Consider the following 56,079-nt stretch of genomic DNA (forward strand, 5'->3'; position numbering starts at 1 on the left):
GCACAACAAACTCCTCGCTCATACCATCGCGGGGGTGGGGGGCCACATGGGGGGGGGGCCCCCCGGGGGGGCCCCCCCCCGCCCCCCCCCCCCCGCGGGGGGGGCCCCCCCCGGGGGGCCCCCCCCGCCCTGGCGTAATCTTGGGTTCATGACGACCGTGCCGCGACCGGAGGAGCGGGAGCTCCCCTTCAACGTGTTCGCCAAGGCGTGCCCGTCCCGCGGCACGCTGGAGCATGTGACCGGGCGCTGGGGCGCGCTGACGCTCGGCGCGCTCCACGAGGGCTCCCTGCGGTTCAACGAGCTGCGCCGCCGGGTCGACGGGGTGAGCGAGAAGATGCTCTCCCAGACGCTGCAGGCGCTGGAGCGCGACGGGCTGGTGCACCGCGAGGCCCAGCCGACCAATCCGCCCCGCGTGGACTACGAACTGACGCCGCTGGGCCATGAGGTCGCCGGGCGCCTGCTGGCCCTCATCCAGTATGTCGAGGGCAGCATGGACGCCGTACTGGAGGCGCGTGAGCGCTACGACGAGACGCGCGGCGCCCGCTGACACGCCGGGCAGAAGTAGCTGGACCGGTTCATCCACGCCTTCCGGCGCATCGGTGTGCCGCAGCGACGGCAGGGCAGGCCCTCACGGCCGTACGCGTCCAGGGACCGGTCGAAGTAGCCGGACTCCCCGTTGACGTTGACGTAGAGGCTGTCGAAGCTGGTGCCGCCCACGGCGAGGGCCGCGTTCATGACGTCCCGGACATGGCCCAGCAGGAGCAGGGTGCGCGGGCGGGTGAAGCCGGCCGTCGGGCGCTCGTAGTGGACACGGGCCCGCCACAGCGCCTCGTCGGCGTAGATGTTGCCGACGCCGCTGATCAGTGACTGGTCGAGCAGGGCGCGCTTGACGGTGGTGCGCTTGCGGCGCAGTGCCTGGTGGAACGCCTCCTCGTCGAAGAGCGGGTCGAGGGGGTCCCGGGCGATGTGGGCGATGACGTCGGGCAGTCCGTCGGGGGTGGTGTCGTGCAGCGACAGACCGCCGAAGGTGCGCTGGTCGACGAAGCGGAGTTCGGTGTCCAGGGCGTCGGTGAAGCGGACCCGGACGCGCAGATGCCGCTCGTCTGCCGCCGCGTGCGGCTGAACCAGCAACTGGCCGCTCATGCCGAGGTGGGCGAGGACGGCCTGGCCGGTGTCCTCGAGGGGCAGCCACAGATACTTGCCGCGGCGGCTGGGCACGCCGACGCGGTGACCCTCGAGGCGGTGCGCGAAGTCGTCGGGGCCCGCGAGGTGACGGCGTACGGCGCGCGGGTGCAGCACCTCGGCGCCGGCGACGGTCCGGTGGGCGACCCACCGTTCCAGTCCGCGCCGTACGACCTCGACCTCGGGCAGCTCGGGCATGCTCTCCCCTTCACGGGCGGGTGTACGACCGCCGAGCGCCCGCCCCGGTACGGGGGCGGGCGCTCGGGTCGTCCGGTGGTCAGGCGGAGGCCGACGGGGTGTCGGCGCTCGTGCCGGAGGCGTCGGCTTCGGCGGCCCGGACGGCCTCCTCCGCTTCCGTCGCGGCCTTGGCGCGCTCGTCCGCCGCGGCCCGGATGGACCGCCAGGCGGACTCGGCGGCCTGCTGCTCCGCCTCCTTCTTGCTGCGGCCGGTGCCGGTGCCGTACGAGACGCCTCCGACGCGGGCGGCAGCAGTGAAGGTCTTCTCGTGGTCGGGGCCGGTCTCCGTGACGAGGTACTCGGGTACGCCGAGCCCTTCGGTCGCGGTGAGCTCCTGGAGACTGGTCTTCCAGTCCAGGCCGGCACCGAGGTTCGAGGACTTCTCGATCAGCGGGTCGAACAGGCGGTGCACCAGTTCGGAGGCCGCGTCGAGCCCCTGGTCGAGATAGACGGCGCCGATCACCGCTTCGAGGGTGTCGGCGAGGATGGATGCCTTGTCCCGCCCGCCCGTGCCCTCTTCACCGCGGCCCAGCCGGATGAAGGAGCCCAGTTCGAGCCCGCGGCCCACTTCCGCCAGCGCACGCGAGTTGACCACCGCGGCCCGAAGCTTGGCCAGCTGGCCTTCGGGCAGATCGGGGTGGGTGTTGTACAGCGTGTCCGTGACGACGAGGCCGAGCACGGAGTCCCCGAGGAACTCCAGCCGCTCGTTCGTCGGCAGGCCGCCGTTCTCGTACGCGTAGGAACGGTGGGTCAGCGCACGCACCAGAAGGGCGGACTCGAGCTGATAGCCGAGCCGCCCTTCCAGAAGCGTGTGGGACGAGGCCTGGTTTTCCGCTGAGTTCTTCTTCGGCGTCGACACAGTGCCTCTCACCAGCCGCTCAGACCTCGAGGACCTGGCGCTTGTTGTAGGTGCCGCAAGACGGGCACGCGATGTGCTGCTGCTTGGGCTCGTGGCAGCGCTCGCACGCAACCAGGGTGGGGACCGCAGCCTTCCACTGCGACCGGCGGTGGCGCGTGTTGCTGCGCGACATCTTCCGCTTCGGAACAGCCACGGCTACTTCTCCTGCTTCTCGTCGACGCCCGGTTCGGCGCCGCTCATCTCGTCCTTCTCGCCGTCCTTCATGGTGCCGGCGAGTCCCTGCAAAGCCGCCCAACGGATGTCGACGGCGTCATGATGGTGATCCGGGTCGTCCGCGAGCCGTGCTCCGCACTCGGAGCACAGACCCGGGCAGTCTTCCCGGCACACCGGCTGCATCGGCAGTGCGAGCACCACCGCGTCGCGCAGCACGGGCTCGAGGTCGAACAGTCCGTCCTCGAGGAAGAGCCTGTCCTCGTCGTCCTCGGCGTCGTCGCCCGGTTCCGCGGTCACGCGGCCCCGGTCGTCGGCGTCAGGGTACGAGAACATCTCCTGGAAGTCCGCTGTGATCTCCTGCTTCAGCGGCTCCAGACACCTTACGCACTCCCCCTCGGCCCCGGCACGGGCGGTGCCTGTGACGAGCACACCCTCCATGACCGACTCGAGGCGGAGTTCCAGCTCCACCGGGGCGCCTTCCGGCACTCCGATGACGTCCTTGATCCCAAGGTCCTTGGGGGCGTCGACCGTACGGGTCAGGCGCTGCAGCGCACCGGGCCGCCGCCCCAGCTCGTGTGTGTCGAACACGAGGGGGTTCCGGTGGTCGAGGCGGGCGTTCAGGGCCATTCCTGCTTTCGGTCTTCGAGCTCAGAGGTACCACTGCCCCGTGATGTTCCCGGGCAGCGTGGATCGCGGACGTAAGCGCGACCGAAGAGCCAGGATACTGGACCATTCGCTCTCGGCCCAATCCGCCCCTACAGACCCCGCTCGCGCTCGTACGCCCGCAGCTGCTCGGGCGTGATCATGCTGGTGTCGAAGAGGCTGGTCTCGTCCAGGGCGTAGCCCTGCTGGGCCTGCTGCGCCTGCTGGTCGTGGCCGGTCTGCTGCTGTGCCTGGCCCGGGTCGTACGCCTGCGCGTCGTAGCCCTGGTAGGCGCCGTACGGATCGGGCTGCTGCTGATAGCCGTAGGCGTCCTGCTGACCGCCGTACTGCTGCTGGTAGCCGGCGTACGGGTCCGGCTGCTGCTGGTAACCGTAGGCGGGCTCCGGCTGGGCGTACGTCTGCGGTCGCTGCTGCGGCTCGGGCTGCCGGGCGGCCGGGGTGTCCTGCTCGGCGAGGTCCGCGAGACCGGCGAGGTAGTCGGCGTCGCTGGAGTGCTGGACGGTCGACGGGTCGTCGGCGAGGGCGCCGAGGTCGTCGGAGGCGATCCGGCCGTGCAGCTTCTGCCGGCCCCGTCCGACCGCCTCCAGGGTCTTGGCGAGGACCGCCTCGAAGGCGCCGAGCTTGACGTCGACGTACTCGTCCGCGGTGCGGCGCAGGGTCTCCGGGTCGTGGCTGCGCTCGGGGGCGTCCTCGTCCTCGTAGCCCTGCTCGTCGAGGCCCGGGCCGGTGCCGAGCAGCTTCTCGCGGCCGCGGCCGACCGAGCCGAGCGTCTTGGTGAGGACGACCTCGAAGTTGGCGAGCTTGGAGTCGACGTAGTCGTCGGCCTCCGCGCGGACCTCCTCGGCCTCCTTGCGGGCCTCGCCGAGGATCCGGTCGGCCTCGGCCTGGGAGCGGCGGGCGACCTCGGTGTCGGAGACCAGGGAGCCGCGCTGGGCGTGCGCGCCCTCGATGATCCGCTCGGCCTCCTGGCGGGCCTGCTCGACCATCTGCTCCCGGCCGCCGATCAGTTCCTCGGCCTGGGCGAGGGAGTCGGGCAGGGCCGCGCGCACCTCTTCGAGCATCGAGAGCAGCTCGGCGCGGTTGACCACGCACGAGGCCGACATGGGCATCGACCGGGCACTGGAGACCGCGGCGACGATCTCATCGAGCTTCTTCTGCACGTCCACCGTGTGCTCGCCACTCTCTACAGCTGTGTTGGAGACGGACGGGACCGACTGTACGGCCATGGGGCGTCCGGGGGACACCGGTTGACGGACCGGCGGGCACCGGGAGGCCCCCGGTGGTCAGTCCCTGCGCAGCCGTTCGGTGAGGGCGGTCAGGACCTCCGGCGGCACCAGGTGGGCGACGTCGCCGCCCCAGGCCGCCACCTCCTTGACGAGCGAGGAGGACAGGAAGCTGTAGGTGGGGTTGGTGGGGACGAAGAGGGTCTCCACGCCCGAGAGTCCGTTGTTCATCTGGGCCATCTGTAGCTCGTAGTCGAAGTCGCTGACCGCGCGCAGGCCCTTGACGATGGCGGGGATCTCGCGCTGCTTGCAGAAGTCGACGAGCAGACCGTGGAAGGCCTCGACGCGTACGTTGCCGTACTCGGCGGTGACCCGACGGATCAGGTCGATCCGCTCCTCGATCTCGAACAGGCCCTTCTTGGACTGGTTGATCATCACCGCGACGTAGACCTCGTCGTACAGCCGGGAGGCCCGGGCGATGATGTCGAGGTGTCCGTTGGTGATCGGGTCGAACGACCCGGGGCATACGGCGCGGCGCACTTGTGATCCCTCGCTCTCCGGTCCGGTCATCGTGCGTCTTCGCACGTAGAGGCGGCGCGACCGTACCAAAACGTTCCCTCGCCGTAGCGGCGGGAGCGGATCGCCTCGAACCCGGGCGGCCAGCCGAACTCCCCTCCTCTGGTGCTGCGCTCCACGGTGACGAGGGCTTCGCCGCTGAGCCAGCCCCCCGTACGGAGTGTGAGCAGGATCTCGCGAAGATCGCCGTCCTGGACGGCGTAGGGCGGGTCGAGGAAGACGACGTCGTACGGCTCCTGAGGGGGCGCGCCACGGATGATCTGTTCCGCTTTGCCGGATACGGCCTCGGCGCCGGGGAGTCCGAGTGATTTCACGTTCTCCCGGACCGTTCGGGCGGCGCGGGCGTCGGCCTCGACGAGCAGGACGTGTCCGGCGCCGCGGGACAGGGCCTCCAGGCCGACGGCGCCGGAGCCGGCGTACAGGTCGAGGACGCGTTCGCCGTCCAGCGGGCCTCCGAGCAGGGACTGCCAGGTGGAGAAGAGGCCCTCGCGCGCGCGGTCGGAGGTGGGGCGGGTCCCCTGGCCGGGCGGAACGGCCAGGCGGCGCCCGCCGGCCTTGCCGGCGATCACGCGGGTCATGTCCTCGGTCCTTGTCGGTCTGTGCTGGTCGGTGGCCGTACCAGTCTGTCAGCCCTTCTCCAGGTACTGCTCCCGCTCCTCGTCCAGCAGGGCGTCCAGTGCCGTGCGCAGGGCGGGGAGGCCGGTCAGGTCCGGGTCGGCGGCGACGATCCTCGCCGCCTCCTCCCTCGCCTCGGCGATGATCTCCTCGTCTTCGATGACGGCGAGCATGCGCAGGCTGGATCGGGTGCCGGACTGGGCCTGCCCCAGCACATCGCCCTCGCGGCGCTGTTCCAGGTCGATACGGGAGAGCTCGAAACCGTCCAGCGTGCCGGCGACGGCGCCCAGCCGCTGCCGGGCCGCGCTCGCCTCGGGCATCTCGGTGACCAGCAGACACAGGCCCGGCGCCGAGCCGCGGCCGACCCGGCCGCGCAGCTGGTGCAGCTGGGAGACGCCGAAGCGGTCGGCGTCCATGATCACCATCGCGGTGGCGTTGGGGACGTTGACCCCGACCTCGATGACGGTGGTGGCGACCAGGACGTCGACCTCTCCGGCGGTGAAGCGGCGCATGACGGCGTCCTTGTCCTCGGGCTGCATGCGCCCGTGCAGCACCTCGACCCCGAGCCCCTTCAGCGGCCCTCGCGCGAGCTGCTCCGCGATGTCCAGGACGGCGAGCGGGGGCCGCTTCTCGGCCTCGTCCTCGGGGGGCTTCTTCCTGCCGGACTTCTTCGGGTCGTCCTCCTCGTCGCCGATGCGGGGGCAGACCACGTACGCCTGATGGCCGTTCGCCACCTCCTCGCGGACCCGCTCCCACGCGCGGGCGAGGAAGTGGGGTTTGTCGGCGGCCGGGACGACATGGCTGGCGATGGGCGAGCGGCCGGCCGGGAGCTGGTCGAGTACCGAGGTCTCCAGATCGCCGAAGACCGTCATCGCCACCGTGCGCGGAATGGGGGTGGCGGTCATGACCAGCAGGTGCGGGGGCTGTTTGCCCTTGCCGCGCAGGGCGTCGCGCTGCTCGACACCGAAGCGGTGCTGCTCGTCGACGACGACCAGGCCCAGGTCGTGGAACTTGACCTTGTCCTCGATCAGCGCGTGGGTGCCGATGACGATGCCGGCCTCGGCGGTGGCCAGGTCGAGCAGCGCCTGGCGGCGGGCCGCCGTTCCCATCGACCCGGTGAGCAGCGTCACCTTGGTCCCGGTCTCCGCTCCCCCGAGCATCCCTCCTTCGGCGAGCTCCCCCATCATCTCGGTGACCGACCGGTGGTGCTGCTGGGCGAGCACCTCGGTGGGCGCGAGCATCGCGGCCTGTCCGCCCGCGTCGACGACGGCGAGCATGGCGCGCAGCGCGACCATCGTCTTCCCGCTGCCGACCTCGCCCTGGAGCAGGCGGTGCATGGGGTGTTCGGTGGCGAGGTCGGTGAAGATCTCGGCGGAGACCTTCTGCTGGCCCTCGGTGAGGGTGAAGGGGAGACGGTCGTCGAAGGCGGCGAGGAGACCGTCGGGCTCGGGGCGGCGGGCGACGGCGGGGAGTTGCGCGTCGGCGTGGCGGCGGCGGGCGAGGGCGACCTGGAGGACGAAGGCCTCGTCCCATTTGAGGCGGGCGCGGGCGTCCTCGATGTCCGCCTTGGTGTGCGGGCGGTGGATCTTGAGGAGTGCCTCGGGGAGGGCGACGAGTCCGCGGCCCGCGCGCAGGGAGTCCGGGAGGGGGTCGACGGCCTCCTGGGCGCTGGGCAGGACCGTCTGCAGCGCCTTGCCGATCTTCCAGGACTCCAGTTTGGCGGTGGCGGGGTAGATCGGGATGAGGGCGCCGGCCCAGGTCTCCACGGTCTCCTCGGCGTCACCGCGCAGCAACTCGTACGCCGGGTGGGCGAGTTGGACGCGGCGGTTGAAGACGGAGACCTTGCCGGCGAACATCGCCCGGGTGCCCGGCAGGAGTTCCTTGTGCGGTTTGTGGACACCGGCGCCGAAGAAGACCAGTTGCAGCCGGCCGCTGCCGTCCGTGATCGTCACCTCCAGGCGCTGGCCCTTGCCGCGCGGGGCCTTGGCGGAGGCGAAGGTGTGCAGCCGGGCGTCGGCGACCTGGGCGACCACCGTGACGTGCTCGTCCATGGGGAGGTCGGCGAGGTGGGTGAGCTGGCCGCGCTCCTCGTATCTGCGCGGGTAGTGGTGCAGGAGGTCGCCCACGGTGTGCAGGCCGAGGTGCTCGGCCATCACCTTCGCGGTGGCGGGGCCGAGCACCTTCTTCAGTGGTTCGTCCAGTGCGGGCACGGGATCCATTGGACACCACACCACTGACAACGGGCGTCACTCCACCCCGATGAGCAGCAGGGCTCCCTGTCTGCCGCCGTGGTACACCACCGTGTCGACGGCGAGGTAGCCCTCGCGGACACGGGTCTCCAGGTGGGCGGCGACGGCTTCGGGGGCGTCGTCGCCGAGGACGAGGGTGACCAGTTCGCCGCCGGCCGCGAGCATGCGGTCGAGGACCGCCTCGGCGGTCGCCGTGACGTCCTGCCCGATCACGGCCACGTCCCCGTCGACGAGGCCGAGGACGTCCCCGGCCTGGCAGATGCCCGCCATGGTCCAGGACTGCCGCTCGGCGACGGCGACCTCGGCATAGCGGGTCGCGCCGGCCGCCGACGTCATCGACACCACGTCCTCGTCGAAGCGGCGTTCCGGCTCGTGCACCGCGAGGGCGGCTATGCCCTGGACGGCGGAGCGGGTCGGGATGAGGGCCACCCTGATCCCCTCGGCCCGCACCTGCTCGGCGGCAGCGGCGGCCGTGTGGCGCAGATCGGCGTCGTTGGGCAGCAGGACGACCTCCCGCGCGTGCGCACGCCGGACCGCCTGGACGAGTTCTCCGCTGGCGGGCGGCTCCCCGGGGCGGGCGAGCACGGTGGTCGCTCCCGCCTCGGTGTAGAGCCCCGCCAGGCCCTCGCCGGGCACCACGGCCACGACGGCCCGCTGTGCGCGTTCGCCGCGCGCGGCCGGTTCGGCTCCGGTGGTGTGGACGTCCTCCGCGCCGAAGTGGGTGATCCGGATCCGGTACGGCCGTCCCGCCTCGACCCCGGCCTCCACGGCGGCGCCCGCGTCGTCGGCGTGCACATGGACGTTCCACAGGCCGTCGCCGCCGACGACCACGAGCGAGTCGCCCAGCGCGTCGAGCCGGTCCCGCAGCCGTGCGACGGCCGCGTCCTCGGCCTCCAGGAGGTAGATCACCTCGAAGGCGGGTCCGCCGGCCCCGTGCGGGGCACCGCCGTCCGCGCACTCGCCGAGCCCCCCGGCCTGCTCCGTCCGCTCCACGCGCGCGTGCGGCACGGGACCGGTGGTGTGTGCGGAGCCGGTCCACGGGCCGCCGACGGCCGGCAGGCCCCGCGGCGCCTCGCCCATGAACGTCTCCACCAGCGCCGCCAGCACCGCGACCAGCCCCCTGCCGCCCGCGTCCACCACTCCGGCGCGCCGCAGGACGGCCAGCCGGGCCGGGGTCTCGGCGAGCGCCGCGCGGGCTCCCTCGTAGGCGGCCCGCGCCACTGCCCCGCAGTCGCCCTCCGCCGCGCCGGCCGCGTCGGCGGCGGCCGAGGCGACGGTCAGGACCGTGCCCTCGACGGGGTGCGCGACCGCGTGGCGCGCGGAGTCGGCCGCGTGCCGCAGCGCGTTCCGCAGGCCCTCGCCGTCGGCGTGCGCCGGGGCCTCGTCGCCGGCCAGCACCTGGGCCATGCCGCGCAGCAGCTGCGCCAGGATCGTCCCGGAGTTCCCGCGCGCGCCGATCAGCGCGCCGTGGGCCATGGCCCGTACGGCGTCGGCCAGCGCCGGCTCCCGGTCCCCGCCGGCCCGGTGTCCGTCGAACACCGCCTCCACCGCCGCGGTCGCCGACTCGAGGGTCAGATAGAGGTTCGTGCCGGTGTCGCCATCCGCCACCGGATAGACGTTGATCGCGTCGATCTCCTCGCGGGAGCGCCCCAGCGCATCGAGCGCGAGACCGCACCAGGAACGCACCGCGAGAGCATCGAAGAATGTCTGCGGCACCTGCGCCACCTGCGCCTCCCTGAGCTGCCGGCCGTGGCAGGCAGCGTAGACCGTGGGACGCCGTCCGCCGGAAGAGGGCCGGGGGCGGTGGCCCGGGCCACCGTGGTAGTTTCGTTCTACGGGAGCAGCCGTTGTATGCTGCTCCGGTTGCCCGATCCGATCGGGCCTCTCCCCTGGCACCGCCACTCAGATTCCATCAGGGCTCCTCGGAGTCCGGAATTCGATCCCGGCATGCCGGGATCAACCGTAAGTGCATCTGAAGTCTTTGGAGTGACCCGTGGCTGCCAACTGCGACGTCTGCGGCAAGGGGCCGGGCTTCGGCAACAACATCTCGCACTCGCACCGCCGTACGCCCCGTCGCTGGAACCCGAACATCCAGCGCGTGCGTACCGTGGTCGGCGGGACGCCGAAGCGCGTGAACGCCTGCACCTCGTGCATCAAGGCCGGCAAGGTCTCGCGCTGACGCTTTCGCTGAGCGCGTGGCCACGTCGGTTTCGCCGCAATAGCCGGTCCACCTCTGGTGGGCCGGCTTTTTGCTTTGGGGTGAGCGGGGGCGTTCGCGCAGCCGCGCATCTGTGAGACGGGTTGGTCGCACCGCCCGGTGGGGGCGCGGGCCGGGAGGCGTTCGCGCGGCCCGGCGCTCGCGGGGTGCCGTCGCGCCCACCCGTGCCGCCCCAGCGGCACGACTGCCCGCGGGAGCGGAGGGTTGAAGGGCGGGGGTGGGCTTGGGGGCCGCTGTGGCAGCTCCCCAAGGGGCGCGGGGAACTGCGCGACCGGCCCCCACCGGGCCGCACTCGGCGCCCCCCGTTACCGGAGGTTCCAGGCGTGGTTCACCGGGCCCAGACCCTTGCCCAGGGCGAAGCCCGAGGCGATCGCGCCGGTCACGTAGGCCTTCGCCGCTGCCACCGCCTCCGGGACCGCACGGCCCTTCGCCAGTTCCGACGCGATCGCCGAGGCCAGGGTGCAGCCCGTGCCATGGGTGTGGCGGTTGTCGTGCCTCGGGGCCCGAAGCCAGTGCTCCGAGGAGCCGTCGGTCAGCAGGTCCACCGCGTCGCCGGGCAGATGACCGCCCTTGATCAGCGCCCAGCGTGGGCCGAACGCCAGGATCGCCTCCGCCGCCCGGCGCATACCGGCTTCCGAGTCGACGTGGACGGACGTGAGTTGCGCCACCTCGTCCAGGTTCGGGGTGGCGACCGTCGCCACCGGCAGCAGCCTGGTCCGTACGGAGTCCAGCGCGGAGGCCGCCAGCAGCGGGTCACCGTGCTTGGAGACCCCCACCGGATCCACCACCACCGGCACCTCCGTGCCGGTGATCAAGTCGGCGACCGTCTCGACGAGTTCGGCGGAGGACAGCATGCCGGTCTTGACCGCCTGCACACCGATGTCGTCGACGACGCTGCGGTACTGGGCCCGGACCGCCTCCGCGGGCAGTTCCCAGGCGCCCTGCACGCCGAGCGAGTTCTGCGCGGTCACCGCGGTGAGCACGCTCATGCCGTGCACCCCGAGCGCCAGCATCGTCTTCAGATCGGCCTGGACGCCGGCCCCGCCGCCCGAGTCGGAGCCGGCCACGGTGAGCACCCGGGGCGGCGCGCTCATGACTCGATGTCCCCGAAGTGGTCCCAGCCGCCCTGGGTCGTCCAGGGCGCCCCGTCCACCGTCACCTGGGGCAGCGCCGACGGGTTGAGCACCTCGCCGATCACCTTCCAGCGGGCGGGCAGCTTCACGTCCGGCGGGAAGGTCGCCACGATCGCGTGGTCCTCTCCCCCGGTCAGCACCCATTGCATGGGGTCGACGCCGACGGCCTGGCCGATGTCGTTCATCTGCGAGGGGATGTCGATCGCGCCGGAGCGCACGTCGATACGGACCTTGCTGGCCTGGGCGATGTGCCCGAGGTCGGCGATCAGCCCGTCACTCACGTCGCACATCGCGGTCGCGCCCAGGCCGGCGGCGGCCGGGCCCGCGTGGTACGGCGGTTCGGGGCGCCGGTGCGCCTCGACGAAGGCGCGCGGTGAGCGGAAACCGCGGGAGAGCACCGCGTGCCCGGCCGCGGACCAGCCCAGCCAGCCGGTCACCGCGACGAGGTCGCCGGGCTGGGCCCCGCCCCGGGTCACGGGCTCCTGGTTGCGCAGATCACCGAGCGCGGTGATCGACACCATGATCGTGTCGCCGCGTACGACATCGCCGCCGACGACCGCCGCGCCGGCCACCTGGCATTCGTCGCGCAGGCCGTCCATCAGCTCGCTGGGCCAGGTCACCGGCAGTTCCGCCGGGACGACGAGGCCGAGCAGCAGGGCGGTCGGTACGGCGCCCATGGCGGCGATGTCGGCGAGGTTCTGCGCGGCGGCCTTGCGGCCGACGTCGTAGGCCGTGGACCAGTCGCGGCGGAAGTGCCGGCCCTCCAGCAGGATGTCGGTGCTGGCCACGACCCTTCGGTCGGGCGCGGAGACCACTGCGGCGTCGTCGCCGGGGCCGACCCGGACCGCCGGGGTGGTGGTGAGGCGGGAGGTGAGCTCCCTGATGAGCCCGAACTCGCCGAGCTCACCAACAGTGCCCTTCATTTCCCTTTCGACCCTTCTGTCCCTGTCCGTGCCCGGTCGCGAGCCGTCCGGGTCCTCGCTACGGTCGAGGTGACCGTCAACTTCTCCCGTGTCTGTACCCCGGCGCGCAAGGCCCGGTTCCCGCAGGTCTCCCCGCGGGGAGCGGCGACGCGATACCGTGGCGTTCCTTTTCCCCACATGATCCTCGTGGCCGCCCTGGAGGTTCCGTGGTACAGGCTTACATCCTGATCCAGACGGAGGTCGGCAAAGCGTCGACCGTCGCCGATCTGATCGGCAAGATCCCTGGAGTGATCCAGGCCGAGGACGTGACCGGACCGTATGACGTGATCGTGCGCGCCCAGGCCGACACCGTCGACGAACTGGGCCGCATGGTGGTCGCCAGAGTCCAGCAAGTGGACGGCATCACCCGCACCCTGACCTGCCCGGTCGTCCATCTGTAGCCCCCGTCTACCCTGTGCCGGTGAACTCCTTCCGTCACCGGCACGCCGTCCTCTCCGCGCTCGCGGTGCTGATCACCGCCGCGGGCTGCTCCTCAGCAGACGACAGCGCGTCCGCGGCGGTTCCCAGCCCGGACGCGAAGGTCACCAAGCTGTGCCAGAACCTGGACGAGGTCCTGCCGGCGAAGGTGGACGGTGAGAGTCGCGACGATCCCGAACCCGCGTCCGAACTGACCGCGGGCTGGGGCGGCGTGGCGATCATACTGCGGTGCGGTGTCGAGCGGCCGCCCAAGATGGCCGACCCCAAGGTGGCCAACGGGCAGGACGCCGACGCCGTACCGGGCGGGGTCGAGGGGGTCGACTGGCTGATGGAGCGGCAAGGCGACGACGCGTACCGCTTCACCACCGCCAACCGCGAGGCGTACGTCGAGGTCCGGGTGACCGGCGGACGGGACAGTACGGGCGTACTGATCGATCTCGCCCCGGCCGTCAGGAAGGCGATCCCCGAGGGGATCGCCTTCTGATGCGCGCGCTGGCTCAGCGCAGGCCGGTCGGGCGGCGCAGCGCCGCCCGCACCAGCAGGTCGACCAGCTCCGGGTAGCTCACGCCGGTGGCCTGCCACATCTGCGGGTACATCGAGATGGGCGTGAAGCCGGGCATGGTGTTGATCTCGTTGATCACGAACTCGCCGTCCTCGGTGAGGAAGAAGTCCGCGCGCACCAGCCCCTCGCAGGAGGCCGCGTCGAACGCCTCCACCGCGAGCCGCCGCACCTCGGCCGTCTCCTCGTCGGTGAGCGGCGCGGGCACCAGGCCGGGTGTGGAGTCGATGTACTTGGCCTCGAAGTCGTAGTACGCGTGCGTGTCCGGCGGCGGGATCTCGGCCGGCAACGACGCGCGCGGGCCGTCCTCGAACTCCAGCACGCCGCACTCGATCTCGCGGCCGCGCAGCGCCGCCTCGACGAGGATCTTCGGGTCGTGGCGCTGGGCCTCGGCGATGGCCTCGTCCAGGCCGGACAGGTCGTCGACCTTGGTGATGCCGATCGACGACCCCGCGCGGGCGGGCTTCACGAACAGCGGCCAGCCGTGCTCGCCGGCGAACTCGACGATCCTCTTGCGGGCCGCGGACTCGTCGTGCTGCCACTCGCGCGGCCGGATCACCAGGTACGGGCCGACCTTGAGCCCGAAGGAGGTGAACACCCGCTTCATGTACTCCTTGTCCTGGCCGACGGCCGAGGCGAGCACGCCCGAGCCCACGTAGGGGACGCCGGAGAGCTCCAGGAGGCCCTGGAGGGTGCCGTCCTCGCCGTAGGGACCGTGCAGTACCGGGAAGACCACGTCGACCTCGCCGAGCGCCTTGGGCACCGAACCCGGCTCGCTGTAGACGACTTCACGGTTGGCCGGGTCGACGGGGAGCACCACACCGCCCTCCGTCGACTCGGCGAGCTCCTCGACGCTGGGCGTGCGGCGGTCGCTGATCGCCATGCGTTCCGGTTCGTCGGCGGTGAGCGCCCAGCGGCCGTCCTGGGTGATGCCGATCGGCAGGACGTCGTACGCGGTCCGGTCGATGGCCTTGAGGACGGCGCCGGCGGTGACCACGGAGATCCCGTGTTCGGAGCTGCGCCCGCCGAACACGACGGCCACACGCGGCTTGCGGGACGGCTGCTCGGGGCTCTGGGGGAGGTTCTCGGTGCTCATATCGCGATGAGATTACCTGCCCCCGGGGCCCGGACACAGTGCCCGCAACGCCGTCGGTGGGCCGAACGGCGGGGTGGCGTCGCTCGGCGTCGCTCAGCGTCGTTCGGGCTTCGCGCTGCGCGACATCAGCTCCTTGACGGCGACCATCGGGGGCTTGCCCTCGTGCACGATGGAGACGACCGTCTCGGTGAGCGGCATGTCGACGCCGTGCCGGCGGGCCAGATCGAGCACCGACTCGCAGGACTTGACGCCCTCCGCGGTCTGCCTGGTGACCGCGATGGTCTCCTCGAGGGTCAGGCCCTTGCCGAGGTTGGTGCCGAAGGTGTGGTTGCGCGACAGCGGCGAGGAGCAGGTGGCCACCAGGTCACCCAGGCCCGCGAGCCCCGAGAAGGTCAGCGGGTCGGCGCCGAGCGCGACCCCGAGCCGGGTGGTCTCGGCGAGACCGCGGGTGATGAGCGAGCCCTTGGCGTTGTCGCCGAGCCCCATGCCGTCGGCGATGCCGACCGCCAGTCCGATCACGTTCTTCACCGCGCCGCCCAGTTCACAGCCGATGACGTCGGTGTTGGTGTACGGCCGGAAGTACCGGGTGTGGCAGGCGGTCTGGAGCCGCCGGGCGACGTCCTCGTCGGTGCAGGCGACCACGGCGGCGGCCGGCATCCGGGCGGCGATCTCCCGGGCCAGGTTGGGCCCGGTGACGACGGCGACGCGCTCGGGGCCGACCTTGGCGACGTCGTCGATCACCTCACTCATCCGCATCGCGGAGCCGAGTTCGACGCCCTTCATCAGCGACACCAGGACCGTGTTGGGCGCGAGCAGCGGCGTCCAGTCGGCGAGGTTGGCGCGCAGGGTCTGCGAGGGGACCGCGAGGACGGTGAAGTCGGCGCCGCGCGCGGCCTCGGCGGCGTCCGTGGTGGCCCGCACGTTCCCGGGGAGTTCGATCCCGGGCAGGTAGTCGGGGTTGGTGCGGGTGGAGTTGACCGCGTCGGCGAGTTCGGGGCGCCGCCCCCACAGCACGACGTCGCAGCCCGCGTCGGCGAGGACCATGCCGAAGGCCGTCCCCCACGATCCGGTGCCGAAGACGGCCGCCTTGACCGGCTCGCTCACGTGCCCAGCCCCTCTTCCCGCGCGGTGGGCCTGGTGCCCCGCACCCGCTCCTCCCGCTTCTGTGTGTGCGTCCTGCGGCCCTGCTCGATCCGTTCGCGGCGCGGGTCGTAGGGCGTCTGGGGCGCCTGCTCGCCGCGGATCTCCTCCAGGTGGCGGGTGACGGCCGCCATGATGGCCTCCGTCGCCTCCTTCAGCAGGTCCGGGGTCATCTCACGGTCGTAGAACCGGTCGAGGTCCACCGGCTCCCCGGCCAGTACGTGGTGCGTCTTGCGCGGCAGCAGGCTGGGCTTCTTCGCGTACGGCGGCAGCAGTTCGTTGGCACCCCACTGGGCGACCGGGATCACGGGGCACCTGGTCTGCAGGGCGACGCGCGCGGCACCGGTCTTGCCGGTCATGGGCCAGCCGTCGGGGTCGCGGGTGAGGGTGCCCTCGGGGTAGAAGGCGACGCACTCGCCGCGCTCCACGGCGTCGATCGCGGCCCGGAAGGCGCTGAGCGCGTCGGTGCTCTCGCGGTAGACGGGGATCTGTCCGGTGCCGCGCATCGCGGCGCCGATGAATCCCTTGTTGAAAAGACCGCTCTTCGCCAGGAATCGCGGGACGCGTCCGGTGTTGTACTGAAAGTGCGCGTAGGCGAAGGGGTCGATGTGCGAATTGTGGTTCACCGCGGTGATAAAGCCGCCCTCAGCCGGAATGTTCTCCATTCCGCGCCAGTCCCGCTTGAGCAGAACCACCAGCGGTGGTTTGCAGAGAACCGCGGCGAAGCGGTACCAGAAGCCGATTCTGCGGCGCGGCACGAGTACACCTTCCTCTTACGAATGTCAGGCCCCGGACCCGGACCCGGAGGCCGGGCGGGCCGCACAAGTGTCGCCCCGGGCCGCCGGTCTGTCGAGAACACCGTACGCCCCGGCACCCGCGGCACCCGGGGCTCCGGGTGACAATGAGCGCGACAAGAGAGGGACGTAACACTCGTGCAGTGGACCTTGGTGGTACCCCTGAAGCCGCTGGCCCGTGCCAAGAGCAGGCTCTCGGACACCGCGGACGACGGTCTGCGCCCCGGCCTCGCGCTCGCCTTCGCCCAGGACACGGTGGCAGCCGCGCTGGAGTGCCCGGCGGTACGGGGTGTGGTGGTCGTCACGGACGACGCCCTGGCCTCGCGCGAGCTGGCCGCGCTGGGCGCCCGGATCGTCCCGGACGAGCCGCGTGACGGTCTGAACGCGGCGCTCACCCACGGCGCGACGGTGGCGGGCGCCTCCCGGCACGCGGCGCGGGTGGCGGCCCTCAACGCCGATCTGCCGGCGCTCCGCACGGCGGAACTGGCCCGGGTTCTCGAGGGGGCCGCGGAATTCCCGCGCGCTTTTCTCGCCGATGCCGCCGGATTCGGCACGACTTTGCTGGCCGCGGGCCGGGGGCTGGAATTGCGCCCGTTGTTCGGCCCCGATTCCCGGGCCCGGCACCGCGCGTCCGGAGCGGTCGAACTGTGTCTCGACGGCGTGGATTCGGTACGGCAGGACGTGGACACCGGCGCCGATCTGCGGGCGGCGCTGGCGCTGGGCACGGGTCCCCACACGGCCGCCGTCGCCGCGCGGTTGCTCATCACCGAGCAGTAGGCTGCCGGTATGCACGCCACCGCGTACACCTACGACGCCGACAGCCGCAGCGGCCAGGTGCTGCTGGACGACGGCACCCCGGTGCCCTTCGACGCCCCGGCGTTCGACGCGGGCGGCCTCAGGCTGTTGCGGCCCGGTCAGCGGGTGCGCGTGGAGACCGAGGGCGAGGGCACGACCCTGCGGATCACACTGGTGACACTCCAGACCTTCTGAGCGCGCCCTTTCTGAGCGCGCGGACGCCGGCGTCCGATCCGGATCACACCGCGGGCCGGACTCCCGAGGGAGTCCGGCCCGGTGCGTGAGTACCGCTCGGCGGCCTACTTCTTGCGTGCGGTGGTCTTCTTGGCGGTGGTCTTGCGCGCGGTGGACTTCTTGGCGGGCGCCTTCTTGGCCGTCGCCTTCTTCGCGGGGGCCTTCTTGGCGGCCGTCTTCTTCGCGGCGGTGGTCTTCGCCGTCGTCGTCTTGGCGGGCGCCTTCTTGGCCGTGGTCTTCTTCGCCGCGGCCGTCTTGGTGGTGGCCTTCTTGGCCGTGGTCTTCTTCGCGGCCGTCCTGGTGGCGGCCTTCTTCGCCGTGGTCTTCTTCGCGGCGGCCTTCTTCACCGTGGCCGAAGCGCCGCCGGTCAGGCTGCCCTTGGGCGCCTTCTTGACCGAGACCTCGCCACCGCGGGGCAGCTTCTTCGAACCGCTCACCAGGTCCTTGAAACCCTGGCCGGCACGGAAGCGCGGCACGGAGGTCTTCTTGACCCGAACCCGCTCGCCCGTCTGGGGGTTACGGGCGTAGCGGGCCGGGCGGTCGACCTTCTCGAACGAACCGAAGCCGGTGACCGAGACCCGCTCCCCCGCGACGACCGCGCGGACGATGGCGTCCAGTACGTGGTCGACGGCTTCGGCGGCCTGCTGGCGGCCGCCCACCTTGTCGGCAATCGCTTCTACGAGCTGCGCCTTGTTCACGTCTTCCCCTTCGGAGACATCGCCAGAACGAATGTGTTCAAGCTTTTTCGCACGTTAGGCAGATATATACCGCAAATCAAACACGAAACGGGCTAATCACCCTTGTGCCGCAACGGACTCGGCTGTCCCGACCGGTTCAGCGTTCCTCTTCGGGCATTCGACCCTCGTCGAGGTCCTCGGTGAACCGCTCCAGACGCCTTGCCGCACCGGCGAGATCGTGTTTGGCCGCGGCCGTAATGACCAGCAGCTTCCGGGTCAGCGCCATCCGTACGCCCTCCGGGACTTGCAGTGAGCGCACTTTTGCGTGCGCTTCCTTGAGCTGGACCGCGACCGCCGCATAGAGCTGGAGTTGGCCGTCGTGTTCCATGCACAGATTGTGCCATCTGGGGCGAGTTGTCGCCTGCGCAGGGGGCAACTGCCGCCCCGGACGGCCGTCCGGGCACACGCGTCGATCACGGGCACGTGACACGTGTACCCCAACAACCACCTTCCTAACGCGGCAAGTTGGGGGCACCCAAGGCGGCGCGCGGGGCCGAACGGGTGCAGACATGCGCGTACCCCCGATCGGGGTGATCGGGGGTACGGGAGGGCGGCCGCGGTGGCCGAAAGTCGCCCTCCGATGAGGACTTCGGCCGCGGCGGGGTCAGGCGGTGAGCGTCCTCGGCTTGAACGACGGGCGCTTCGCCTCGTACGCGGCGATGTCCGCCTCGTTCCGCAGGGTGATGGAGATGTCGTCGAGCCCGTTCAGCAGCCGCCAGCGGGAGTTCTCGTCGAGCTCGAAGGAGGCGGTGATGCCCTCGGCGCGCACTTCGCGGGCCTCGAGGTCGACGGTGATCTCCGTGGCGGGGTCGGCTTCGGTGAGGTTCCACAGCGCGTCGACGGTCTGCTGGTCGAGGACGACCGTCAGCAGGCCGTTCTTCAGCGAGTTGCCGCGGAAGATGTCGGCGAAGCGGGAGGAGATCACGGCCCGGAAGCCGTAGTTCTGCAGCGCCCAGACGGCGTGCTCACGGGAGGAGCCGGTGCCGAAGTCGGGGCCGGCGACCAGTACGGTCGCGCCCTGCCGCTCGGGCTGGTTGAGGATGAAGGACGCGTCCCCCCGCCAGGCCTCGAAGAGCCCGTCCTCGAACCCGTCGCGGGTCACCTTCTTGAGCCAGTGGGCGGGGATGATCTGGTCCGTGTCGACGTTGCCGCGGCGCAGCGGGACGGCCCGGCCGGTGTGGGTGGTGAATGCTTCCATGGCTGATCAGACTCCAGCGGGCGTGCGGTCGTCGGCGGCGAGGTCGGCCGGGGAGGCCAGGTGACCGAGGACCGCGGTGGCGGCGGCGACCTGCGGGGACACCAGGTGGGTACGGCCGCCCTTGCCCTGCCGGCCCTCGAAGTTGCGGTTGGAGGTGGAGGCGGAGCGCTCACCGGGGGCGAGCTGGTCGGGGTTCATGCCCAGGCACATCGAGCAGCCCGCGTGCCGCCACTCGGCGCCCGCCTCCTTGAAGACCACGTCCAGGCCCTCGGAGACGGCCTGCAGACCCACCCGCGCGGAGCCGGGGACGACCAGCATCCGTACGCCGTCGGCGACTTTGCGGCCCTTGATGATGTCCGCGACGGCGCGCAGGTCCTCGATGCGGCCGTTGGTGCAGGACCCTACGAAGACGGTGTCCACACCGATGGAGCGCAGCGTCTGACCGGCCTCCAAGCCCATGTACTCCAGGGCCTTTTCGGCGGCGAGCCGCTCCGAGGCGTCCTCGTACGAGGCGGGGTCGGGGACGGACGACGAAAGCGGGGCGCCCTGGCCGGGGTTGGTGCCCCAGGTGACGAACGGCGACAGTTCGGCGGCCTCGATGACCACCTCGGCGTCGAACTCGGCGTCCTCGTCGGACCTGAGCGTCTTCCAGTAGGCGACGGCCGCGTCCCAGTCCTCGCCCTTGGGGGCGTGCGGGCGGCCCTCGAGGTAGGCGAAGGTCGTCTCGTCGGGGGCGATCATGCCCGCGCGGGCGCCGGCCTCGATCGACATGTTGCAGATGGTCATCCGGGCCTCCATCGAGAGCTTCTCGATGGCCTCGCCGCGGTATTCCAGGACGTAGCCCTGGCCGCCGCCGGTGCCGATCCTCGCGATGATCGCGAGGATCAGGTCCTTGGCCGTGACGCCGTCGGGCAGTTCGCCCTCGACGGTGATCGCCATGGTCCTGGGGCGGGCCATCGGCAGCGTCTGGGTGGCCAGTACGTGCTCGACCTGGGAGGTGCCGATGCCGAAGGCGAGTCCGCCGAAGGCGCCGTGCGTGGAGGTGTGGGAGTCGCCGCAGACGACGGTCATACCGGGCTGGGTGAGCCCCAGCTGCGGACCGACGACGTGGACGACGCCCTGTTCGACATCGCCCAGCGGGTGCAGCCGGACGCCGAACTCCGCGCAGTTCGCCCGCAGTGTCTCCAGCTGGACCCGGGAGACCGGGTCGGCGATGGGCTTGTCGATGTCGAGGGTGGGGGTGTTGTGGTCCTCGGTGGCGATGGTGAGGTCGAGACGCCGCACCCGGCGGCCGTTCTTGCGGAGGCCGTCGAAGGCCTGCGGGCTGGTCACCTCGTGCAGCAGGTGCAGATCGATGAAGAGGAGGTCGGGCTCGCCCTCGGCGCGCCGGACGACGTGGTCGTCCCAGACCTTCTCCGCGAGTGTCCTACCCATCGCTTTCCCTCCGGCCGGCATGGTGCGCCGGCCCAACTAGTTCTCTGGGGAGACAGCGCCCGCGCCCCTGATTCCGGGCGTCCGCCGCCATGGCCCGGTGGTCCACGGGGCCCCTTTGCTTCCGTGCTTCCAGAGTGGCGTGTTCCACGGAAAATTGAACTTGCGTTTCACAGAGTGAGACGCAAGTATCGTTGCATGGACAACAGTAGCGGCGTCGGCGTTCTGGACAAGGCGGCCCTCGTCCTGAGCGCTCTGGAGTCCGGTCCGGCCACCCTCGCGGGTCTGGTCGGTGCCACCGGACTGGCACGACCCACGGCCCACCGTCTGGCCGTGGCACTGGAACACCACCGTATGGTGGCGCGCGACATGCAGGGCCGTTTCATTCTCGGCCCGAGGCTGGCCGAACTGGCGGCCGCGGCGGGCGAGGACCGTCTGCTCGCCACGGCAGGACCGGTGCTCACGCATGTGCGCGATGTGACGGGTGAGAGCGCCCAGCTCTACCGCCGCCAGGGCGACATGCGTATCTGTGTCGCCGCGGCGGAGCGGCTTTCGGGCCTCAGGGACACGGTGCCGGTGGGTTCCACGCTCACGATGAAGGCCGGCTCCTCGGCGCAGATCCTGATGGCCTGGGAGGAGCCGGAGCGGCTGCACCGGGGCCTGCAGGGCGCCCGGTTCACGGCGACGGCCCTGTCGGGCGTACGGCGCCGGGGCTGGGCCCAGTCGATCGGCGAGCGGGAGCCGGGCGTGGCGTCCGTCTCCGCGCCGGTGCGCGGCCCGTCGAACCGTGTGGTGGCCGCCGTATCGGTCTCCGGTCCCATCGAGCGGCTGACCCGCCATCCGGGCCGGATGCACGCGCAGGCCGTCATCGACGCCGCCGCCCGCCTCTCCGAGGCGCTGCGCCGCTCCTGACCACCTTCCGCCCCGTTTCAGGGGAAAGGGCCCGCCTCAACGCCGCGGCGGGCTCTTCCTCCGGTCTCCGGACGCCGCCTCGGGAACGCCGAAGGCCCTCCACCGAAGTGGAGGGCCTTCACTGTGTACCCCCGACCGGATTCGAACCGGCGCTACCGCCTTGAGAGGGCGGCGTGCTAGGCCGCTACACAACGGGGGCGTGGATCACGCGTTGCCGCGGATCCTGCTGGTCTACCTGGACTCGAACCAAGACTAACTGAACCAGAATCAGTCGTGCTGCCAATTACACCATAGACCAATGATGGTTTAGACCAGTCAGTACCCCCGACCGGATTCGAACCGGCGCTACCGCCTTGAGAGGGCGGCGTGCTAGGCCGCTACACAACGGGGGCCCTAGCGATCCTGCATCAAAGAGAGAGGGTGCGACCCGATCTCTCCTCGCGGGAAGGATCTGTACCCCCGACCGGATTCGAACCGGCGCTACCGCCTTGAGAGGGCGGCGTGCTAGGCCGCTACACAACGGGGGCTTTGCGGATGAGATCCGCGGTGCAGATGAGCTCTGCGAGCTGGCCTACCTGGACTCGAACCAAGACTAACTGAACCAGAATCAGTCGTGCTGCCAATTACACCATAGGCCACTGGAACGCAAGCCCCTGAAGGGTTCTTGTTCTAGTTCGACGCCTGGGGTTCCGGCCTTTCGGCCCGCTCCCGCGGCGCAGGAAGAACATTACCCGAAGGTGGACGGGGCTCCAAAACGGGTATCGGCGGCGAGCAGCGCGGGAAGTTCGTCGAGGGAGGCGATACGGCGAGGCCCTTCGGGCGGTACGACGGTCGCGTGGTCACCGCCGCGGTCGATCCACACCGACAGCAGTCCGGCGTCGGCGGCGCCCCGCCCGTCGATCTCCGGGTGGTCACCGACGTACGCCACCTGGTCCGGGGGCAGCGCCAGTGCGTCGCAGGCGGCGAGGAAGGCGCCGGCCTCCGGCTTGGAGACGCCCAGTTCGGCGGCGCACAGGATGGCCTCGAAGCGGTCGTGGACACCGAGGACGCGCAGTTTGCGGTCCTGGACGTGGAGGCTGGAGTTGGAGAGCACCGCGTGGCGGTGGCTGGCGGCGAGGGCGTCGAGGACGGGCAGTACGTCCGGGAAGAGGCTCCAGGCGGACTCGTAGTACGTGACGTACCGCAGGAACCAGTCGTCGGCCTCGGTGTCCGTCATCTCACGCCGCAGGAAGACCCGGGTGCGGTCGCGCCGCTGCGTCTCGAAGTCGACCTCCCGCGCGGCGAACCGCGCCCACTGCTCCCGCGTCACCTCCCGCCACCGCTCCAGCGCCTCCTCCACGGAGCCGTACCCCGCGAGCAGCCCCTCGGCCACGAGATGCGCGCGCATGCCCTCGCGGTCGGCGGTGGTGTAGTCGAAAAGCGTGTCGTCGACGTCCCAGACAACTGCTCGGATGGCCATGGGACCGACGGTACCCGGCAACGTGAAGGGGCGGCGTCCGGACGGTTCCGGGCGCCGCCCCTCGGGGGCGTACGAAAAGCTACGCGGCGAGCCTCGTCAGGGCCGCGTCGATCCGGGCCAGGGTCTGCTCCTTGCCCAGGACCTCCAGGGACTCGAAGAGCGGAAGGCCGACCGTGCGGCCGGTGACGGCCACGCGGACCGGGGCCTGGGCCTTGCCGAGCTTGAGGCCGTGGGCCTCGCCGGCGGCCAGGACGGCCTCCTTGAGGGACTCGGGGGACGTCCAGTCCGCCGCGTCCAGCTTCTCGCGGGCCGTGCGGAGCAGGGCGTCGCTGCCCTCCTTCATGGCCTTGGTCCAGGACGCCTCGTCGAAGACCGGCTCCGGCAGGAACAGGAAGTCGACGTTGTCCGTGATCTCCGACAGCACCTTCAGGCGGGTCTGCGCGTGCGGGGCGATGGCCGCCCACTTGGCCTCGTCGAAGGCCTCCGGGGCCCAGGGTGCGAAGGGCGCCTTGAGCCAGGGTGCGCAGCGCTCGGTGAAGTCCTTCACGTCGAGCATGCGGATGTGGTCGCCGTTGATCGCCTCGCACTTCTTGAGGTCGAAGCGGGCCGGGTTGGGCTGGACGTCGGTGACGTCGAAGGCGGCGACCATCTCGTCGATGCCGAAGACGTCCTGGTCGGCGGAGAGCGACCAGCCCAGCAGGGAGAGGTAGTTGAGCAGGCCCTCGGGGAGGAAGCCGCGCTCGCGGTAGAGGTTGAGCGAGGACTGCGGGTCGCGCTTGGAGAGCTTCTTGTTGCCCTCGCCCATCACATACGGCAGGTGGCCGAAGGCGGGGGTCCCCTTGGCGATGCCCAGCTCGGTGAGCGCCTTGTAGAGGGCGATCTGGCGCGGGGTGGAGGAGAGCAGGTCCTCGCCGCGAAGGACGTGGGTGATCTCCATCAGGGCGTCGTCGACCGGGTTGACCAGCGTGTACAGCGGGGCGCCGTTGGCGCGGACGATGCCGTAGTCCGGGACGTTCTCCGGGAGGTAGGTGATCTCGCCGCGGACCAGGTCGGTGAAGGTGATCGTCTCGTCGGGCATCCGGAAGCGGACGATCGGCTCCCGGCCCTGGGCCTCGTACTCCGTGACCTGGGCGTCGGTGAGCTCGCGGCAGTGGCCGTCGTAGCCGGAGGGCCTGCCGGCGGCGCGGGCGGCCTCCCGGCGGCTGTCCAGCTCCTCCTGTGAGCAGTAGCAGCGGTAGGCGTGGCCGGCGTCGAGGAGCTTGGCGGCGACGTCCTTGTAGAGGTCCATGCGCTGCGACTGGCGGTACGGCGCGTGCGGGCCGCCGATCTCGGGGCCCTCGTCCCAGTCGAAGCCGAGCCAGCGCATCGAGTCCAGCAGCTGGTCGTACGACTCCTCGGAGTCGCGGGCCGCGTCGGTGTCCTCGATACGGAAGACCAGGGTGCCGCCGTGGTGCTTGGCGAACGCCCAGTTGAAGAGGGCGGTGCGGACCAGGCCCACATGGGGGTTACCGGTGGGCGACGGGCAGAAACGGACGCGTACGGGAGTGCCGGATGCGCTAGCCACGCTTGACAACCTTGTTGGTGAGAGTGCCGATGCCTTCGATGGTGACGGCGACCTCGTCGCCGACGTTGAGGGGGCCGACCCCTGCCGGGGTGCCCGTGAGGATGACGTCGCCCGGGAGCAGGGTCATGGCCTCGGAGATGTTGACGATCAGATCCTCGATGGGGTGGATCATCTCGCTGGTGCGGCCGAGCTGGCGCTGGGCGCCGTTGACCGTGAGCTGGACGGTCAGATCGCCGGCGGCGGCGAGGTCGATGTCCGTCTCCACCCAGGGGCCGAGGGGGCAGGAGGTGTCGAAGCCCTTGGCCCTGGCCCACTGCTTCTCGCGCTTCTGGACGTCGCGCGCGGTGATGTCGTTGGCGCAGGTGTAGCCGAAGATCACGTCCTTGACGCGGGCGCGCGGGACCTCGCGGCACATCCGGCCGATCACCACGGCCAGCTCGGCCTCGTGGTGCACCTCCTGGGAGAAGGAGGGGTACTGGATCTCGTCGCCGGGGCCGATCACCGAGGTGGAGGGCTTGAAGAAGGCGAACGGGGCGTCGGGCACCTCGTTGCCGAGTTCCCTGGCGTGTTCGGCGTAGTTGCGGCCGAAGGCGATCACCTTGCTGGGGAGTACCGGGGGCAGCAGCCTGACCTTGCTCACCGGGACCTTGGTGCCGGAGAGCTCGAAGTCCGCGAACGGGATGCCCTTGATGATGTCCAGGACGAGTTCGTCCTGCTTCTCGCCCTCGACCGCGCCGAAGGCGACGTTCCCGTCGATGGAGAATCTGGCGATGCGCACGGGATGCTTGTCCCCTTGAACGAGCGGCTGACGTCTGACGCCCCAGGCTAACGCGACCACTCGGCGCGCCCCGCGCAAGCACAAGGGGCGTCCCCGTTGCCGTGGGGACGCCCCTTGAGTGTTTCGCGGCCGGTGCGCGTATGGACCGGTGTCACTTCGCGGCGGTGGCCGCGACCGGGATCTCCATCAGGATGGTGCGCTTGGGGTTGGCAGTCTGGGCCGGGAGTTCGACGGTGTGCTCCAGCTGGACCGGCGTCCGCGGCGCGTCGGCGCCTTCGAGGTGCGCCAGCGTGGTGCGCCGGGGGTTCGCGATCTTGTGGAACATCGTCGTCGTCTTCACTGTTTACGTGACCCTGTTCTGTGGAGGGGCGCCCAAAGAGGGTCAAGGACCCCCACAAGGGCGCGGGTTGTCGGTTTTGCCATCCCTGTAAAGCGTCAGGCTAAACATGTGATTCCCCGGCGACCTCGGCCGAAGGGCTTGATCGGGTGTGAGTTTCCTCACGAGTCGTGGGACAAATCGGCCTTAACGGACCGGGTCCCGAGGTGACGGAAACGGACATTCACCCCCTGAAGCCCTTATTCCGCTCCTGATCATGGCGACTGGGACACGGGGGCCGCCCCTCCGGTTCGCGGCTATACGTCCCCTATTGACGAGATCACTTTCTACCCCCGGTGACTCGCCACTCACGCCGTGTCACCTATCTCACGGGTAGGGCCTCGGGCCTTGTTGGAGATCCTGCACTGTGCTGGAATTCCACGGACCGCCGCTGGATCGAGCCGGCGCACAGGGGGCGCACAGACGCGCCGAGCGGCGGTTGAGAAGGGGGAACCAGCGCCGGTCACTCACGACCACCACGGGGACGTTTTCAGGGCGCCCCTATGACGCCGACACCGTGCCTCGCCGTTCACGCGGAGGGGTGCCTGGTTCAGAGGTTGCGACGCTAGTGCAGGGACGTTTCAAGAGGGATGGCAGCGCTTCGGCGGAGCCGGAGCCGCAGGGCGGGACTGGCCCCAAGGCCGTCAGCTCCTCGCCCCAGCACGCCCAGGGCCAGGGCCCGACCGCGGCCGGGAACGGCGGTGAGGGCGCCGGCGCGCCGAACCCCGAGCCGGCCGGCCCCAAGGCGGGACCGTCCGGTCCGGGGTCGCGCGTAGCCCTGCGGAACTGGCGGATCTCGACCCGTCTGGTGTCGCTGCTCGCCCTGCCGGTGGTCGCGGCCACCTCGCTCGGTGGACTGCGTATCAGCCAGTCGATGGACGACATCCAGCAGCTCGACAACATGAAGCTGCTCACCGACATGACCAAGCAGGCCACCGAACTGGCCCACGCGCTCCAGGAGGAGCGCGACCAGTCGGCCGGCCCGCTGGCACACGGCGGCAAGGCCACCGACTTCTCGGTCAAGGGCTTCCGCGACAAGACCGACCGCGCGCGCAACGTCTTCATCGACAGCTCCGAGGAGATCGACGAGGCCAGCAAGGACGGCAACCTCAAGGGCGTCCGCGACAACCTCGTGCAGCTCGCCGGCGACCTCGGCGAGCTCGAGAAGATCCGCAACACGGCCTTCGCGTCGGAGCGGAACTCCAGCCAGACCGTCGACGGCTACCACCGTCTGATCGTGAACCTGATCGACCTCTCGCAGGACATGGCGGAGGCGACCAGCAACCCGGACATGATCCAGCGCACGCGTGCGCTGGCGTCCTTCTCCGCCGCCAAGGAGTACGCGTCGATCCAGCGCGCGGTCCTCGCCGCGGCGCTGCCCGCCAGCAACACCACCAAGGGCGAACTCGCCGAGAACGACCGGCTGTACGCCGAGTCGGCACTGGCGAGCCAGAAGTCCGAGCTCCGCAGCTTCAAGAGCATCTACGGCGACGTCGACGCCACCGCGCTGCTGCAGCCGATCGAGGACGGCAACAGCACGATCAAGGCCACCGACGAGTACGCCGGGCGTGCCCTGGCCTCGGAGTTCGGCCTCGCCTCGGTGGGCGAGCGCTCCTACCGTGACTGGCTGGACGACAGCGGCACCAAGATCCAGCAGATGAAGAACATCGAGCTCACGCTGCTCGAGGACATGGAACAGAAGGCCCGTGAGCTGCGCAGCGCCACCGAGCGCGACGCGATCATCGCCGGTGTGCTGATCCTCCTCGTCCTCGGTGTGTCGCTCGTCGGCGCCTTCGTCGTGGCCCGCTCCATGATCCGCTCGCTGCGCCGGCTGGAGGACACGGCCACCAAGGTCGCCCAGGAACGTCTGCCCGAGCTGGTCAAGCAGCTCTCCGAGTCCGACCCCCAGGACGTCGACACCTCCGTGGAGTCGGTCGGTGTGCACTCCCGGGACGAGATCGGCAAGGTGGCCGCGGCCTTCGACGACGTGCACCGCGAGGCGGTCCGCCTCGCCGCCGAGCAGGCCCTGCTGCGGGGCAACGTCAACGCGATGTTCACCAACCTCTCGCGCCGCTCCCAGGGCCTCATCCAGCGTCAGCTCTCGCTCATCTCCGAACTGGAGTCCCGCGAGGCCGACCCGGACCAGCTGTCCTCGCTGTTCAAGCTCGACCACCTCGCCACGCGTATGCGCCGTAACGGTGAGAACCTCCTCGTCCTCGCGGGTGAGGAGCCCGGCCGCCGGTGGACCCGACCGGTCCCGCTGGTCGACGTGCTCCGCGCCGCCGCCTCCGAGGTGGAGCAGTACGAGCGCATCGAACTGGCCTCGGTGCCGAGCACCGAAGTGGCCGGTCGTGTGGTCAACGACCTCGTGCACCTGCTCGCCGAGCTGCTGGAGAACGCGACATCGTTCTCCTCGCCGCAGACCAAGGTGAAGGTCACCGGTCACGCGCTCCCCGACGGCCGGGTGCTGATCGAGATCCACGACACCGGCATCGGTCTGTCGCCGGAGGACCTGGCGGCGATCAACGAGCGGCTCGCCTCGCCGCCCACCGTGGACGTCTCCGTCTCCCGCCGCATGGGTCTGTTCGTGGTCGGCCGTCTGTCGCAGCGCCACGGCATCCGTATCCAGCTCCGCCCGTCCGACTCCGGTGGTACGACCGCGCTGGTCATGCTGCCCGTCGATGTCGCCCAGGGCGGCAAGAAGCCCCAGGGCAAGCCCGGTCAGCCGGGTGCGGGCGGCGGTGGCCCCGCCGCCGCGCAGGCCGCCGCGGGTGCCGCGGCCGCGCGGCGCGCCGCGGGTGCCGGCCAGCCCTCCGGTGGTGCTCTCGGTGCCGGTGCTCCCGGCGGTGGCCGGCTGGCCGCCGGCCAGGGTCCGCGTGCCGCGCTGCCCCCGCGCGACGGCGCGGGCCGGCCCGACGGGGCCCGGGGGCCGCAGGGCCAGCCGGGCAACGCCACGCCTTCGCTGTTCGACCGCGGTGCCCCCGGCGGCGCTCCGCAGGGCCGTCCGGCTCCGGCCGGCGCGGGTGCCGGCTTCGGTGGCCAGATGCCCGGTGCCCCGCAGGGGATGCAGGCTTCGGGTCCGGGCGGACAGCAGCAGAACCAGGACGCCTTCGGCGGCGGTCGTGGCCAGGTGCCCCCGCAGCGCGGGGGCGGCAAGCCCGAGCGCTCCCGTCGTCCGCAGCTGCCGCCGCGCGGTGGCGCGCGTCCGGAGCTGCCCGGCGGTGACCAGCAGCAGCCCCGGCCCAGCTGGAGCGACGAGAACGCCCAGCCGCCGGTGCCGCGTGCCTCGCTGGACGCCCCGCGCGGCCACGAGGAGCCGGACGTCGCCCGGACGTCGGCCATGCCCCGGTTCGACGACCGGCAGGGCCCCGGCGCGACGGCGGAGATCCCCCGGTTCGACGAGCGGCAGAACCCGGGCGCCTACGGCGGTCCCGGTGCCGACGCCCCGCAGAACACCGGCCAGTACGCCCAGCCGGGCGCGGGCGGCGTCCAGAACCCGGGCCAGTACACTCCGCCCGGTGCGAACGGTGCCCAGAACACGGGTCAGTTCGTCCGCGGCGACATCTTCGGCGCCCCACAGGGCCGTCCGGGCGGGCAGAACCCGGCCGGGCCGGGTCAGTTCCAGGCCCCGCAAGGCACGGGTCAGTTCCCGGCCCCGCAGGGCACGGGTCAGTTCCCGGCCCCGCAGCAGGGCTACGGCAACGGCTCCACCGGCCAGTTCCCGATGCCGGCCCAGGACAACGGTGCCACGGGCCAGTTCGAGCGTCCGCAGGTGAACGGCGCGCACGGAGCCGGACACGGCGCCCCGCGTCCGCCGGCCCCGCAGCAGCGGCCCGCCCACCAGGAGCCGCAGCAGGGCTACGGCGGTGCCGCACCGCGGCACGACGACCGCGCGCTGTCCGACGCCTGGGCGCTGCCCCCGGCGTCAGGTCCCGGTGACGGCCGTACGCCGCTGTACGACACGCTGGAGACCAACTGGTTCCACGGTGGCGGCGGGCAGGAGCAGGGCAATGGCTCGACTCCGGCGCCGCAGCAGCCCCAGCAAGCCCCACAGCAGTCCCCGCAGTCTCAGCACCCCCAGCAGCAGCCGCAGGGCCCCACCGGCCCTCAGCGGTCCGCAGCCACCTGGCGCAGCTCGCCCAACGACGAGCTGGTCCGGCAGGCCGAACGCGTCCGACAGCCGGCCGCGGGCGGCGTCACCACGTCCGGCCTGCCGCGCCGGGTGCCCAAGGCGAACCTCGTCCCGGGTACGGCTCAGCAGCAACAGCACCAGAGCGGTCCTCAGGTCTCGCGCGCCCCCGATGACGTGCGCGGCCGGCTGACCAATCTCCGTCGGGGTATCGCACAGGGTCGTCAGGCCGGTACCACCCAGACCGGCAGCTTCCCGAACCCCACTCACCAGCAGGAGCGTTAGTTGAGCCCGATGAGCCAGGCGGCACAGAACCTCAACTGGTTGATCACCAACTTCGTGGACAACACCCCCGGGGTGTCCCACACCGTCGTCGTGTCCGCCGACGGTCTTCTGCTGGCCCTGTCCGAGGGGTTCCCGCGTGATCGCGCGGATCAGCTCGCGGCCGTCGCTTCGGGACTGACCTCCCTGACGGCCGGCGCCTCACGGATCTTCGAAGGCGGCAACGTGGCGCAGACGGTCGTCGAGATGGAGCGGGGATTCCTTTTCCTCATGTCCGTCTCGGACGGCTCGTCGCTGGCCGTTCTCGCGCACCCCGAGTGCGACATCGGCCTTGTCGGCTACGAGATGGCGCTCCTGGTCGACCGAGCGGGCGCGGTCCTCACCCCGGACCTTCGCGCCGAACTACAAGGAAGTCTGCTCCACTGATCGGCCCCGGCACCACCCGTCTCACCAAATCACCGTCCGGCCGCCACATTCCCCCCACCGGCCCCGTCAGACGGCTTGACTGACCGACTTGCTGTCCCGCCCGGAGGATCCATGACCCCGCCCACCGCCTCTCATGATCCGTACGCGGAGCCGTACGAGGACGAGGGCGACCAGCCGCTGGTGCGTCCGTACGCGATGACCGGCGGCCGGACCAGGCCGCGTTATCAGCTGGCCATCGAGGCACTGATCAGTACGACGGCCGACCCGGCCGCGCTCATGGGGCTCCTTCCGGAGCACCAACGCATCTGCCATCTGTGCCGTGAGGTGAAGTCGGTCGCCGAGGTCTCGGCGCTGCTCAACATGCCACTGGGTGTTGCCCGGATCCTGGTGGCCGACTTGGCGGAGGCGGGACTCGTCGCCGTGCACCAGCCGGGCGGCGACGAGACGACCGGCGCCCCCGATGTGACACTGCTCGAAAGGGTGCTCAGTGGACTTCGCAAGCTCTAGCGGCGGGGCGGTCTCCGAAAACCGTGCCACCACATCCGCGAAGATCGTGGTGGCCGGCGGCTTCGGCGTGGGCAAGACCACGTTCGTCGGCGCCGTCTCGGAGATCAATCCGCTGCGTACCGAGGCCGTGATGACCTCCGCAAGCGCGGGCATCGACGACCTCACCCACACCGGGGGCAAGACCACCACCACGGTGGCCATGGACTTCGGCCGTATCACGCTGGACCAGGACCTGATCCTGTACCTGTTCGGCACTCCCGGCCAGGACCGCTTCTGGTTCATGTGGGACGACCTGGTGCGCGGCGCCATCGGCGCGGTGGTCCTGGTGGACACCCGCCGGCTGGCGGACTGCTTCCCGGCGGTGGACTACTTCGAGAACAGCGGGCTGCCCTTCGTGGTCGCCCTCAACGGCTTCGACGGCCAGCAGCCCTATCAGCCCGAGGAGGTGCGTGAGGCATTGCAGATCGGGCCCGACACCCCGATCATCACCACCGACGCCCGGCATCGCGCGGATGCGAAGAGTGCGCTGATCACCCTGGTCGAGCATGCTTTGATGGCACGTCTCAGGTAAGCGAAACGATAAGCGGCATACGGCAGTTGTCGTAGAATCACCGGAGCCGGCCGTGTCCTTCGACACGGCCGGCCCTGGTGTTCATAACGTTTCGGCAGAGGAATCGGGGGAGGTCGACACGCGATGCGGTCGCGCAGTACCGCTGCGCGCACGATCGGCTCGCCTTTTGCCGCCGCTCGCTCTTTTTGACCGTTTTATCTGGGACTTACCTCACTCGAATTCGTCGCCTTCCAGTGTTTGGAAGAGCGCTGGTCGGCATGCTGGAATGCCTGAACTGCCCATTAGTCAAAGACGTACCCCACGGTCGATGGCACACCGGGCTCTGAGACACAGCGGCACGACGAAGGTGCCGACCGCCGAGAGGTTGTTGGTCGAGTGAGGCGAAGCAAGAACAGTCCCGAGCCGTCGGCCCGGGGCAACTTCACGCCGCCGCCGCGCACAGCGGCGCCCGCCCCGGTGCCCGGCCCCGAGCCGACCCCAGCGCCCGCCGGCGGTGGAGGCCGCCTGTCCCCGCGCAACTGGCGTGTGACGACCAGGCTGAACGCGATCCTGCTCATACCCGTGCTGGTCGGCCTGGTCATGGGCGGCTTCCAGGTGAAGGACTCGATCGACACCTGGAACGAGGCCCAGGACGCGGAGAACACCGCGCGTCTGGTGCGTGCCTCCCTCACCTACGCCAACGCCCTCTTCAACGAGCGGGACGTCACCGCGGTCCCGCTGCTGCAGGGCAAGGGCAAGGACGACCCGGACGTGGCCAAGGCCCGCGCCGCGACCGACAAGGCCGCCGACGCCTTCGACGAGGCCGCGCGGAGCATGCCGGACAAGCCCGGTCTGAACCGCCGGATGGAGCTGTTCCGCGCGGCCGAGCCCCAGCTGACCGCGCTGCGCGCCGCGGCGTACACCTCCAAGCTCAAGGGTGTCGCGACCGAGGAGGGTTACGTCACCGTCGCCCACCCCCTGATGGAGTTCGCCAACGACCTCGGTCTCGGTACCGGCAACATCACCAGCTACGGACGTACGGTCTACGCGATCTCGCTGACCAAGTCGGCACTGTCGCTGGAGCGCTCCATCGGCATGCACCTGCTGGTGAAGCCCGGCCCGACCGACAGCCAGCTCGCCAGCCAGCGCGTCGCCCTCACCTCCTACGCCTACCTCGAGCGCATCGCCATCGAGGAGTACAGGGGCGGTGGCACCGAGGCCGACGTGGAGAAGCTGGAGCAGACGGCGCAGCGGATCCAGGCCGAGGGCACGGCCATGGCCCGGGAGGCCAAGCAGCAGGACCCCGACTACGTGGCGCCGCCCGCGAAGCCGGAGACGATGATCTCCGAGCTGGGCCGGCTCCCCTCCACCGACGCGGCCGCGCGCGGCGAACTCGCCGCCCAGGGCATCACCCCCGCCAACTGGTGGGCCGTGAGCACCCTCAAGTTCGACGGTTACAGCGAGATCGAGTCCGACCTCACCGACTCCGCGGTGAGCGAGGCCGCGCAGGTCGCCGACGACGCCCAGCGCGACGCCTTCATCACCGGCGCCGCCGTCGTGATCGCCCTCCTCGCCGCGTTCATCCTGGCCGGCATGGTGGCCCGCCAGATGAGCCGCTCCATGCGCCAGCTGCGCAACGCCGCCTTCGGTATCGCCGAGCAGCGGCTGCCGATGCTGGTCGACCAGCTCTCCCGGACCGATCCCGGCCGGGTCGACACCCGGGTGCAGGCGATCCCGATCACCTCCACGGACGAGATCGGCGAGGTCGCCCGCGCCTTCGACCAGGTCCACCGTGAGGCCGTCCGGCTCGCCGCCGAGCAGGCCCTGCTGCGGGGCAACATCAACGCGATCTTCACCAACCTGTCGCGCCGCAACCAGTCGCTGATCGAGGGCCAGCTGACCCTGATCACCGGCCTGGAGAACAACGAGGCCGACCCGGACCAGCTGGAGAACCTCTTCCGCCTGGACCATCTCGCGACCCGTATGCGCCGCAACGGCGAGAACCTCCTCGTCCTCGCCGGCGAGGAGCCCGGCCGCCGCTGGGACCAGCCGGTCCCGCTGGTCGACGTGCTGCGCGCCGCCTCGTCCGAGGTCGAGCAGTACGAGCGCATCGAGCTGTCCGGCGTCCCGGAGGCCGAGATCCACGGCCGCGCGGTGACCGACCTCGTGCACCTGCTCGCCGAGCTCCTTGAGAACGCCACCACGTTCTCCTCACCCCAGACCAAGGTCCGTGTGACCGCGACCCGTCTCCCCGACGGCCGCGTGATGATCGAGATCCACGACAAGGGCATCGGCCTCACCGCGGAGGACTTCGCGGACATCAACCACAAGCTGGCCAACCCGCCGACCGTGGACGCCGCGATCTCCCAGCGCATGGGCCTGTTCGTGGTCGGCCGGCTGTCCGACCGGCACGGCATCCGGGTCCAGCTGCGCCCCTCGGGCGAGCAGGCCGGGACGACCTCGCTGGTCATGCTGCCGGACGCGATCACCCACGGCGGCGGCGGCGAACAGCCGCTGGAGCGCGACGACTTCACGGTCTCGCAGATCATCCCGGAGCAGAACTTCCCGGGTGAGGACTTCGGTCGGCAGCCGCTGCGCACCGCCGCCGAGCTCGGCTTCGACGACAGCCGCTACACCGAGGTCCCGGACGACATCCGCGACCTGGACCCCGTCGGCCGTTCGCTGATGCGCGAGGAGCGCCGGGCGGCCCTGGACCCCCAGGGGCAGCCCGAGCCGACCGCCGCGAACAGCCAGGAGGCGCCCGAGGCGCCCGCTTTCCCGGACGAGTTCGCCGCCCCGCAGGGCTATGACAACGGCCAGGGATACGACGGCGGCCAGGGCTTCGACGGCTTCCAGGACCAGCGGACCGGCCAGTACGACCAGCAGGCGTACGACAACGGACAGCAGACGGCGTACGGAGAGCCGCAGCAGCAGTCGTACGGCGAGGGGTACTACGCGCCGAACGGGCAGCTGCCGCAGAACGAGTCCTTCTCCGCAGGCGCCGGCTACCCCGCCCCCTCCTACCCGGAGCCGGTCCAGAACGGCCACGCCGCCGGTGCCGCCGACGCGTTCCCCGCCTTCGGCGGCGGACCGGGGCAGACGGACGACTGGCCCCAGCAGGACGGTTACCGCAACGGCTACGCGGACCAGTACCCTGCTCAGACCCCCGAATCGGAAAATACGCAGGCCGCTGACGTACGTGAGCAGGACAGCGTAGGCTTCGACCGTCCGGGACCGGCCGCCTCCGACGGCCACGCGCTGACCGACGCCGGGCTTCCCCGCCGCGGATCCACCGCGGCCGGCGCGAACGGCCAGGGCGGCGCAGGGCAGAGGAAGCAGGAGCCGCCGGCCCCGACACCGGACAGCGGCGACGAGAGCGGCTGGCGTTCGGCGAACGACGAGCGCTGGCAGCAGGCATCGTCGCTCCGGAAGCCCAAGGCGGGCGGAGTGACTTCCTCCGGTCTGCCGCGACGGGTCCCCAAGGCCAATCTGGTCGAGGGAGCCGCCGAAACCACCCCCCAGGGAGGCCCCCAGGTCTCCCGCGCCCCGGAGGACGTCCGGGGCAGGCTGAGCAACCTGCGCCGCGGTGTCCAAAAGGGCCGCAGCGCGGGCAGTGAAACGAACAACCAGGCCACTAGGAACCAACACAGTGGTCCTGACAGCACCTACAACCAGGAGCGTTAGTGTGAGCCCGATGAGCCAGGCGGCACAGAACCTGAACTGGTTGATCACCAACTTCGTGGACAACACCCCGGGGGTGTCCCACACGGTGGTGGTCTCCGCCGACGGACTCCTTCTGGCGATGTCCGAAGGGTTTCCCCGTGACCGGGCCGACCAGCTCGCTGCCGTCGCCTCCGGTCTGACGTCCCTGACGGCAGGCGCCTCCCGGATCTTCGAGGGCGGCAGCGTGAATCAGACGGTTGTGGAGATGGAGCGGGGATTCCTGTTCCTCATGGCCGTTTCCGACGGTTCGTCGCTCGCAGTTCTCGCACATCCCGAGGCGGACATCGGCCTCATTGGTTACGAGATGGCCCTTCTGGTCGACCGGGCCGGTACGGTCCTGACGCCGGACCTCAGGGCGGAGCTCCAAGGGAGCCTTCTCAACTAGACGACGGACGGTGCGGTTTGGCGTCCCGGAGCCGTAAGGTTTCGGGACGCGGCTCCACAGTGATGGGTGCCAGGCACAGTCGGAGGAGGAGAAAGTGGCAACACCCCCAGACGGTTCATCCGCGGGCAACTGGTCGTACGGTCCCGCCCAGGGCCAGAACGACGGTTCCCAGAACCGGTACGGATACCCCTCCGCGCCACGCCACGGCCAGCCGTACGCGCCGCAGGGCCCCGGCCCTTCGCCGTACGACCAGCCGCATGCCCCGCGCATCCAGCCGGTGCAGCCGCAACGCCGAGCACCCGAGCCGGCGCCCGCCGGGGCGTCGAACAATCCCCTGGTGCGCCCGTACGCCATGACGGGCGGCCGCACCAGGCCGCGGTACCAGCTCGCCATCGAGGCGCTGGTGCACACCACCGCGCAGCCGCATCAGATGCAGGGCCAGTTGCCCGAGCATCAGCGGATCTGCACCCTCTGCCGGGAGATCAAGTCGGTGGCCGAGATCTCGGCCCTGCTGACCATCCCTCTCGGTGTGGCCAGGATCCTCGTCGCCGACTTGGCGGAGGCGGGACTGGTCGCCATCCATCAGCCCGGCGGCGACGAGAGCGCCGGCGGCCAGCCAGACGTGACACTGCTCGAAAGGGTGCTCAGTGGACTTCGCAAGCTCTAGCGGCGGTCCTTCCCGCTCCACCACCTCGGCGAAAATTGTGGTGGCGGGTGGCTTCGGCGTGGGCAAGACCACGTTCGTCGGGGCCGTTTCGGAGATCAACCCGCTGCGCACGGAGGCCGTCATGACGTCTGCTTCGGCAGGCATCGACGACCTCACCCACACCGGGGACAAGACGACCACGACGGTCGCGATGGACTTCGGCCGTATCACGCTGGACCAGGATCTGATCCTGTACCTGTTCGGTACGCCCGGCCAGGACCGCTTCTGGTTCATGTGGGACGACCTGGTGCGCGGCGCCATCGGGGCGATCGTGCTGGTCGACACGCGTCGGCTGGCCGACTGCTTCCCGGCGGTCGACTACTTCGAGAACTCGGGTCTTCCGTTCGTGATCGCGCTGAACGGCTTCGACGGCCAGCAGCCGTATCAGCCGGACGAGGTGCGGGAGGCGCTGCAGATCGGGCCGGACACGCCGATCATCACGACGGACGCGCGGCATCGGGCCGATGCGAAGTCGGCGCTCATCACCCTCGTGGAGCACGCGCTGATGGCCCGCCTGCGCTGACCCTCGCACTCCCCCGCATACGCCCCCTACGGCCCCTGGGCCGCCGGGGGCTTTTGCATAACCGGCACGACCCCAATCACGCACTTCCCCGCAGCCTGCGGCTCGGTGGAGGCCGGGCGCGCGGTTCCCCGCGCCCCTGCGGGCGCCCCTCGGTGTCTGCGGGCAGTCGTGCCGCTGGGGCGGCACGGGTGGGCGCTGGGGGTACCCCCTCTGGGGGAGGCGCCTCGTCGGCGCCGAGCGGCGCCACCCCCTCCTACGGCCACCGGGATGCCGGGGCCGTCATACGCCAGGTGCGGCTGGGTGAGGGCCGGGCGCGCGGTTCCCCGCGCCCCTGGGGGGTGTCTCGGCGCGGCGTGGCGATGCGCCCTCGGGGCGGCTGGGTGTCCGGGTATGAGGAAGGGCCCCTCCTCGAGCGGAGGGGCCCTTCTCGGGTCAGCGCCAGCTGTGGGGGGCTCGGAAGCCGTTCTCTCGTTCCAGGCGGCGCCAGCCGGCCTTCGCGCGGCCCCGGTGGGCCGGGGCCGCCGGCTGCGCGGCCGCACGGGCCAGCAGGATCGCCGTGAGAGCGGCGACCTCCTCCGGCTCGGCGTGGCCCTTCTCGACGCGAATGTCAGGTGTGCTCATGGCGTGCGTCTCCCTTACTGCGGCGGGTTGCCGTGCTTGCGGGACGGCAGATCGGCGTGCTTGGACTGCAGCATCGCCAGCGAACGGATCAGCACCTCACGCGTCTCGGCGGGGTCGATCACATCGTCGACCAACCCGCGCTCGGCGGCGTAGTACGGGTGCATCAGCTCGGACTTGTACTCCTTGACCATGCGGGCCCGCATGGCCTCCGGGTCCTCGGCGTCGGCGATCTGCCGGCGGAAGATGACGTTGGCCGCACCCTCCGCGCCCATCACGGCGATCTCGTTCGTCGGCCAGGCGTACGTCAGGTCGGCGCCGATGGACTGGGAGTCCATCACGATGTACGCGCCGCCGTACGCCTTGCGCAGGATCAGCGAGATCCGCGGCACGGTGGCGTTGCAGTACGCGTACAGCAGCTTCGCCCCGTGCCGGATGATGCCGCCGTGCTCCTGGTCGACGCCCGGCAGGAAGCCGGGGACGTCCAGGAAGGTCAGGATCGGGATGTTGAACGCGTCGCACATCTGGACGAAGCGCGCGGCCTTCTCGGACGCCTCGATGTCCAGCACACCGGCCAGCGACTGCGGCTGGTTGGCGACGATGCCGACGACCTGGCCGTCCATCCGGGCCAGCGCGCAGATGATGTTGCGCGCCCAGCGCTCGTGGACCTCGAGGTACTCGCCGTCGTCGACGATCTCCTCGATGACCTTGGCCATGTCGTAGGGCCGGTTGCCGTCGGCGGGGACCAGGTCCAGGAGGACGTCGCCGCGGCGCTCCGCGTCGTCGGAGCACTCCACGCGCGGCGGGTTCTCCCGGTTGTTCTGCGGGAGCAGGGAGAGGAGGTAGCGCACCTCGTGGATGCACGTCTCCTCGTCGTCGTAGGCGAAGTGGCAGACGCCCGAGGTCTCGGCGTGCACGTCCGCGCCGCCGAGGCCGTTCTGGGTGATCTCCTCGCCGGTGACCGCCTTGACGACGTCCGGACCGGTGATGAACATCTGCGAGGTGTCACGGACCATGAACACGAAGTCGGTGAGGGCGGGGCTGTAGGCCGCGCCGCCCGCACACGGGCCGAGCATCACGCTGATCTGCGGGATGACCCCGGAGGCCTTGGTGTTCCGCTGGAAGATGCCGCCGTACCCGGCGAGGGCGGAGACACCCTCCTGGATACGGGCGCCGGCGCCGTCGTTGAGCGACACCAGCGGCGCGCCGGCCGCGATGGCCATGTCCATGATCTTGTGGATCTTGGTGGCGTGGGCCTCACCCAGCGCGCCGCCGAAGATCCGGAAGTCATGGGCGTAGACGAAGACCGTACGGCCCTCCACCGTGCCCCAGCCGGTGATCACACCGTCCGTGTGCGGCTTCTTCTCCTCCAGACCGAAGCCGGTGGCCCGGTGCCGGCGCAGCTGCTCGACCTCGCGGAAGGACCCCGGGTCCAGCAGCAGCTCGATGCGCTCCCGCGCGGTCAGCTTGCCCTTGGCGTGCTGCGCCTGGGTCGCCTTCTCGCTCGGGCCGGCCAGTGCCTGGGCACGGATCTCGTGCAGTTCGGCCACGCGTCCGCGCGCGTCGGTCGGCTCACCCGGCGCCTCATCCAAAACGGTCATGTAGTGACCTTACGAAGCAGACCTCGAAATGCGAGCCGTCGACTCCTCACAGTCCTCGGGGTGTTTTCCTGGTGCACCTGAACAGAACCATGGGGACGTGCAGCCGTTCTGACTGCTCAGAAGGCGCCCGGCTTGTAGAGGTCACACAAAGGCGTCATCTGAGAGTCACCTCACATTCATGGGTGGCGCTTGCACCCGTTCGGGTAACTCCGGCCCGTGCCGACTCTCAGCCGAAGCGGTTCAGGAGCCGGCGGTAGAGGTGGGGGGTGAGGGCACGGACCCTGGACGGGAGGGCGAGCCAGGTGGGGATGTAGGTGTCGTCGCGGCCCTGGGCGACGGCGTTCCAGACGGCGGCGGCGACCCGGCCGGGCGAGGTGGGGCGCGGGTGGGAGCGGTGGTACGGGGTGCCGCGGCGGGCGAAGAAACCCGTCTCGACGGGGCCGGGCACGACGAGCGTCACACCCACGCCGGTACCGCGCAGTTCCTGCCGGAGCGCCTCGGCGAAGGCGGCGAGTCCGGCCTTGGCGGCGGAGTACACCGCCTCCTCCCGTACGCCGACGGAGCCGGCCACCGAGCCGACGAGCACCACCCGGCCGCTGCCGGCCGCCACCATCGAGGGCAGTACCTCCCGTACGAGGTGCAGCGTGGCGTTGAGGTCCAGGAACAGCACCCGGTCGATGTCGGTGTGCGGCATGGCCAGAAAGGGCCCGGCCCAGCCGATGCCTGCCCCGGCGACCAGCACGTCGACGCGTCCGGTCTTCCGCAGCGCGGCCTCCGCCAGCATCTTCGCCCCGTCCGGCGCGGCCAGGTCGGCGGGCAGCAGGACGGCCGAGGTGCCGGATGCCGTCTCCTCCAGCCGGCGCCGGTCCCGGCCGCTGAGCAGGAGTTGCCAGCCCCCGGCGGCGAAGCGCCGCGCGGTGGCCGCGCCGATGCCCGAGGAGGCGCCGGTGACGAGGACGACACGGCGGTCGGTGCGGAGCGGCGGTCCGGTGCCGCGCACCGCCGCCGCGGAGGCCGCGGCACGGGCGGCGCCGTGCGCGGGGTCCGCCGGGGGGTCGTAGGTGGAACCGGAGCCGGTGGTGGTCACGAGTCGGTCTCCCATGCGCTGTCGCTGCGGGTTCTCGCCATCCAGGACACCCCCACTCCGGTACCCCGCGCCAGCGCTGGAGCCCGCCGCCCGACCCGCCGCGACCCCCGCCGACGGGCCGCGTCCGGGCTCCCGGGGCCCGCACGCCACGCCGCAGAACCACCCCTGCGTGCGCGCGGTACCGCCAGGCGGGTGTACGACCCGCACACCCCCCCAGGAGGGGCAGGGAACCGCGCGCGGGGGTCTGGGCGAAGCTCCCGGGAACGGGAGGGGAAAGGGCGGCGGAGAGGGCCCGACAGGGGCAGGATGGACCTCGTACCAGCCCCGTGGGGGCGGATTCACGACAGCCGCACCAGAGATGGTTGAAACTTGAAGGGAATGGGTCTACGGTAGGTTCCGTTGAGTTAGTTGAACATTCAACGTGATCCCCTCACTCGATATCCTCAGGAGGAACACCATGGGCATCTTCGGCCGCAAGGACCACGACACCCCCGCCGCGACCACCGACGCCGCGGTGAACCCGGACCTCGCCGCCCTGACCGGCGAGTACACCATCGACCCCGCCCACAGCACGATCGGCTTCGTCGCCCGCCACGCGATGGTCACCAACGTCAAGGGCAGCTTCCAGGACTTCACCGGCACGCTGCGGCTCGACGGCTCCGACCCGGCCAAGTCCACCGCCACCCTCGACGTGGTGATGGACAGCATCACCACGGGCAACGCCGACCGTGACGGCCACCTCAAGAGCTCGGACTTCTTCAAGACGGACGAGTTCCCGGCGATGACCTTCCGCACCACCGAGGCACAGGCGCTCGGCGGCGACGACTACCGCGTCACCGGTGACCTGACGATCCTCGGCACCACCAAGCCGCTCACCATCGACCTGGAGTTCAACGGCGCCGCGACCGACCCGTTCGGCAACCAGCGCGTCGGCTTCGAGGGCAAGGCGGAGATCCTGCGCTCCGAGTGGGGTCTGACCTGGAACGCGGCCCTGGAGACGGGTGGCGTCCTGGTCTCCGACAAGATCAAGCTGAACTTCGACATCTCGGCGATCCGCAACGCCGCCTGAGAACGCCGAAGGCGCCCGACCGGCGCCCCCGAGCGCGCCCGCCCCCCGACTCCCCCGTACGGGAGGGCGGGCGCTCGGCGTTCCCGGCGAGGAACCCGGCTCAGAACCCGCCGCCGAAGTCCCCGCCGCCCCCGAAGTCCCCGCCGCCTCCGCCGAAGCCGCCGCCGAAGTCACCGGCGTCGAAGTCCGCGCCGGACACATCGCCGCCGCCGTAGCCGCCGAAGTCCCCGTATCCGGCCCCGTAGTCGGCCGCGTAGGAGGGGCCGGCCATCATGCCGCCGAGCACGGTGCCGACGAGCAGCCCGGGCAGCAGCCCGCCGCCGAAGTAGCCACCGGCCCAGGGACCGTACGCGGGGCCCGCGTCCCAGTAGGGGCGGCGCCCGTACTCGGTCTCGACCTCACGCACGGCCGGGTCGAGACCGTCGTCGAGGCGCGCCCGGTCGGCCGCGCAGACCGGCACCTCGCGCTCGGCCCCGCCCGGTGGGGTCCAGACGGCGTCGGCGACCGAGGGGCCGTGACGCGGGTCGAAGAAGCACGGCGGACGCCGCTCCGGCAGCGGGCGTCCCGCCCGGCGGGCGGCGAGCGAGGCGAGGGCGAAGCGGCCGTCCTCCACGGCCTGGGTGACGGCGCGTACATCCTCCGGCTTGCGGGCAGCCGCCATGAACGACTTGGACTTCTCGTAGGAGTCCAGCGCACGCTCGTAGTCCGCGCGCATCCCGTCGTCCGCACCGGGTTCGCCGGGGTGGAAGTCCAGCCGGTCGAGTTCCTCGCCGAACGCGGTGATGTCCTCGTCGACCACCACCCGCAGCTTCTCCAGCGCGGCCCGCTGCTCCTCCTCGTGGCGCCGGCGGTTGCGGCGGGACACGGCGTAGATGCCCGCACCACCGGCCGCCACCAGCGCTCCGACGGTGATCAGCCCGCCGACGGGGACGTCACCGCCGGCCCCGCCACTCCATGAGTCCGGCGCCGTGCCGCCGGTGTTGCGCAGCGCGCCGTCGACGAAGTCGTTCAGCTGGGCCTTGGCGTCCCCGGCGCCCTGCACGGAGGTGACCAGGTTCCGTACGCCCTGCCGGCTCAGCACACTGCCGTCGGCGCGCGCGTCGAACTCGTCGCCGAGCCGGATGCCGTACAGACCGGTGACGCCGGTCTCGGTGCGCAGGTTCTGGAAGAGGTTCCGCGTGGGATAGTCCGCCGGGAGCACGACGACGAAGACGGGTTTGTCCGCGTCCTCGATCTTGCCGGCGAGGGCCTCGGCGTCGGACCCGGCCAGGATGTCCCGGGCCGCGGGGTCGACGTAGACGGGGCTCTCCCGCAGTTGACTCGCGATCCGGGAGAGATCCGTCTCCGCCTGTGCCCCGGGCGCTCCGGCCATCAGGACCGCCAGCGCGGCGGTCACCGGCACGATCAGCAGGCGTACGAGGGTACGCAGCGGCGCGTCCTTCATATCTTCGAAGCTACCCGAATTACGCCATAAACGGGCATTCGGACCGGCAGGGGTTCCCGGGGCCACCCCTGCCGGGACGGAGTTCCTACGCCGCCGGCTCCACGCCGGCCCGCAGCAGCCCGTACGCGTAGGCGTCCTCGAGTGCCTGCCAGGACGCGGCGATGACGTTGTCCGCGACGCCCACCGTCGACCACTCCCCCGCGCCGTCGGACGTGGAGATGAGGACACGGGTGGTGGACTGGGTGCCGTGCTTGCCCTCGAGGATGCGGACCTTGTAGTCGACGAGCTCCAGCTTGGCGAGCTGGGGGTAGATCTTCTCCAGGGCGACGCGCAGGGCGCGGTCCAGGGCGTTGACCGGTCCGTTGCCCTCCGCGGTGGCGACGATGCGCTCGCTCTTGGCCCACAGCTTCACCGTGGCCTCGTTGGCGTGGCTGCCGTCGGGGCGGTCCTCGACGATCGCGCGCCAGGACTCGACGTCGAAGTACTTCAGCGGCCGGCCCTCGGCCTCCGCGCGCAGCAGCAGTTCGAAGGAGGCGTCGGCGGCCTCGTACGTGTAGCCCTTGAGCTCGCGTTCCTTGACCCGCTCGACGACCCGGCCGACCAGTTCGCGGTCGTCGCCGAGGTCGATGCCGAGTTCCTTGCCCTTGAGCTCGATGGAGGCGCGCCCCGCCATGTCGGAGACCAGCATCCGCATGGTGTTGCCGACCTGCTCGGGGTCGATGTGCTGGTAGAGGTCCGGGTCGACCTTGATCGCGGAGGCGTGCAGGCCGGCCTTGTGGGCGAAGGCGGAGACACCGACGTACGGCTGGTGCGTCGACGGGGTGAGGTTGACGACCTCGGCGATGGCGTGCGAGATACGGGTCATCTCCCGCAGCCGGCCCTCGGGCAGGACCTGCTTGCCGTACTTCAGCTCCAGGGCGGCCACGACGGGGAACAGGTTGGCGTTGCCCACCCGCTCGCCGTAGCCGTTGGCGGTGCACTGGACGTGGGTGGCGCCCGCGTCGACGGCGGCGAGGGTGTTGGCGACGGCGCAGCCGGTGTCGTCCTGGGCGTGGATGCCGAGCCGGGCGCCGGTGTCGGCGAGGACGGTGGCGACCACGGCCTGGATCTGCGCCGGGAGCATGCCGCCATTGGTGTCGCACAGGACGACGACGTCGGCGCCGGCCTCGGAGGCGGCACGGACGACCGACTTGGCGTACTCGGGGTTGGCGCGGTAGCCGTCGAAGAAGTGCTCGCAGTCGACGAAGACGCGGCGGCCCTCGCCCTTGAGGAAGGAGACGGTGTCGCGGACCATCTCCAGGTTCTCCTCGAGGGTGGTGCGCAGGGCGAGTTCCACATGGCGGTCGTGGGACTTCGCGACCAGTGTGATCACCTGGGCGCCGGAGTCGAGGAGTGCCCTGACCTGGGGGTCCTTCTCCGCGGTGGCGCCGGCGCGCCGGGTGGCGCCGAAGGCGACCAGCTCGGCGTGCCGGAACTCGATCTCCTGCTGGGCGCGGGCGAAGAACTCGGTGTCCCGCGGGTTCGCGCCGGGCCAGCCGCCCTCGATGAAGCCCACGCCGAACTCGTCCAGGTGCCGTGCGATGGCGAGCTTGTCGGCGACCGTGAGGTTGATGCCCTCGCGCTGGGCGCCGTCGCGCAGGGTGGTGTCGAAGACGTGGAACGAGTCGTCGGGCTCGCTGGTTGCGGTCATGGTCTGAAGGCTCCTGAGTTGATCTCGGTCTACCGGAATGACCGGTTCCACCGTTCCCCCATGGTCCCTCGCGCCCCGTTCCTGGCCGCGGGTGGGGCCAGGAAACAGAAAAACCTCTCGCGGGTGCGAGAGGTCTGCGCGCGGGTCGAGGACGACGGTGTCCGCCCGTACGGTGTCGTACGTGCGGTCACTGCGGACCGGCGCGCCTGCTGCCAATAATCGTGGCGAACGAGAGCACGGGGGCAGTCTGGCACAATCCGCCCCCGCGCTCACGATCCGTCTCAGGATGCGGGCGGTGGGTGTTCACCCGCCGCGGCTAGCCCAGCGGGTGCATCCAGCCGTGCTTGTCCTCGGCGGTGCCGCGCTGGATGTCGAGGAGGGCCTGGCGCAGCCGGGTGGTGACCTCGCCGGGCTCGCCGCCGCTCTGCCGCCACTCGGCGCCGGCCCGCTTCACGGTGCCGACCGGGGTGATGACGGCCGCCGTACCGCAGGCGAAGACCTCGGTGAGGCTGCCGTTCTCGGAGTCGCGCTGCCACTGGTCGACACTGACGCGCTCCTCGACGGCGTCGTAGCCGAGGTCGCGGGCGACGGCCAGCAGGGAGTCACGGGTGACGCCCTCCAGGATGGAGCCGCTCAGCGTCGGCGTGACGATCACGGGCTTTGAATTGGATGCAGCGCCGTACACGAAGTACAGGTTCATGCCGCCGAGTTCTTCGACCCACTTGTGCTCGACGGCGTCGAGGTAGCAGACCTGGTCGCAGCCCTTGGCGGCGGCCTCGGCCTGGGCGAGGAGGGAGGCCGCGTAGTTGCCGCCGGTCTTCGCGTCGCCCATGCCGCCGGGGACGGCGCGGACGCGGTCCTCGGAGACCCAGATGGAGACGGGCTTCACGCCGCCCGGGAAGTAGGCGCCGGCCGGGGAGGCGATGACCAGGAACAGATACTCGTTGGCGGGCTTCACACCCAGCCCGACCTCGGTCGCGATCATGAAGGGGCGCAGGTAGAGGGACTCCTCGCCGCCGTGCGCCGGGACCCATGCCTTGTCCTGCGTGACGAGGGCGTCGCACGCCTCGAGGAACGTCTCGACGGGCAGCTCGGGCATCGCGAGCCGCTTGGCGGAGCGCTGGAAGCGTTCGGCGTTCTTCTCGGGGCGGAAGGTGGCGACGGACCCGTCGGGCCGGCGGTAGGCCTTCAGGCCCTCGAAGATCTCCTGCGCGTAGTGCAGGACGGTGGTCGCGGGGTCGAGGGAGAGCGGCGCGTACGGGACGAGCTGGCCGTCGTGCCAGCCACGGCCCTCGGTCCACTTGATGGTCACCATGTGATCGGTGAAGTGGCGGCCGAACCCGGGGTTGGCCAGGATCGCCTCGCGTTCCGCGTCCGAGAGCGGGTGGGCGGAGGGCTTGAGCTCGATCGTGGGCGTCGTCATGAGTGGTAGTCCTTCACCGGTTGTAGTGACGGGCCGCGCACACGCCCGTACGGCCGGTGGCCAGTACTAGGACGTCCGAGCATTCCCTCATTCCGCGGCTCCGCGTTCGATTATCGCCCGTAGGCGACCGCGGACGAAACAGGGTGATTGCGGCCCGGTGGTCGATGGTGACACCCGGCGGGGACAGGGGAAAGCCGCCGGGTGCGTGTGCGGCCCGGCGGCTTCGGGGTGGTGCGCCGGGTCAGCCGGCTACTCGCGCGGCGAGCGCGTCGCCGATCTCCGAGGTGCTGCGGGCGGGCAGGGCGCCACGCTCCGCGAGGTCGGCGGAGACGGCGTCCTCGATGCGGGCCGCCTCGGCGTCGTGACCGAGGTGGCGCAGCAGGAGGGCGACGGACAGGACCGTGGCGCTGGGGTCGGCCTTGCCCTGGCCGGCGATGTCCGGGGCCGAGCCGTGCACGGGCTCGAACATCGACGGGTACGCGCGGCCCGGGTTGATGTTGCCGGAGGCCGCGACGCCGATGCCGCCGGAGACGGCGGCGGCGAGGTCGGTGATGATGTCACCGAAGAGGTTGTCGGTGACGATGACGTCGAAGCGGGCCGGGTCGGTGACGAGGTAGATCGTCGCGGCGTCGACGTGGATGTAGTCGGTGGTGACCTCGGGGTACTCCTCGGCCACCTTGTTGAACACGTTCGTCCACAGGTGGCCGGCGAACGCCAGCACGTTGTTCTTGTGGACCAGCGTCAGCTTCTTGCGGGGGCGGGCCTGGGCGCGGGCGAAGGCGTCGCGGACCACGCGCTCGACACCGAAGGCCGTGTTCACGGAGACCTCGGTGGCGACCTCGTGCGGGGTGCCCTTGCGGATCGTGCCGCCGTTGCCCGTGTACGGGCCCTCGGTGCCCTCGCGCACGACGACGAAGTCGATCTCCGGCTGGCCGGCGAGCGGCGTGGCGACACCGGGGAGCAGCTTCGACGGACGCAGGTTGACGTGGTGGTCGAAGGCGAAGCGGAGCTTGAGCAGGAAGCCGCGCTCCAGGACGCCGGAGGGAACACTCGGGTCGCCGATGGCGCCGAGCAGGATGGCGTCGTGCCGCTTCAGCCCGTCGAGGTCGGCGTCGGTGAGGGTCTCACCGGTGGCGTGGTAGCGCCGGGCGCCGAAGTCGTACTCCTTGGTCTCCAGCTTCACATCCTGCGGAAGGACGGCGGAGAGGACCTTCAGGCCTTCGGCCACGACCTCCTGGCCGATGCCGTCACCGGGGATCACTGCGAGATTGATGCTGCGAGACATGCGGGCACCCTACTCCTCGTCCCACGGGATGACATGCGGTGTCCGGCATACGGACGCCGGGGCGTGTCAGTGGCCGGTCGAGCCGCCGTTGTCCCGGCGGTCGAGGGCGCGCTGCAGCGCGGCGGCGGCGTTCTTGCGGTCGGATTCGCTCGTACGGGAGGTGTGGCGGACGCGGCGGCGGACGGTCGTCTCGGCCATGGCGCATCGACTCCTTCGGCATACCTGGAGTGCGGAAAAGGGGGTGCGAGACGCCGAGTCGGGGCGGGGAGCTGCGGACCGCAGGGGTGGCCTGCGCGGGGTCCGGCTCACGACCGCCGTTCGCTTGATCGAGCGGTTCGTTCGGCTCCTACAAAGCTAGGGGAGCCGGGCGCATCTGTCTGCACAATTACTCGGACTTCCTACTATCTGAGACGGCGCACCGAGCCACACCGCTCCCACCTGCGAAAACACCGGACGGGCCAAGGTCGGGGGGTGACCTTGGCCCGTCCGGAGCCTGGGTGGGCGTCAGCCCATGTGCGGGTAGCCGTACTCGGTCGGCGGGACCAGCGTCTCCTTGATGGCGCGGGTCAGGGTCCAGCGCATCAGGTTCTGCGGGGCGCCGGCCTTGTCGTTGGTGCCGGAGGCACGGCCGCCGCCGAAGGGCTGCTGGCCGACGACCGCACCGGTCGACTTGTCGTTGATGTAGAAGTTGCCGGCCGCGTAGCGCAGCTTCTCCATCGTGTACGCCGCCGCCGCGCGGTCGTTCGCGACGACCGAGCCGGTGAGGGCGTAGTCGGACACCGACTCCATCTGGGTCAGCATCTCGTCGTACTTCTCGTCGTCGTAGACGTGCACGGCGAGGACCGGGCCGAAGTACTCGGTGCGGAACACCTCGTTCTCCGGGTCGTCGCACTCGATGACGGTCGGGCGGACGAAGTAGCCGACCGAGTCGTCGTAGGAGCCGCCCGCGACGATCGTGCAGGACGCGTCCTGTCCGGCGCGGTCGATGGCGGCCTTGTTCTTGGCGAAGGACCGCTCGTCGATGACGGCGCCGATGAAGTTGGACAGATCGGTGACGTCACCCATCTTGATGCCGTCGACCTCGGCCGCGAACTCCTCCTTGAAGCCGGAGTTCCAGATCGACGCCGGGATGTACGCGCGCGAGGTGGCGCTGCACTTCTGGCCCTGGTACTCGAAGGCGCCGCGGGTCAGGGCGGTCTTGAGGATCGCCGGGTCGGCGCTCGGATGGGCAACGACGAAGTCCTTGCCGCCGGTCTCGCCGACCAGACGCGGGTAGGTGCGGTACTTCTCGATGTTCTGGCCGACCGTCTTCCACAGGTGCTGGAACGTCCTGGTCGAGCCGGTGAAGTGGATGCCGGCCAGGTCCCGGTGCTCCAGGGCGACCTTGGAGACCTCGATGCCGTCACCGGTGACGAGGTTGATGACGCCCTTGGGCAGCCCGGCCTCCTCCAGGAGCCGCATGAGCAGCACGGCGGCGTGGGTCTGGGTCGGGGACGGCTTCCAGACCACCACATTGCCCATCAGGGCCGGAGCGGTGGGCAGGTTGGCGGCGATCGCGCTGAAGTTGAACGGCGTGATCGCGTAGACGAAGCCCTCCAGCGGGCGGTGGTCCATGCGATTCCACACTCCCGGGGAGTTGGCCGGGGGCTGTTCGGCGAGGATGCCGCGCGCGTAGTGGACGTTGAAGCGCCAGAAGTCGACGAGCTCGCAGGGGCTGTCGATCTCGGCCTGCTGGGCGGTCTTGGACTGGCCCAGCATGGTGGAGGCGGCGATGGTCTCGCGCCAGGGGCCGGCCAGCAGTTCGGCGGCGCGCAGGATGATCGCGGCGCGGTCGTCGAAGGCCATCGCGCGCCAGGCGGGGGCGGCGGCGAGGGCCGCGTCGATCGAGTCCTGGGCGTCCTGCTGGGTGGCGTTGGCGTAGGTGCCGAGGCGGGCCTTGTGGTTGTGCGGCTGCACGACGTCGAAGCGCTCGCCGCCGCCCATCCGCTGCTCGCCGCCGATGGTGCAGGTGAGCTCGAGCGGGTTGTCGGCCAGCTCCTTGAGCTTGGCCTCCAGCCGGGCACGCTCGGGCGTCCCGGGGGCATAGCCGTGCACCGGCTCGTTGACGGGGGTGGGGACCTGGGTCACAGCGTCCATGGGTGGCGTAACTCCTTGTCGTGAGCGGTGTGGCGTCAGCACTTGGTGATCATGTTTCGCGCGAAGAAGGCAGGTTCGCCGGCTTCTCCGCGAGACGGCGCATGCCGTGCCTGCCCGGGGGCCGGCCCCCGGACGCCCGGCCGAAGCCGTGGCTTCGGCACGGCCGCGTCGTGTCAGCCACGGCTGATCATGCTCCGCGCGAAGAAGCGCAGGTTCGCCGGCTTCTCCGCGAGACGGCGCATGAAGTAGCCGTACCAGTCCGTGCCGTAGGCCGTGTAGACACGCATGCGGTGGCCCTCGGCGGCCAGTCGCAGGTGCTCGTCGCCGCGGATGCCGTAGAGCATCTGGAACTCGTACTCGTCGAGCTTGCGTCCGGCGGTGCGGGCCAGCTCCTGGGCGATGGAGATCAGGCGCGGGTCGTGGGACCCGATCATCGGGTACCCCTCGCCCTCCATCAGCGTCCGCAGGATGCGCACATACGCCTTGTCGATCTCGTGCTTCTGCTGGTAGGCGACCTCGGCGGGCTCCTTGTAGGCGCCCTTCACCAACCGTACGCGACTGCCGGCCGCGGCGAGCCTGCGCGCGTCCTCCTCGGTGCGGAAGAGGTAGGCCTGGATGACGCAGCCGGTCCCTGGGACGTCCTTCCGCAGCTCCTCGTGGATGGCGAACATCGAGTCGAGGGTGGTGTGGTCCTCCGCGTCCAGCGTGACCGTGGTGCCGATCCCGGCGGCGGCCTCGACGACCGGGCGGACGTTGGCGAGTGCCAGCTCGTGGCCGCCGTCCAGCGCCTGGCCGAACATCGACAGCTTCACCGACATCTCCGCGCGGGTACCGAGCTCCAGCGGCTTCAGCCGGCCGATCAGCTCCAGGTACGCGTCGCGGGCGGCGGCAGCCTGCTCGGGGGTGGTGATGTCCTCGCCGACGACGTCCATGGTGAGCTCCAGGCCGTTGCCGGTGAGCTCCTGGATGATCGGCAGCACCTCGTCGACGGTCTCACCGGGGATGAAGCGGTCGACGACCTGCTTGGTCACCGGGGCCGCCGAGACCAGGCGGCGCATCCGGTCGCTGCGCGACGCGGCGAGAATCACGGGACCCAGCAAGGGGCACCTCCACAAGCTGCACGAGGCCGTCGTCCGACGTTTCGGATACGGCACGGAGAACCACCGTGAAACCTACGGATGCCCCCGATCGTCGGCCATCGACAGCTGTCACGCATCCGTGCCGTAGATCTCAGACAGATGTATGAAGGCTCCGGAACTTTGGGGCAGAATGCCCGGGTGACGTCGGAACACAGGGCTGACTACCAGGAGCTGGTGGACGAGATCTCGGAGCTGCTGGGCGCTCCGGCGACCCTGGAGAACCGCGATTTCGAGCTGATCGCCTTCGGGGCGTACGACAGTGAGGGCGATCTCGATCCGTCCGCCCTCGACCCGGTGCGCACCCGCTCGATCCTGACCCGCCGTTCGACGGCCGCCGTCCGCGCCTGGTTCGAGGGCTTCGGCATCACCCGGGCGACCGGCCCGGTCCGTATCCCGCGCACCCCGGAGGCGGGCGTGCACCGGGGCCGCATCTGTCTGCCGGTACGGCATCGGGGTGTCGTGCTCGGTTATGTCTGGCTGCTCGACTACGACCCGGGCCCCTCCGGGGGGCAGCTGGACGCGGCCATGCGGGTGACCGGCCGGATCGGCGCACTGCTCGCGGACGAGGCGCAGCACGGCGCCGATCTCACGCGCGAGCTGCGGGCGGTACTGACGGCGGAGCGGGACTGGCAGCGGGAGATGGCGGTCGCGGAGCTGCGCACCGCTCTCGGCGCCCGCGCCGACGGCCCGTACACGGTGGTCTGTGCCGCCCCGTGGCCCTCCGCGGACCCGGACGACGCGCCGTCGGTGCGTACGGTGCCGGGCGCGACGGCCCTGTGCACCCTGCCGTGGGGTGTGGCCGGCTCGGCCCTGGCCCTGCTGCTGCGACTCCGCTCGCCGGAGGTGCTGACCCCGGCGACCACGGCGGCCTCACGCCTGCTCGAGCGGGCGGACGGCACGGGTGGGCCCCCGGTGGCGGCGGGGATCGCCGCACCCCGCGCGGGTCTCGCCGCACTGGGCGCGGCCTGGCAGGAGGCGGCGGCGTCGGCGCGGGCGGCGCTGGCCGAGCCCCGGTTCGGGCCGGTCGCCCAGTGGGCGTCGATCGGCCCCTTCCGCCTGCTGACCGCGCTGCCGCGGGACGTCGCCCGGGACCCCGCCGTGGGCCCGCTGCTCTCCCCCGCACAGGCCGAACTGGCCCGCACCGCCGAGGTCTACCTGGACCGCGCGGGACAGGCCGGCCGTACGGCGGCCGAGCTGGGCATCCACCGCCAGACCCTCTACTACCGCCTGTCCCGCATCGAGCAGCTCACCGGCCTGGACCTCGACGACGGCGAGGACCGGCTGCTGCTGCACATGGCCCTCAAGGCCTCGCGTCTGTAGCGGCCTCGGTCACCCGGCGCAGGCCGGCGGTCAGCTGCTCGGCGCGGGGCGCGGACTTCGGATCGAAGGTCCACTGGGCGATGAGGCCCGTCATCAGGGTCACGTAGAACACGCCGAGGGTGTCCGCGGTCTCGTCGGAGACGTCCTCCTCACGGCCGCCCATCAGCAGCGGGATCAGTCCGCGCCCGGCCTCCCGCTGGGCGACGACGAGATGGTCGCGGAGCTCGGGCAGCCGGTCGCCGAACGCCAGTACCTCCATGCTGAGCCGCCAGACCGAGCCGGGCTCCTTCATGGTCCCGATGATGTTCGACCACACCCGCTCGAAGCGCTCCAGGGAGCCGGGACCGGTGTCGTCGACATCGACCTCGAAGGCGCCGCCCATCCCCTCGACCAGGGAGATGTAGGCCTGGGCGAGCAGCGCGTCCTTCGAGCCGTAGTGGTAGCCGATGGACGCCAGGTTGGTCCCCGACTCCTTGACGATGTCCCGCGCCGTGGTGCGCACGAAGCCCTTGGCGAGCAGGCAGCGCTTGGCGCCCTCCAGCAGATCCTCACGGTGTCCCATGCCCTCACCCTACCGGGCTTTCCATACGGCCGTCTTAGACGAACGTTCTAGACAACCGTATAAGACGTGCGTACAGTCGCCGTCATGACAACGAACCCGACCCGCGCCGGCCGCCGCGAGTGGACAGCGCTCGCCGTGCTGATGCTTCCGCTGCTGCTGGTCTCGATGGACGTCTCCGTCCTCTACTTCGCGATCCCGGAGATCAGCGCCGACCTGGAACCGAGCGGCACCCAGCAGCTGTGGATCTTCGACATCTACGGCTTCGTCCTGGCCGGACTGCTGATGACGATGGGCGCCCTGGGCGACCGCGTCGGCCGCCGCCGGCTGCTCCTCATCGGCGCGGCCGCCTTCGGCGCCGCCTCGCTCCTCGCCGCCTACGCGCACACCGCCGAGACCCTGATCGCGGCCCGCGCGGTCCTCGGCATCGGCGGCGCGACCCTGATGCCGTCGACGATGGCCCTGGTCCGCACGATGTTCACCGACCCCGCCCAGCGGGCGAAGGCGATCGGGCTGTGGTCCGGGGTGATGACGGCCGGGGTCGCACTCGGCTCGGTGATGAGCGGTGTCCTCGTCGAGCACTTCTGGTGGGGCTCGGTCTTCCTCGTCAACCTGCCCGCGATGGCCCTGCTGCTGATCCTCGGCCCGGTGCTGCTCCCCGAGTCGAAGAACCCCTCCCCCGGCCGCTTCGACCTGCTGAGCGTCCCGCTGTCGATGGCGGCGGTCCTGCCCGTGGTCTACGGCCTGAAGGAACTGCCCTCCGAGGGCTGGAACGTCCGCTACGTCGTCTCGATCACCGTCGGCCTGCTGTTCGCGGCACTGTTCGTGCGCCGGCAGCGCACCACGGCCTCACCGATGATCTCGCCCGCCCTCTTCCGCGGGCACGGCTTCACCCCGGCGCTCACCCTCAACACCCTGTCGGCCTTCGGGTTGATGGGCTCGGCGTACTTCACCACCCAGTACCTCCAGTCGGTCCTCGACAAGAGCGCGCTGGAGGCCGCGCTGTGGAGCCTGCTGCCTTCGGTGCTGATCGGCGTGGCCGCCCCCGTCGCGACCCGGCTCGTCCAGCGGGGCGTCGAGCGCGCCTACGTCGTGACGGCCGGCTTCGTGATCTCGGCGGGCGGCTACGGGCTGCTGGCCCCGGCCGGGACGGACTCGCTGTGGCTGGTGCTGGCCGCGTGCGGGGTGATGGCCTCGGGCATCGTCATCGTGATGTCGCTCCTCACCGACCTGGCCCTGAGCTCGGCCCCGGTCGAGAAGGCGGGGGCGGCGTCCTCCCTGCTGGAGACCGGCACGGAGTTCGGCGGCGCGCTGGGCATGGCCGCGCTCGGCTCCATCGGTACGGCCGTCTACCGCCACGAGATGCCGGACGCGGCGCCCGCCGCGGCCCAGGAGACCCTGGGCGGCGCGCTCGCCGTCGCCGCCGAACTGCCGGGGCGCGCGGGGGACGCCCTGGCGACGGCGGCCCGGGAGGCGTTCACCAGCGGCATGCAGGGAGCGGCGGTCGCGGGCGCGTTGCTGCTGCTGAGCGCGGCCGGACTGGCGGCGCTGGGCCTGCGCGGGATCCGGGTGCGCGAGCAGGCCGAAAACGCCGGACAGGCTGAATCACTCAGCCCGTCCGGCGTGTGAGGACGAGACCCGCTCGCGGTTCCGGGGCCCCGGAATCTCAGACCAGGTTGACCGACCGGGCGGAGGTCGCCCCGATCTCCGCGCCGAGCTCACCGAGGACCCCGGCGGAGACCGTGTCGTCGACGGTCAGTACGGCGAGCGCCTCGCCGCCGACCGTCGCCCGGGCGACCTGCATCCCGGCGATGTTGATACCGGCCTCGCCGAGGATACGGCCCACGGTGCCGACGACGCCCGGACGGTCCTCGTAGCGCAGGACGACCATGTGGTCGGCGAGCGCGAGGTCGACGTCGTACTCGCCGACCGCGACGATCTTCTGGACGTGCTTGGGACCGGCCAGCGTGCCGGAGACCGAGATCTCCTCGCCGTCGGCGAGGGTGCCGCGCACGGTGACGACGTTGCGGTGGTCGGCCGACTCGGAGCTGGTGGTCAGCCGGACCTCGACACCGCGCTCCTGGGCGAACAGCGGGGCGTTGACGTAGGACACCGTCTCGTCGACGACGTCCTCGAAGACGCCCTTGAGCGCGGAGAGCTCGAGGACCTTCACGTCGTGCTGGGTGATCTCGCCGTACACCTCGACGTCGAGGCGGGCCGCGACCTCACCGGCGAGCGCGGTGAAGATGCGGCCGAGGCGCTCGGCGAGCGGCAGACCGGGCTTGACGTCCTCGGCGATGACCCCGCCCTGCACGTTCACCGCGTCCGGGACCAGCTCGCCGGCGAGGGCGAGGCGCACCGAGCGGGCGACCGCGATACCCGCCTTCTCCTGCGCCTCGTCGGTGGAGGCACCCAGGTGCGGGGTGCAGACGACCTGGTCGAACTCGAACAGCGGCGAGTCGGTGCACGGCTCCTTGGCGTACACGTCGAGGCCGGCGCCGGCGACCCGGCCCTCCTTCAGCGCCGAGTACAGCGCCTCCTCGTCGACGATCCCGCCGCGCGCGGCGTTGATGACACGCACGCTCGGCTTGACCTTGCGCAGCGCCTCGTCACCGATCAGGCCGACGGTCTCGGGGGTCTTGGGCAGGTGGACGGTGATGAAGTCGGAGACCTCGAGCAGCTCGTCCAGCGAGAGCACCTTGACGCCCATCTGCGCGGCGCGCGCGGGCTGGATGTAGGGGTCGTAGGCGACGACCTTCATGCCGAAGCCGGACATGCGCTGCGCGACGAGGGCGCCGATGCGCCCCAGACCCACGACACCGAGGGTCTTCTCGGCGAGCTCGACGCCCGTGTACTTGCTCCGCTTCCACTCGCCGTTCTTCAGCGCGGCGTTGGCCTGCGGGATGTGGCGGGCGGTGGCGACGATCAGACCGCAGGCCAGCTCGGCGGCGGTCACGATGTTCGACGTGGGGGCGTTGACCACCATCACGCCGGCCTTGGTGGCGGCGGACACGTCGACGTTGTCCAGGCCGACGCCGGCGCGGGCGACGACCTTCAGCTTGTTCGCGGCGGCGATCGCCTCGGCGTCGACCTTGGTGGCCGAGCGGATCAGGATCGCGTCCACCTCGGCGATGGCCGGGAGCAGTTCGGCGCGGTCCGCGCCGTTGCAGTGGCGGATCTCGAAGTCCGGGCCGAGTGCGTCGACGGTCGCGGGCGACAGCTCTTCAGCGATGAGTACGACGGGTTTCGAGCTCACGTGAGTCCTCACAAGTCCAATGCGGACGGCCGTCCCGAACGGCCGCAGGCGGTGAAGAAGTGCTAGCCGCGTGGAAGACGCACGACGCTGTGGGCCTGACGCGTTTGTTGTGCAGCAGTGTAGTGGCGCGGGGCGGGGCGTCTTGCGCCTCAGCGGATCGATCACCCGGAAGAGGCGGTGGGAGAGGGCCCCTCCGGCGTTCGAGGAGCGGGGTCCGGGGCGGAGCCCCGCGACGGCGCCCGGAATCCGCCGGCACCGTCGCGGAGCGAGGCCGCTTACGCCTCTTCGTCGACCCAGCTCATGAGCTTGCGCAGCTCCTTGCCGGTGGTCTCCAGCAGGTGCTCGGAGTCCTGCTTCTTGTACTCGTTGTACTTCTTCAGACCGCCGTGGTACTCGTCCATCCAGTTCTTGGCGAACGTGCCGTCCTGGATCTCGGCGAGGACCTGCTTCATCTCGGCCTTGGTGGCGTCGGTGATGATCCGCGGGCCGGTGACGTAGTCGCCCCACTCGGCGGTCTCGGAGATCGACCAGCGCATCTTCTCCAGGCCGCCCTCGTACATGAGGTCCACGATCAGCTTCA

General features: G+C 70.9%; 53 protein-coding genes and 5 tRNA genes (1 of these 58 cut by a window edge). 18 read left to right on the plus strand and 40 right to left on the minus strand.

Annotated features, from left to right (window positions below):
- The first annotated feature begins 148 nt into the window (after positions 1-148).
- A complete protein-coding gene (locus ACGFR9_RS25580) occupies positions 149-547 on the plus strand; it encodes a helix-turn-helix domain-containing protein (protein WP_030216593.1) in 399 nt (132 codons plus the stop codon).
- On the opposite strand, the gene mutM is transcribed toward ACGFR9_RS25580, so the two are convergent.
- The 9 genes from mutM to ACGFR9_RS25625 form a co-directional block, all read right to left on the minus strand.
- Entirely contained in the window at positions 520-1,380 is an 861-nt protein-coding gene (mutM, locus tag ACGFR9_RS25585) for a bifunctional DNA-formamidopyrimidine glycosylase/DNA-(apurinic or apyrimidinic site) lyase (protein ID WP_393212520.1), read from the minus strand. The two genes, ACGFR9_RS25580 and mutM, sit on opposite strands and share 28 nt — an antisense overlap.
- Positions 1,381-1,459: 79 nt before the next feature.
- The gene (gene rnc / locus ACGFR9_RS25590) at positions 1,460-2,278 is read right to left on the minus strand and encodes a ribonuclease III (protein WP_393212677.1); all 819 of its coding nucleotides are present in this window, start codon (positions 2,276-2,278) and stop codon (positions 1,460-1,462) included.
- Between the two features lie 19 nt (positions 2,279-2,297).
- Positions 2,298-2,471, minus strand: coding sequence for a 50S ribosomal protein L32 (gene rpmF / locus ACGFR9_RS25595; RefSeq protein WP_003951102.1), 174 nt, complete (start codon positions 2,469-2,471; stop codon positions 2,298-2,300).
- A 2-nt stretch (positions 2,472-2,473) separates the two neighbouring features.
- Positions 2,474-3,118 (minus strand): YceD family protein, encoded by a 645-nt coding sequence (locus tag ACGFR9_RS25600; protein ID WP_393212523.1) that lies wholly within the window; start codon positions 3,116-3,118, stop codon positions 2,474-2,476.
- 128 nt (positions 3,119-3,246) lie between these two features.
- On the minus strand, positions 3,247-4,320 hold the full coding sequence (locus tag ACGFR9_RS25605; RefSeq protein ID WP_393212679.1) for an ATP synthase F0 subunit B: 1,074 nt from the start codon (positions 4,318-4,320) through the stop codon (positions 3,247-3,249).
- 117 nt (positions 4,321-4,437) lie between these two features.
- Positions 4,438-4,917 (minus strand): pantetheine-phosphate adenylyltransferase, encoded by a 480-nt coding sequence (gene coaD / locus ACGFR9_RS25610; RefSeq protein ID WP_217130615.1) that lies wholly within the window; start codon positions 4,915-4,917, stop codon positions 4,438-4,440.
- A gap of 26 nt (positions 4,918-4,943) precedes the next feature.
- Complete coding sequence (gene rsmD / locus ACGFR9_RS25615; protein WP_393212525.1) at positions 4,944-5,531, minus strand: 16S rRNA (guanine(966)-N(2))-methyltransferase RsmD; 588 nt, start codon at positions 5,529-5,531, stop codon at positions 4,944-4,946.
- 48 nt (positions 5,532-5,579) lie between these two features.
- Positions 5,580-7,787 (minus strand): ATP-dependent DNA helicase RecG, encoded by a 2,208-nt coding sequence (gene recG / locus ACGFR9_RS25620; RefSeq protein ID WP_393212528.1) that lies wholly within the window; start codon positions 7,785-7,787, stop codon positions 5,580-5,582.
- Between the two features lie 27 nt (positions 7,788-7,814).
- The gene (locus ACGFR9_RS25625) at positions 7,815-9,542 is read right to left on the minus strand and encodes a DAK2 domain-containing protein (protein ID WP_393212530.1); all 1,728 of its coding nucleotides are present in this window, start codon (positions 9,540-9,542) and stop codon (positions 7,815-7,817) included.
- Positions 9,543-9,810: 268 nt separating this feature from the next.
- Between ACGFR9_RS25625 and rpmB the strand changes: the two genes are divergently transcribed.
- Positions 9,811-9,996, plus strand: a complete 186-nt coding sequence (gene rpmB / locus ACGFR9_RS25630) for a 50S ribosomal protein L28 (RefSeq protein ID WP_004924906.1) — start codon at positions 9,811-9,813, stop codon at positions 9,994-9,996.
- Between the two features lie 344 nt (positions 9,997-10,340).
- Here the strand turns inward: rpmB and thiD are convergent, their stop codons facing one another.
- Positions 10,341-11,129, minus strand: coding sequence for a bifunctional hydroxymethylpyrimidine kinase/phosphomethylpyrimidine kinase (gene thiD / locus ACGFR9_RS25635; RefSeq protein WP_393212532.1), 789 nt, complete (start codon positions 11,127-11,129; stop codon positions 10,341-10,343).
- A complete protein-coding gene (locus tag ACGFR9_RS25640; protein WP_393212534.1) occupies positions 11,126-12,091 on the minus strand; it encodes a thiamine-phosphate kinase in 966 nt (321 codons plus the stop codon). Before ACGFR9_RS25640 ends, thiD begins: the two co-directional genes overlap by 4 nt.
- Positions 12,092-12,297: 206 nt before the next feature.
- Here ACGFR9_RS25640 and ACGFR9_RS25645 point away from each other — a divergent pair, with 206 nt between their 5' ends.
- Together ACGFR9_RS25645 and ACGFR9_RS25650 are read left to right on the plus strand one after the other, a co-directional pair.
- A complete protein-coding gene (locus ACGFR9_RS25645; protein ID WP_030216582.1) occupies positions 12,298-12,531 on the plus strand; it encodes an Lrp/AsnC family transcriptional regulator in 234 nt (77 codons plus the stop codon).
- Positions 12,532-12,551: 20 nt separating this feature from the next.
- Positions 12,552-13,052, plus strand: a complete 501-nt coding sequence (locus ACGFR9_RS25650; protein ID WP_393212537.1) for a DUF3515 domain-containing protein — start codon at positions 12,552-12,554, stop codon at positions 13,050-13,052.
- A 13-nt stretch (positions 13,053-13,065) separates the two neighbouring features.
- Here ACGFR9_RS25650 and ACGFR9_RS25655 read toward each other — a convergent pair whose 3' ends face one another.
- From ACGFR9_RS25655 to ACGFR9_RS25665, 3 genes are all read right to left on the minus strand, one after another.
- Positions 13,066-14,223: a D-alanine--D-alanine ligase family protein gene (locus ACGFR9_RS25655; protein WP_393212539.1), complete on the minus strand. Its 1,158-nt coding sequence runs from the start codon at positions 14,221-14,223 to the stop codon at positions 13,066-13,068.
- A gap of 93 nt (positions 14,224-14,316) precedes the next feature.
- Positions 14,317-15,327: an NAD(P)H-dependent glycerol-3-phosphate dehydrogenase gene (locus ACGFR9_RS25660; RefSeq protein ID WP_393212541.1), complete on the minus strand. Its 1,011-nt coding sequence runs from the start codon at positions 15,325-15,327 to the stop codon at positions 14,317-14,319.
- Entirely contained in the window at positions 15,324-16,121 is a 798-nt protein-coding gene (locus ACGFR9_RS25665) for a lysophospholipid acyltransferase family protein (RefSeq protein WP_393212543.1), read from the minus strand. The genes ACGFR9_RS25660 and ACGFR9_RS25665 overlap by 4 nt, the downstream gene beginning before the upstream one ends.
- Before the next feature lie 174 nt (positions 16,122-16,295).
- On the opposite strand from ACGFR9_RS25665, the gene cofC reads away from it, so the two are divergent.
- Complete coding sequence (gene cofC, locus ACGFR9_RS25670; RefSeq protein ID WP_393212545.1) at positions 16,296-16,934, plus strand: 2-phospho-L-lactate guanylyltransferase; 639 nt, start codon at positions 16,296-16,298, stop codon at positions 16,932-16,934.
- Positions 16,935-16,943: 9 nt separating this feature from the next.
- Positions 16,944-17,147, plus strand: coding sequence for a hypothetical protein (locus tag ACGFR9_RS25675; protein ID WP_393212547.1), 204 nt, complete (start codon positions 16,944-16,946; stop codon positions 17,145-17,147).
- Between the two features lie 104 nt (positions 17,148-17,251).
- Here ACGFR9_RS25675 and ACGFR9_RS25680 read toward each other — a convergent pair whose 3' ends face one another.
- From ACGFR9_RS25680 to leuC, 4 genes are all read right to left on the minus strand, one after another.
- The gene (locus ACGFR9_RS25680) at positions 17,252-17,884 is read right to left on the minus strand and encodes an HU family DNA-binding protein (RefSeq protein WP_393212549.1); all 633 of its coding nucleotides are present in this window, start codon (positions 17,882-17,884) and stop codon (positions 17,252-17,254) included.
- A 136-nt stretch (positions 17,885-18,020) separates the two neighbouring features.
- Positions 18,021-18,251 carry a hypothetical protein gene (locus ACGFR9_RS25685; protein WP_393212551.1) on the minus strand — a complete coding sequence of 77 codons (231 nt, stop codon included), beginning with the start codon at positions 18,249-18,251 and terminating at the stop codon, positions 18,021-18,023.
- A gap of 276 nt (positions 18,252-18,527) precedes the next feature.
- Positions 18,528-19,121, minus strand: a complete 594-nt coding sequence (leuD, locus tag ACGFR9_RS25690) for a 3-isopropylmalate dehydratase small subunit (protein ID WP_393212553.1) — start codon at positions 19,119-19,121, stop codon at positions 18,528-18,530.
- 6 nt (positions 19,122-19,127) lie between these two features.
- Entirely contained in the window at positions 19,128-20,555 is a 1,428-nt protein-coding gene (leuC, locus tag ACGFR9_RS25695) for a 3-isopropylmalate dehydratase large subunit (RefSeq protein ID WP_393212555.1), read from the minus strand.
- 195 nt (positions 20,556-20,750) lie between these two features.
- On the opposite strand from leuC, the gene ndgR reads away from it, so the two are divergent.
- Positions 20,751-21,464 carry an IclR family transcriptional regulator NdgR gene (gene ndgR, locus ACGFR9_RS25700; RefSeq protein WP_030216570.1) on the plus strand — a complete coding sequence of 238 codons (714 nt, stop codon included), beginning with the start codon at positions 20,751-20,753 and terminating at the stop codon, positions 21,462-21,464.
- Positions 21,465-21,590: 126 nt separating this feature from the next.
- On the opposite strand, the gene ACGFR9_RS25705 is transcribed toward ndgR, so the two are convergent.
- The 9 genes from ACGFR9_RS25705 to ACGFR9_RS25745 all read right to left on the minus strand — a co-directional run bounded on the left by ACGFR9_RS25705 (position 21,591) and on the right by ACGFR9_RS25745 (position 25,605).
- Positions 21,591-21,663, minus strand: a tRNA-Glu gene (locus ACGFR9_RS25705).
- A 27-nt stretch (positions 21,664-21,690) separates the two neighbouring features.
- Positions 21,691-21,762, minus strand: a tRNA-Gln gene (locus ACGFR9_RS25710).
- A 21-nt stretch (positions 21,763-21,783) separates the two neighbouring features.
- Positions 21,784-21,856 (minus strand) — tRNA-Glu (locus ACGFR9_RS25715).
- 62 nt (positions 21,857-21,918) lie between these two features.
- A tRNA-Glu gene (locus ACGFR9_RS25720) sits at positions 21,919-21,991 on the minus strand.
- Between the two features lie 39 nt (positions 21,992-22,030).
- Positions 22,031-22,102 (minus strand) — tRNA-Gln (locus tag ACGFR9_RS25725).
- A gap of 89 nt (positions 22,103-22,191) precedes the next feature.
- Positions 22,192-22,923, minus strand: a complete 732-nt coding sequence (locus tag ACGFR9_RS25730; RefSeq protein ID WP_393212557.1) for an HAD family hydrolase — start codon at positions 22,921-22,923, stop codon at positions 22,192-22,194.
- A gap of 79 nt (positions 22,924-23,002) precedes the next feature.
- Entirely contained in the window at positions 23,003-24,487 is a 1,485-nt protein-coding gene (gene gltX / locus ACGFR9_RS25735) for a glutamate--tRNA ligase (RefSeq protein ID WP_393212559.1), read from the minus strand.
- Positions 24,480-25,265: a fumarylacetoacetate hydrolase family protein gene (locus tag ACGFR9_RS25740; protein ID WP_030216567.1), complete on the minus strand. Its 786-nt coding sequence runs from the start codon at positions 25,263-25,265 to the stop codon at positions 24,480-24,482. The genes gltX and ACGFR9_RS25740 overlap by 8 nt, the downstream gene beginning before the upstream one ends.
- 151 nt (positions 25,266-25,416) lie before the next feature.
- Positions 25,417-25,605 carry a hypothetical protein gene (locus ACGFR9_RS25745; protein ID WP_393212689.1) on the minus strand — a complete coding sequence of 63 codons (189 nt, stop codon included), beginning with the start codon at positions 25,603-25,605 and terminating at the stop codon, positions 25,417-25,419.
- A gap of 604 nt (positions 25,606-26,209) precedes the next feature.
- Here ACGFR9_RS25745 and ACGFR9_RS25750 point away from each other — a divergent pair.
- The 8 genes from ACGFR9_RS25750 (at position 26,210) to ACGFR9_RS25785 (ending at position 36,872) form a co-directional block, all read left to right on the plus strand.
- Complete coding sequence (locus ACGFR9_RS25750) at positions 26,210-30,055, plus strand: nitrate- and nitrite sensing domain-containing protein (protein WP_393212561.1); 3,846 nt, start codon at positions 26,210-26,212, stop codon at positions 30,053-30,055.
- Between the two features lie 9 nt (positions 30,056-30,064).
- Positions 30,065-30,478 (plus strand): roadblock/LC7 domain-containing protein, encoded by a 414-nt coding sequence (locus ACGFR9_RS25755; RefSeq protein WP_004983056.1) that lies wholly within the window; start codon positions 30,065-30,067, stop codon positions 30,476-30,478.
- Positions 30,479-30,589: 111 nt separating this feature from the next.
- Positions 30,590-30,985, plus strand: a complete 396-nt coding sequence (locus ACGFR9_RS25760; RefSeq protein ID WP_004924977.1) for a DUF742 domain-containing protein — start codon at positions 30,590-30,592, stop codon at positions 30,983-30,985.
- Positions 30,966-31,556 (plus strand): ATP/GTP-binding protein, encoded by a 591-nt coding sequence (locus tag ACGFR9_RS25765; protein ID WP_030216564.1) that lies wholly within the window; start codon positions 30,966-30,968, stop codon positions 31,554-31,556. Before ACGFR9_RS25760 ends, ACGFR9_RS25765 begins: the two co-directional genes overlap by 20 nt.
- Before the next feature lie 375 nt (positions 31,557-31,931).
- On the plus strand, positions 31,932-35,219 hold the full coding sequence (locus tag ACGFR9_RS25770) for a nitrate- and nitrite sensing domain-containing protein (protein WP_393212564.1): 3,288 nt from the start codon (positions 31,932-31,934) through the stop codon (positions 35,217-35,219).
- 10 nt (positions 35,220-35,229) lie between these two features.
- Positions 35,230-35,643 (plus strand): roadblock/LC7 domain-containing protein, encoded by a 414-nt coding sequence (locus ACGFR9_RS25775; RefSeq protein WP_030216562.1) that lies wholly within the window; start codon positions 35,230-35,232, stop codon positions 35,641-35,643.
- Between the two features lie 94 nt (positions 35,644-35,737).
- A complete protein-coding gene (locus tag ACGFR9_RS25780; RefSeq protein ID WP_030216561.1) occupies positions 35,738-36,310 on the plus strand; it encodes a DUF742 domain-containing protein in 573 nt (190 codons plus the stop codon).
- Complete coding sequence (locus ACGFR9_RS25785; RefSeq protein WP_030216560.1) at positions 36,291-36,872, plus strand: ATP/GTP-binding protein; 582 nt, start codon at positions 36,291-36,293, stop codon at positions 36,870-36,872. Before ACGFR9_RS25780 ends, ACGFR9_RS25785 begins: the two co-directional genes overlap by 20 nt.
- 432 nt (positions 36,873-37,304) lie before the next feature.
- On the opposite strand, the gene ACGFR9_RS25790 is transcribed toward ACGFR9_RS25785, so the two are convergent.
- The 3 genes from ACGFR9_RS25790 to ACGFR9_RS25800 form a co-directional block, all read right to left on the minus strand.
- Positions 37,305-37,493, minus strand: a complete 189-nt coding sequence (locus ACGFR9_RS25790; protein WP_030216559.1) for an acyl-CoA carboxylase subunit epsilon — start codon at positions 37,491-37,493, stop codon at positions 37,305-37,307.
- A gap of 14 nt (positions 37,494-37,507) precedes the next feature.
- Positions 37,508-39,091, minus strand: a complete 1,584-nt coding sequence (locus tag ACGFR9_RS25795) for an acyl-CoA carboxylase subunit beta (RefSeq protein ID WP_393212567.1) — start codon at positions 39,089-39,091, stop codon at positions 37,508-37,510.
- 226 nt (positions 39,092-39,317) lie between these two features.
- A complete protein-coding gene (locus tag ACGFR9_RS25800; protein ID WP_393212681.1) occupies positions 39,318-40,178 on the minus strand; it encodes an SDR family NAD(P)-dependent oxidoreductase in 861 nt (286 codons plus the stop codon).
- A 457-nt stretch (positions 40,179-40,635) separates the two neighbouring features.
- Between ACGFR9_RS25800 and ACGFR9_RS25805 the strand changes: the two genes are divergently transcribed.
- Positions 40,636-41,247, plus strand: a complete 612-nt coding sequence (locus ACGFR9_RS25805) for a YceI family protein (protein WP_393212569.1) — start codon at positions 40,636-40,638, stop codon at positions 41,245-41,247.
- Positions 41,248-41,347: 100 nt separating this feature from the next.
- Here the strand turns inward: ACGFR9_RS25805 and ACGFR9_RS25810 are convergent, their stop codons facing one another.
- The 7 genes from ACGFR9_RS25810 to ACGFR9_RS25840 all read right to left on the minus strand — a co-directional run bounded on the left by ACGFR9_RS25810 (position 41,348) and on the right by ACGFR9_RS25840 (position 50,325).
- A complete protein-coding gene (locus ACGFR9_RS25810) occupies positions 41,348-42,691 on the minus strand; it encodes a hypothetical protein (RefSeq protein WP_393212571.1) in 1,344 nt (447 codons plus the stop codon).
- Between the two features lie 85 nt (positions 42,692-42,776).
- Positions 42,777-44,381, minus strand: a complete 1,605-nt coding sequence (cimA, locus tag ACGFR9_RS25815) for a citramalate synthase (protein ID WP_393212573.1) — start codon at positions 44,379-44,381, stop codon at positions 42,777-42,779.
- Between the two features lie 316 nt (positions 44,382-44,697).
- Complete coding sequence (locus tag ACGFR9_RS25820) at positions 44,698-45,804, minus strand: branched-chain amino acid aminotransferase (RefSeq protein ID WP_393212575.1); 1,107 nt, start codon at positions 45,802-45,804, stop codon at positions 44,698-44,700.
- A gap of 241 nt (positions 45,805-46,045) precedes the next feature.
- Positions 46,046-47,089, minus strand: a complete 1,044-nt coding sequence (locus ACGFR9_RS25825; RefSeq protein ID WP_393212577.1) for a 3-isopropylmalate dehydrogenase — start codon at positions 47,087-47,089, stop codon at positions 46,046-46,048.
- A gap of 66 nt (positions 47,090-47,155) precedes the next feature.
- A complete protein-coding gene (locus ACGFR9_RS25830; protein WP_106982032.1) occupies positions 47,156-47,287 on the minus strand; it encodes a hypothetical protein in 132 nt (43 codons plus the stop codon).
- 306 nt (positions 47,288-47,593) lie between these two features.
- Complete coding sequence (gene pruA / locus ACGFR9_RS25835; RefSeq protein ID WP_393212579.1) at positions 47,594-49,225, minus strand: L-glutamate gamma-semialdehyde dehydrogenase; 1,632 nt, start codon at positions 49,223-49,225, stop codon at positions 47,594-47,596.
- A gap of 173 nt (positions 49,226-49,398) precedes the next feature.
- Positions 49,399-50,325 carry a proline dehydrogenase family protein gene (locus ACGFR9_RS25840; RefSeq protein WP_393212581.1) on the minus strand — a complete coding sequence of 309 codons (927 nt, stop codon included), beginning with the start codon at positions 50,323-50,325 and terminating at the stop codon, positions 49,399-49,401.
- Positions 50,326-50,463: 138 nt separating this feature from the next.
- Between ACGFR9_RS25840 and ACGFR9_RS25845 the strand changes: the two genes are divergently transcribed.
- Positions 50,464-51,684: a PucR family transcriptional regulator gene (locus ACGFR9_RS25845; protein ID WP_393212683.1), complete on the plus strand. Its 1,221-nt coding sequence runs from the start codon at positions 50,464-50,466 to the stop codon at positions 51,682-51,684.
- Here ACGFR9_RS25845 and ACGFR9_RS25850 read toward each other — a convergent pair.
- Positions 51,665-52,246 carry a TetR/AcrR family transcriptional regulator gene (locus tag ACGFR9_RS25850; RefSeq protein WP_393212583.1) on the minus strand — a complete coding sequence of 194 codons (582 nt, stop codon included), beginning with the start codon at positions 52,244-52,246 and terminating at the stop codon, positions 51,665-51,667. The two genes, ACGFR9_RS25845 and ACGFR9_RS25850, sit on opposite strands and share 20 nt — an antisense overlap.
- A gap of 84 nt (positions 52,247-52,330) precedes the next feature.
- Between ACGFR9_RS25850 and ACGFR9_RS25855 the strand changes: the two genes are divergently transcribed.
- On the plus strand, positions 52,331-53,872 hold the full coding sequence (locus ACGFR9_RS25855) for an MFS transporter (protein ID WP_393212585.1): 1,542 nt from the start codon (positions 52,331-52,333) through the stop codon (positions 53,870-53,872).
- 37 nt (positions 53,873-53,909) lie between these two features.
- Here ACGFR9_RS25855 and serA read toward each other — a convergent pair whose 3' ends face one another.
- The gene (serA, locus tag ACGFR9_RS25860) at positions 53,910-55,499 is read right to left on the minus strand and encodes a phosphoglycerate dehydrogenase (RefSeq protein ID WP_393212587.1); all 1,590 of its coding nucleotides are present in this window, start codon (positions 55,497-55,499) and stop codon (positions 53,910-53,912) included.
- 275 nt (positions 55,500-55,774) lie between these two features.
- Positions 55,775-56,079, minus strand: the end of a protein-coding gene (gene ilvC / locus ACGFR9_RS25865; protein WP_393212589.1) for a ketol-acid reductoisomerase. It continues 694 nt past the right edge of the window; the window shows 305 of its 999 coding nt (coding positions 695-999); its start codon lies off the right edge, out of view; the stop codon is at positions 55,775-55,777.

Origin of the sequence: Streptomyces sp. NPDC048584 (assembly GCF_043199595.1) — a bacterium.
Lineage (GTDB): Bacteria > Actinomycetota > Actinomycetes > Streptomycetales > Streptomycetaceae > Streptomyces > Streptomyces edwardsiae.

What these genes read in the sequence shown, in the direction of transcription:
- ACGFR9_RS25580 (WP_030216593.1), top strand. Translation starts at nt 149, where the DNA reads ATGACGACCGTGCCGCGACCGGAGGAGCGGGAGCTCCCCTTCAACGTG.
- mutM (WP_393212520.1), bottom strand. Translation starts at nt 1,380, where the DNA reads ATGCCCGAGCTGCCCGAGGTCGAGGTCGTACGGCGCGGACTGGAACGG.
- ACGFR9_RS25600 (WP_393212523.1), bottom strand. Translation starts at nt 3,118, where the DNA reads ATGGCCCTGAACGCCCGCCTCGACCACCGGAACCCCCTCGTGTTCGAC.
- rsmD (WP_393212525.1), bottom strand. Translation starts at nt 5,531, where the DNA reads ATGACCCGCGTGATCGCCGGCAAGGCCGGCGGGCGCCGCCTGGCCGTT.
- recG (WP_393212528.1), bottom strand. Translation starts at nt 7,787, where the DNA reads ATGGATCCCGTGCCCGCACTGGACGAACCACTGAAGAAGGTGCTCGGC.
- thiD (WP_393212532.1), bottom strand. Translation starts at nt 11,129, where the DNA reads ATGAGCGCGCCGCCCCGGGTGCTCACCGTGGCCGGCTCCGACTCGGGC.
- ACGFR9_RS25640 (WP_393212534.1), bottom strand. Translation starts at nt 12,091, where the DNA reads ATGAAGGGCACTGTTGGTGAGCTCGGCGAGTTCGGGCTCATCAGGGAG.
- ACGFR9_RS25655 (WP_393212539.1), bottom strand. Translation starts at nt 14,223, where the DNA reads ATGAGCACCGAGAACCTCCCCCAGAGCCCCGAGCAGCCGTCCCGCAAG.
- ACGFR9_RS25675 (WP_393212547.1), top strand. Translation starts at nt 16,944, where the DNA reads ATGCACGCCACCGCGTACACCTACGACGCCGACAGCCGCAGCGGCCAG.
- ACGFR9_RS25685 (WP_393212551.1), bottom strand. Translation starts at nt 18,251, where the DNA reads ATGGAACACGACGGCCAACTCCAGCTCTATGCGGCGGTCGCGGTCCAG.
- leuD (WP_393212553.1), bottom strand. Translation starts at nt 19,121, where the DNA reads ATGGAAGCATTCACCACCCACACCGGCCGGGCCGTCCCGCTGCGCCGC.
- leuC (WP_393212555.1), bottom strand. Translation starts at nt 20,555, where the DNA reads ATGGGTAGGACACTCGCGGAGAAGGTCTGGGACGACCACGTCGTCCGG.
- ndgR (WP_030216570.1), top strand. Translation starts at nt 20,751, where the DNA reads ATGGACAACAGTAGCGGCGTCGGCGTTCTGGACAAGGCGGCCCTCGTC.
- ACGFR9_RS25730 (WP_393212557.1), bottom strand. Translation starts at nt 22,923, where the DNA reads ATGGCCATCCGAGCAGTTGTCTGGGACGTCGACGACACGCTTTTCGAC.
- ACGFR9_RS25755 (WP_004983056.1), top strand. Translation starts at nt 30,065, where the DNA reads ATGAGCCAGGCGGCACAGAACCTCAACTGGTTGATCACCAACTTCGTG.
- ACGFR9_RS25760 (WP_004924977.1), top strand. Translation starts at nt 30,590, where the DNA reads ATGACCCCGCCCACCGCCTCTCATGATCCGTACGCGGAGCCGTACGAG.
- ACGFR9_RS25775 (WP_030216562.1), top strand. Translation starts at nt 35,230, where the DNA reads ATGAGCCAGGCGGCACAGAACCTGAACTGGTTGATCACCAACTTCGTG.
- ACGFR9_RS25790 (WP_030216559.1), bottom strand. Translation starts at nt 37,493, where the DNA reads ATGAGCACACCTGACATTCGCGTCGAGAAGGGCCACGCCGAGCCGGAG.
- ACGFR9_RS25795 (WP_393212567.1), bottom strand. Translation starts at nt 39,091, where the DNA reads ATGACCGTTTTGGATGAGGCGCCGGGTGAGCCGACCGACGCGCGCGGA.
- ACGFR9_RS25805 (WP_393212569.1), top strand. Translation starts at nt 40,636, where the DNA reads ATGGGCATCTTCGGCCGCAAGGACCACGACACCCCCGCCGCGACCACC.
- ACGFR9_RS25810 (WP_393212571.1), bottom strand. Translation starts at nt 42,691, where the DNA reads ATGAAGGACGCGCCGCTGCGTACCCTCGTACGCCTGCTGATCGTGCCG.
- cimA (WP_393212573.1), bottom strand. Translation starts at nt 44,381, where the DNA reads ATGACCGCAACCAGCGAGCCCGACGACTCGTTCCACGTCTTCGACACC.
- ACGFR9_RS25820 (WP_393212575.1), bottom strand. Translation starts at nt 45,804, where the DNA reads ATGACGACGCCCACGATCGAGCTCAAGCCCTCCGCCCACCCGCTCTCG.
- ACGFR9_RS25825 (WP_393212577.1), bottom strand. Translation starts at nt 47,089, where the DNA reads ATGTCTCGCAGCATCAATCTCGCAGTGATCCCCGGTGACGGCATCGGC.
- ACGFR9_RS25830 (WP_106982032.1), bottom strand. Translation starts at nt 47,287, where the DNA reads ATGGCCGAGACGACCGTCCGCCGCCGCGTCCGCCACACCTCCCGTACG.
- pruA (WP_393212579.1), bottom strand. Translation starts at nt 49,225, where the DNA reads ATGGACGCTGTGACCCAGGTCCCCACCCCCGTCAACGAGCCGGTGCAC.
- ACGFR9_RS25845 (WP_393212683.1), top strand. Translation starts at nt 50,464, where the DNA reads ATGTATGAAGGCTCCGGAACTTTGGGGCAGAATGCCCGGGTGACGTCG.
- ACGFR9_RS25850 (WP_393212583.1), bottom strand. Translation starts at nt 52,246, where the DNA reads ATGGGACACCGTGAGGATCTGCTGGAGGGCGCCAAGCGCTGCCTGCTC.
- ACGFR9_RS25855 (WP_393212585.1), top strand. Translation starts at nt 52,331, where the DNA reads ATGACAACGAACCCGACCCGCGCCGGCCGCCGCGAGTGGACAGCGCTC.